60 protein-coding genes (2 of these 60 cut by a window edge) are annotated in these 57,671 nt (G+C 35.5%); 16 read left to right on the forward strand and 44 right to left on the reverse strand.

What is annotated here, in order from left to right:
- Nucleotides 1-742, reverse strand: partial view of a fasciclin domain-containing protein gene (locus ACFSQ0_RS06170; RefSeq protein ID WP_379045688.1) — the 5' portion only. It extends 647 nt beyond the left edge of the window; the window shows 742 of its 1,389 coding nt (coding positions 1-742); the start codon lies at nt 740-742; the stop codon falls past the left edge of the window.
- Nucleotides 743-785: 43 nt separating this feature from the next.
- Here ACFSQ0_RS06170 and ACFSQ0_RS06175 point away from each other — a divergent pair, with 43 nt between their 5' ends.
- The 3 genes from ACFSQ0_RS06175 to ACFSQ0_RS06185 are packed head-to-tail and all read left to right on the forward strand — an operon-like array spanning nt 786 to nt 3,712.
- Nucleotides 786-1,493, forward strand: a complete 708-nt coding sequence (locus ACFSQ0_RS06175; RefSeq protein ID WP_379045691.1) for a toxin-antitoxin system YwqK family antitoxin — start codon at nt 786-788, stop codon at nt 1,491-1,493.
- Nucleotides 1,494-1,508: 15 nt separating this feature from the next.
- Complete coding sequence (mnmA, locus tag ACFSQ0_RS06180; RefSeq protein WP_379045694.1) at nt 1,509-2,699, forward strand: tRNA 2-thiouridine(34) synthase MnmA; 1,191 nt, start codon at nt 1,509-1,511, stop codon at nt 2,697-2,699.
- Between the two features lie 56 nt (nt 2,700-2,755).
- Nucleotides 2,756-3,712 carry an NAD(P)H-dependent flavin oxidoreductase gene (locus ACFSQ0_RS06185; protein WP_379045697.1) on the forward strand — a complete coding sequence of 319 codons (957 nt, stop codon included), beginning with the start codon at nt 2,756-2,758 and terminating at the stop codon, nt 3,710-3,712.
- 51 nt (nt 3,713-3,763) lie between these two features.
- Here the strand turns inward: ACFSQ0_RS06185 and ACFSQ0_RS06190 are convergent, their stop codons facing one another.
- The 18 genes from ACFSQ0_RS06190 to recR all read right to left on the reverse strand — a co-directional run bounded on the left by ACFSQ0_RS06190 (nt 3,764) and on the right by recR (nt 20,609).
- The gene (locus tag ACFSQ0_RS06190; RefSeq protein WP_379045700.1) at nt 3,764-4,168 is read right to left on the reverse strand and encodes an OsmC family protein; all 405 of its coding nucleotides are present in this window, start codon (nt 4,166-4,168) and stop codon (nt 3,764-3,766) included.
- A 1-nt stretch (nt 4,169) separates the two neighbouring features.
- Nucleotides 4,170-6,077: a LysM peptidoglycan-binding domain-containing protein gene (locus tag ACFSQ0_RS06195; protein ID WP_379045702.1), complete on the reverse strand. Its 1,908-nt coding sequence runs from the start codon at nt 6,075-6,077 to the stop codon at nt 4,170-4,172.
- A gap of 14 nt (nt 6,078-6,091) precedes the next feature.
- On the reverse strand, nt 6,092-7,621 hold the full coding sequence (gene guaA / locus ACFSQ0_RS06200) for a glutamine-hydrolyzing GMP synthase (protein WP_379045705.1): 1,530 nt from the start codon (nt 7,619-7,621) through the stop codon (nt 6,092-6,094).
- Between the two features lie 70 nt (nt 7,622-7,691).
- Nucleotides 7,692-9,071 carry a pyridoxal phosphate-dependent decarboxylase family protein gene (locus ACFSQ0_RS06205; protein ID WP_379046194.1) on the reverse strand — a complete coding sequence of 460 codons (1,380 nt, stop codon included), beginning with the start codon at nt 9,069-9,071 and terminating at the stop codon, nt 7,692-7,694.
- Between the two features lie 18 nt (nt 9,072-9,089).
- Nucleotides 9,090-10,688, reverse strand: coding sequence for a bacillithiol biosynthesis cysteine-adding enzyme BshC (gene bshC / locus ACFSQ0_RS06210; RefSeq protein ID WP_379045708.1), 1,599 nt, complete (start codon nt 10,686-10,688; stop codon nt 9,090-9,092).
- Nucleotides 10,689-10,900: 212 nt separating this feature from the next.
- Complete coding sequence (gene rimO, locus ACFSQ0_RS06215; protein WP_379045711.1) at nt 10,901-12,208, reverse strand: 30S ribosomal protein S12 methylthiotransferase RimO; 1,308 nt, start codon at nt 12,206-12,208, stop codon at nt 10,901-10,903.
- A gap of 55 nt (nt 12,209-12,263) precedes the next feature.
- On the reverse strand, nt 12,264-12,464 hold the full coding sequence (locus ACFSQ0_RS06220) for a hypothetical protein (protein WP_379045714.1): 201 nt from the start codon (nt 12,462-12,464) through the stop codon (nt 12,264-12,266).
- Between the two features lie 101 nt (nt 12,465-12,565).
- Nucleotides 12,566-13,519, reverse strand: coding sequence for a signal recognition particle-docking protein FtsY (gene ftsY / locus ACFSQ0_RS06225; protein WP_379045717.1), 954 nt, complete (start codon nt 13,517-13,519; stop codon nt 12,566-12,568).
- A gap of 150 nt (nt 13,520-13,669) precedes the next feature.
- Entirely contained in the window at nt 13,670-13,819 is a 150-nt protein-coding gene (locus ACFSQ0_RS06230) for a DUF4295 domain-containing protein (protein WP_147860955.1), read from the reverse strand.
- 6 nt (nt 13,820-13,825) lie between these two features.
- Nucleotides 13,826-14,008: a 50S ribosomal protein L33 gene (gene rpmG, locus ACFSQ0_RS06235; protein ID WP_141422429.1), complete on the reverse strand. Its 183-nt coding sequence runs from the start codon at nt 14,006-14,008 to the stop codon at nt 13,826-13,828.
- A 26-nt stretch (nt 14,009-14,034) separates the two neighbouring features.
- Complete coding sequence (rpmB, locus tag ACFSQ0_RS06240; RefSeq protein ID WP_147860954.1) at nt 14,035-14,274, reverse strand: 50S ribosomal protein L28; 240 nt, start codon at nt 14,272-14,274, stop codon at nt 14,035-14,037.
- Between the two features lie 81 nt (nt 14,275-14,355).
- Entirely contained in the window at nt 14,356-15,603 is a 1,248-nt protein-coding gene (locus tag ACFSQ0_RS06245) for a CinA family nicotinamide mononucleotide deamidase-related protein (RefSeq protein ID WP_379045721.1), read from the reverse strand.
- Between the two features lie 5 nt (nt 15,604-15,608).
- On the reverse strand, nt 15,609-15,950 hold the full coding sequence (locus ACFSQ0_RS06250) for an Hpt domain-containing protein (protein WP_379045724.1): 342 nt from the start codon (nt 15,948-15,950) through the stop codon (nt 15,609-15,611).
- Nucleotide 15,951: 1 nt separating this feature from the next.
- Nucleotides 15,952-16,566, reverse strand: coding sequence for a fumarylacetoacetate hydrolase family protein (locus ACFSQ0_RS06255; protein WP_379045727.1), 615 nt, complete (start codon nt 16,564-16,566; stop codon nt 15,952-15,954).
- Nucleotides 16,567-16,568: 2 nt separating this feature from the next.
- Nucleotides 16,569-17,345, reverse strand: coding sequence for an exonuclease domain-containing protein (locus tag ACFSQ0_RS06260; protein WP_379045730.1), 777 nt, complete (start codon nt 17,343-17,345; stop codon nt 16,569-16,571).
- Nucleotides 17,346-17,485: 140 nt separating this feature from the next.
- Nucleotides 17,486-18,799, reverse strand: coding sequence for a dihydrolipoamide acetyltransferase family protein (locus ACFSQ0_RS06265; protein WP_379045733.1), 1,314 nt, complete (start codon nt 18,797-18,799; stop codon nt 17,486-17,488).
- 76 nt (nt 18,800-18,875) lie between these two features.
- Nucleotides 18,876-19,985: a glycosyltransferase family 2 protein gene (locus tag ACFSQ0_RS06270; RefSeq protein ID WP_379045736.1), complete on the reverse strand. Its 1,110-nt coding sequence runs from the start codon at nt 19,983-19,985 to the stop codon at nt 18,876-18,878.
- A 6-nt stretch (nt 19,986-19,991) separates the two neighbouring features.
- Nucleotides 19,992-20,609, reverse strand: a complete 618-nt coding sequence (gene recR, locus ACFSQ0_RS06275; protein ID WP_379045739.1) for a recombination mediator RecR — start codon at nt 20,607-20,609, stop codon at nt 19,992-19,994.
- 127 nt (nt 20,610-20,736) lie between these two features.
- Between recR and ACFSQ0_RS06280 the strand changes: the two genes are divergently transcribed.
- The gene (locus ACFSQ0_RS06280; protein ID WP_379045741.1) at nt 20,737-22,194 is read left to right on the forward strand and encodes a sodium:solute symporter; all 1,458 of its coding nucleotides are present in this window, start codon (nt 20,737-20,739) and stop codon (nt 22,192-22,194) included.
- Here the strand turns inward: ACFSQ0_RS06280 and ACFSQ0_RS06285 are convergent.
- From ACFSQ0_RS06285 to ACFSQ0_RS06305, 5 genes are all read right to left on the reverse strand, one after another.
- Nucleotides 22,171-22,539 carry a CoA-binding protein gene (locus tag ACFSQ0_RS06285; protein WP_379045744.1) on the reverse strand — a complete coding sequence of 123 codons (369 nt, stop codon included), beginning with the start codon at nt 22,537-22,539 and terminating at the stop codon, nt 22,171-22,173. The two genes, ACFSQ0_RS06280 and ACFSQ0_RS06285, sit on opposite strands and share 24 nt — an antisense overlap.
- A gap of 396 nt (nt 22,540-22,935) precedes the next feature.
- Nucleotides 22,936-23,955, reverse strand: a complete 1,020-nt coding sequence (locus ACFSQ0_RS06290) for a 3-oxoacyl-ACP synthase III family protein (RefSeq protein ID WP_379045747.1) — start codon at nt 23,953-23,955, stop codon at nt 22,936-22,938.
- Nucleotides 23,956-24,103: 148 nt separating this feature from the next.
- Nucleotides 24,104-24,277 (reverse strand): hypothetical protein, encoded by a 174-nt coding sequence (locus ACFSQ0_RS06295; protein ID WP_379045750.1) that lies wholly within the window; start codon nt 24,275-24,277, stop codon nt 24,104-24,106.
- Between the two features lie 196 nt (nt 24,278-24,473).
- Nucleotides 24,474-25,778 (reverse strand): ABC1 kinase family protein, encoded by a 1,305-nt coding sequence (locus ACFSQ0_RS06300; protein ID WP_379045753.1) that lies wholly within the window; start codon nt 25,776-25,778, stop codon nt 24,474-24,476.
- 3 nt (nt 25,779-25,781) lie between these two features.
- Entirely contained in the window at nt 25,782-26,474 is a 693-nt protein-coding gene (locus tag ACFSQ0_RS06305; RefSeq protein ID WP_379045756.1) for a TetR family transcriptional regulator C-terminal domain-containing protein, read from the reverse strand.
- A 173-nt stretch (nt 26,475-26,647) separates the two neighbouring features.
- Between ACFSQ0_RS06305 and htpG the strand changes: the two genes are divergently transcribed.
- From htpG to ACFSQ0_RS06335, 6 genes are all read left to right on the forward strand, one after another.
- The gene (gene htpG / locus ACFSQ0_RS06310) at nt 26,648-28,531 is read left to right on the forward strand and encodes a molecular chaperone HtpG (protein WP_379045759.1); all 1,884 of its coding nucleotides are present in this window, start codon (nt 26,648-26,650) and stop codon (nt 28,529-28,531) included.
- Between the two features lie 142 nt (nt 28,532-28,673).
- On the forward strand, nt 28,674-30,620 hold the full coding sequence (thrS, locus tag ACFSQ0_RS06315; protein WP_379045762.1) for a threonine--tRNA ligase: 1,947 nt from the start codon (nt 28,674-28,676) through the stop codon (nt 30,618-30,620).
- Nucleotides 30,621-30,675: 55 nt separating this feature from the next.
- Nucleotides 30,676-31,191: a translation initiation factor IF-3 gene (gene infC / locus ACFSQ0_RS06320; protein WP_379046197.1), complete on the forward strand. Its 516-nt coding sequence runs from the start codon at nt 30,676-30,678 to the stop codon at nt 31,189-31,191.
- 41 nt (nt 31,192-31,232) lie between these two features.
- On the forward strand, nt 31,233-31,430 hold the full coding sequence (gene rpmI, locus ACFSQ0_RS06325; RefSeq protein WP_147860938.1) for a 50S ribosomal protein L35: 198 nt from the start codon (nt 31,233-31,235) through the stop codon (nt 31,428-31,430).
- Between the two features lie 97 nt (nt 31,431-31,527).
- The gene (gene rplT, locus ACFSQ0_RS06330) at nt 31,528-31,872 is read left to right on the forward strand and encodes a 50S ribosomal protein L20 (RefSeq protein WP_147860937.1); all 345 of its coding nucleotides are present in this window, start codon (nt 31,528-31,530) and stop codon (nt 31,870-31,872) included.
- A 121-nt stretch (nt 31,873-31,993) separates the two neighbouring features.
- Nucleotides 31,994-32,950, forward strand: coding sequence for an OmpA family protein (locus tag ACFSQ0_RS06335; protein ID WP_379045765.1), 957 nt, complete (start codon nt 31,994-31,996; stop codon nt 32,948-32,950).
- Here ACFSQ0_RS06335 and ACFSQ0_RS06340 read toward each other — a convergent pair.
- The 5 genes from ACFSQ0_RS06340 to tgt form a co-directional block, all read right to left on the reverse strand.
- The gene (locus ACFSQ0_RS06340) at nt 32,947-34,206 is read right to left on the reverse strand and encodes an asparagine synthetase B (RefSeq protein WP_379045768.1); all 1,260 of its coding nucleotides are present in this window, start codon (nt 34,204-34,206) and stop codon (nt 32,947-32,949) included. The two genes, ACFSQ0_RS06335 and ACFSQ0_RS06340, sit on opposite strands and share 4 nt — an antisense overlap.
- Before the next feature lie 34 nt (nt 34,207-34,240).
- On the reverse strand, nt 34,241-35,785 hold the full coding sequence (dnaB, locus tag ACFSQ0_RS06345) for a replicative DNA helicase (protein ID WP_379045770.1): 1,545 nt from the start codon (nt 35,783-35,785) through the stop codon (nt 34,241-34,243).
- 168 nt (nt 35,786-35,953) lie between these two features.
- Entirely contained in the window at nt 35,954-36,907 is a 954-nt protein-coding gene (locus ACFSQ0_RS06350) for an acetyl-CoA carboxylase carboxyltransferase subunit alpha (RefSeq protein WP_379045773.1), read from the reverse strand.
- An 88-nt stretch (nt 36,908-36,995) separates the two neighbouring features.
- Nucleotides 36,996-38,066, reverse strand: a complete 1,071-nt coding sequence (locus ACFSQ0_RS06355) for an LptF/LptG family permease (RefSeq protein WP_147860932.1) — start codon at nt 38,064-38,066, stop codon at nt 36,996-36,998.
- A gap of 4 nt (nt 38,067-38,070) precedes the next feature.
- Nucleotides 38,071-39,201 (reverse strand): tRNA guanosine(34) transglycosylase Tgt, encoded by a 1,131-nt coding sequence (gene tgt / locus ACFSQ0_RS06360; protein WP_379045777.1) that lies wholly within the window; start codon nt 39,199-39,201, stop codon nt 38,071-38,073.
- Nucleotides 39,202-39,398: 197 nt separating this feature from the next.
- On the opposite strand from tgt, the gene ACFSQ0_RS06365 reads away from it, so the two are divergent.
- The 3 genes from ACFSQ0_RS06365 to ACFSQ0_RS06375 are packed head-to-tail and all read left to right on the forward strand — an operon-like array spanning nt 39,399 to nt 41,819.
- The gene (locus tag ACFSQ0_RS06365; protein WP_379045779.1) at nt 39,399-40,244 is read left to right on the forward strand and encodes a transketolase; all 846 of its coding nucleotides are present in this window, start codon (nt 39,399-39,401) and stop codon (nt 40,242-40,244) included.
- Nucleotides 40,245-40,264: 20 nt separating this feature from the next.
- Complete coding sequence (locus ACFSQ0_RS06370; RefSeq protein ID WP_379045782.1) at nt 40,265-41,218, forward strand: transketolase family protein; 954 nt, start codon at nt 40,265-40,267, stop codon at nt 41,216-41,218.
- 4 nt (nt 41,219-41,222) lie between these two features.
- Entirely contained in the window at nt 41,223-41,819 is a 597-nt protein-coding gene (locus tag ACFSQ0_RS06375; RefSeq protein WP_379045785.1) for a porin family protein, read from the forward strand.
- 277 nt (nt 41,820-42,096) lie between these two features.
- Here the strand turns inward: ACFSQ0_RS06375 and ettA are convergent, their stop codons facing one another.
- On the reverse strand, nt 42,097-43,791 hold the full coding sequence (ettA, locus tag ACFSQ0_RS06380; protein ID WP_379045788.1) for an energy-dependent translational throttle protein EttA: 1,695 nt from the start codon (nt 43,789-43,791) through the stop codon (nt 42,097-42,099).
- Between the two features lie 191 nt (nt 43,792-43,982).
- Between ettA and ACFSQ0_RS06385 the strand changes: the two genes are divergently transcribed.
- On the forward strand, nt 43,983-44,312 hold the full coding sequence (locus ACFSQ0_RS06385) for a thioredoxin family protein (RefSeq protein ID WP_379045791.1): 330 nt from the start codon (nt 43,983-43,985) through the stop codon (nt 44,310-44,312).
- 294 nt (nt 44,313-44,606) lie between these two features.
- On the opposite strand, the gene ACFSQ0_RS06390 is transcribed toward ACFSQ0_RS06385, so the two are convergent.
- The 11 genes from ACFSQ0_RS06390 to ACFSQ0_RS06440 all read right to left on the reverse strand — a co-directional run bounded on the left by ACFSQ0_RS06390 (nt 44,607) and on the right by ACFSQ0_RS06440 (nt 51,357).
- Nucleotides 44,607-45,011, reverse strand: a complete 405-nt coding sequence (locus ACFSQ0_RS06390) for a hypothetical protein (RefSeq protein ID WP_379045794.1) — start codon at nt 45,009-45,011, stop codon at nt 44,607-44,609.
- Nucleotides 45,012-45,320: 309 nt separating this feature from the next.
- The gene (locus ACFSQ0_RS06395; RefSeq protein ID WP_379045797.1) at nt 45,321-45,758 is read right to left on the reverse strand and encodes a hypothetical protein; all 438 of its coding nucleotides are present in this window, start codon (nt 45,756-45,758) and stop codon (nt 45,321-45,323) included.
- Between the two features lie 158 nt (nt 45,759-45,916).
- Complete coding sequence (locus ACFSQ0_RS06400) at nt 45,917-46,366, reverse strand: hypothetical protein (RefSeq protein ID WP_379045800.1); 450 nt, start codon at nt 46,364-46,366, stop codon at nt 45,917-45,919.
- Nucleotides 46,341-46,631 (reverse strand): hypothetical protein, encoded by a 291-nt coding sequence (locus tag ACFSQ0_RS06405; RefSeq protein ID WP_379045803.1) that lies wholly within the window; start codon nt 46,629-46,631, stop codon nt 46,341-46,343. Before ACFSQ0_RS06405 ends, ACFSQ0_RS06400 begins: the two co-directional genes overlap by 26 nt.
- 114 nt (nt 46,632-46,745) lie before the next feature.
- Nucleotides 46,746-47,252 carry a hypothetical protein gene (locus ACFSQ0_RS06410; RefSeq protein ID WP_379045806.1) on the reverse strand — a complete coding sequence of 169 codons (507 nt, stop codon included), beginning with the start codon at nt 47,250-47,252 and terminating at the stop codon, nt 46,746-46,748.
- A 100-nt stretch (nt 47,253-47,352) separates the two neighbouring features.
- Nucleotides 47,353-47,706 (reverse strand): hypothetical protein, encoded by a 354-nt coding sequence (locus tag ACFSQ0_RS06415; RefSeq protein WP_379045809.1) that lies wholly within the window; start codon nt 47,704-47,706, stop codon nt 47,353-47,355.
- An 85-nt stretch (nt 47,707-47,791) separates the two neighbouring features.
- Nucleotides 47,792-48,223, reverse strand: coding sequence for a hypothetical protein (locus tag ACFSQ0_RS06420; protein WP_379045812.1), 432 nt, complete (start codon nt 48,221-48,223; stop codon nt 47,792-47,794).
- A 154-nt stretch (nt 48,224-48,377) separates the two neighbouring features.
- Nucleotides 48,378-48,848 (reverse strand): hypothetical protein, encoded by a 471-nt coding sequence (locus tag ACFSQ0_RS06425; RefSeq protein ID WP_379045815.1) that lies wholly within the window; start codon nt 48,846-48,848, stop codon nt 48,378-48,380.
- 100 nt (nt 48,849-48,948) lie between these two features.
- A complete protein-coding gene (locus tag ACFSQ0_RS06430) occupies nt 48,949-50,232 on the reverse strand; it encodes a hypothetical protein (RefSeq protein WP_379045818.1) in 1,284 nt (427 codons plus the stop codon).
- 206 nt (nt 50,233-50,438) lie between these two features.
- Complete coding sequence (locus ACFSQ0_RS06435; RefSeq protein ID WP_379045821.1) at nt 50,439-51,068, reverse strand: DUF4377 domain-containing protein; 630 nt, start codon at nt 51,066-51,068, stop codon at nt 50,439-50,441.
- Nucleotides 51,069-51,180: 112 nt separating this feature from the next.
- A complete protein-coding gene (locus ACFSQ0_RS06440) occupies nt 51,181-51,357 on the reverse strand; it encodes a CAL67264 family membrane protein (RefSeq protein ID WP_255504407.1) in 177 nt (58 codons plus the stop codon).
- A gap of 173 nt (nt 51,358-51,530) precedes the next feature.
- Between ACFSQ0_RS06440 and ACFSQ0_RS06445 the strand changes: the two genes are divergently transcribed.
- Both ACFSQ0_RS06445 and ACFSQ0_RS06450 read left to right on the forward strand, forming a co-directional pair.
- Nucleotides 51,531-53,159, forward strand: coding sequence for an acyl-CoA carboxylase subunit beta (locus ACFSQ0_RS06445; protein WP_379045824.1), 1,629 nt, complete (start codon nt 51,531-51,533; stop codon nt 53,157-53,159).
- A 118-nt stretch (nt 53,160-53,277) separates the two neighbouring features.
- A complete protein-coding gene (locus ACFSQ0_RS06450) occupies nt 53,278-54,915 on the forward strand; it encodes a M1 family metallopeptidase (RefSeq protein ID WP_379045827.1) in 1,638 nt (545 codons plus the stop codon).
- Between the two features lie 15 nt (nt 54,916-54,930).
- Here ACFSQ0_RS06450 and ACFSQ0_RS06455 read toward each other — a convergent pair whose 3' ends face one another.
- The 3 genes in view from ACFSQ0_RS06455 to ACFSQ0_RS06465 are tightly spaced (at most 14 nt apart) and all read right to left on the reverse strand, a layout consistent with a single transcriptional unit that may run on beyond the window.
- Entirely contained in the window at nt 54,931-56,001 is a 1,071-nt protein-coding gene (locus ACFSQ0_RS06455; protein WP_379045830.1) for an AMP-binding protein, read from the reverse strand.
- Nucleotides 56,002-56,015: 14 nt separating this feature from the next.
- A complete protein-coding gene (locus tag ACFSQ0_RS06460) occupies nt 56,016-56,954 on the reverse strand; it encodes a CPBP family intramembrane glutamic endopeptidase (RefSeq protein WP_379045833.1) in 939 nt (312 codons plus the stop codon).
- A gap of 5 nt (nt 56,955-56,959) precedes the next feature.
- A protein-coding gene (locus tag ACFSQ0_RS06465) for an o-succinylbenzoate synthase (protein ID WP_379045836.1) crosses the window boundary here: on the reverse strand, nt 56,960-57,671 show its 3' portion. Its footprint extends 329 nt past the window's final position; only the last 712 of its 1,041 coding nucleotides appear in the window; its start codon lies off the right edge, out of view; its stop codon occupies nt 56,960-56,962.

A 57,671-nucleotide genomic window follows, 5' to 3' on the forward strand; every position in this document is an offset into this window, starting at 1 on the left:
GATTCTTCGCAATTAGTTCTCTTTCTTGCGCATCTAAATTTTCGTTTTGTAAAAAAGTTGCAAGTTTGTCGGTTTCTGGCGCAAATAAACTCTGTAGCTCTTCTCGTTCTAAAAGTGGTAATAAGCCTAACTCTTCCCAAAAAGTATAAAAGCCACTGCTTTGCTCATCAAAACTTAAAAGATCTGCTAAACTGGGTATTATTAAAACTTCATTTAAAACGTGAAGTACACCGTTATCTACTTCAATATTGGCCTGTAACAGTTGTGCAGAAGCATTAAAAGACAAGCCTGTATCTTTTTTAAGGTGCAAACTTAAGGGGTAACTAACACTATCGTTCAATTTCAATTGTGCGGCCGTGGTTAAAAATCCAGTAGTAGCTTGACTCGTATCTACCTTTTCCAACAACAAATGATAATCAATTATTTCTTGGGCTTCTTGTTGCGTAAGCGCTGATAAATCGTTCACTCCCTTTTTGGTCAAAAATTCGTTTATAGCTTGATTTGTTGGCGCCAAAAAGGTATAGTTGCCTGAGTTTCCATCCAACTTACCTTGGTAATCTGCTTTAAAGATTAACTCAGTTAACTGAGAAAATTCTTGATTTTTGCTCAAATAATTGATTATTGAGTTGGTGCCTTCGATAACATTATCATTGTCATCTTCATCACAAGCCAAAAAAAATACGCTTAATAGAAAAATTGGCAGTACTTTTGCAAACTTAAAGGAGAAACTAAATCGATTCATTTATAATTTTTTTTTAAAGAGCAAGATACAAAAAAGAAAACGTATGAATTTAAGTATTATTCCATTCTATATATTGGTTTTTTTATCCTTTACGGATTCAAGCTTTGCCCAAGAAAAAATCAATCAATTTGATCAAGACGGAAAGCGCCACGGTCGTTGGATAAAAAAATATGAAAAATCAGATCAAATCAGATATGAAGGTCAATTTGAACATGGTAAAGAAGTTGGTGTATTTAAATTTTACAAACCCAAAAGTGGGCAACAACCGGTAGCTACCAAAATTTTTCAAGCGCATACCGATACTATACTTGTTGAATATTTCAACCAATATGGAAATACAGTAAGTAAAGGGGGTATGATTGGTCAGAAAAGAGAAGGTACTTGGTTATACTACCATAAAAATTCCGATCAACTTATGCTCGAAGAACATTATAAGAACAATAGGCTTCATGGACTTAAGAAAACCTATTTTATTACCGGAGAAATAGCGCAGATAGAAGAATATAAACATGGTAAATTAGACGGGGAGCTTAAAATCTTTGGTACCAACAACCAATTGCTTCAACATTATACTTATCAAGAAGGCAAATTACACGGTAAAACAAGAATTTACGATGCCGCTGGCGAGCTTATCTCAAAAGGAAATTATAAGCACGGGAAAAAGGATGGTATTTGGCTTGACCGGCAAGAAGATGGCAGCTATAAAGAAACCCAACATCCCTTGCCTCTATTTATCAGTACAAAAAAATAAAACACTCAACAAAAAATGCAAAATAAAAAGAAAGCACGCGTTATCGTAGGCCTTAGCGGAGGAGTTGATTCTAGTGTAACCGCTTACTTGTTAAAAGAGCAGGGCTATGAAGTAATTGGCCTTTTTATGAAAAACTGGCACGACGATAGCGTTACCATAAGTGATGAATGTCCTTGGTTAGATGACAGTAATGATGCCATGCTGGTTGCAGATAAATTAAATATTCCATTTCAAACTATAGATCTAAGCGAACAATATAAAGAACGTATTGTAAACTATATGTTTAAAGAGTATGAGGCTGGACGTACCCCAAACCCCGATGTACTATGTAACCGCGAGATAAAATTTGACGTTTTCTTAGATATTGCTCTTTCATTAGGTGCAGATTATGTGGCAACTGGCCATTATGCTCGAAGAAACACTATCAAAATTAACGGCAAAACCACTTATCAATTGTTAGCTGGAAAAGACAATAATAAAGATCAATCTTATTTCCTCTGCCAATTATCTCAGGATCAATTAGCCAAATCTCTTTTTCCTATTGGCGACTTACAAAAAAGCGAGGTACGTGCCATTGCTAAAGAACAAGGCTTAATAACAGCCAATAAAAAGGACTCACAAGGTTTATGTTTTATTGGTAAGGTAAGACTGCCCGACTTTCTTCAGCAACAGCTAAAACCAAAAACAGGAGATATTATTGAAATCCCTAGTGATTCAACCCTATACCAACAACAAAGTTTAGATAAAGAAGAATTGACTTTTTTAAGCGAGAAATATAGTTATACTCCAGAAAATGGGAACAAAGTTGGCCAACACAATGGTGCACACTTCTTTACAAAAGGTCAGCGTAAGGGTCTTGCCGTAGGGGGAACACCAGAACCACTTTTTGTACTGGAAACAGATGTTAATAACAACGTTATTTATGTGGGTCAAGGTAAAAATCATCCTGGGCTTTATCGCCGTGGTCTTTTGGTAAAACCTCAAGACATTCACTGGGTTAGAGAAGATTTGAAATTAGGCTTGGGTGAAAGTTTGGCGGTGAAAGCACGTATTCGGTATAGACAACCTCTTCAAGAGGCTAAATTACATCAAACGAAAGAAGGACTTTATGTTGTTTTCAAAGAAGCGCAATCTGCTATCACAGAAGGGCAATTTGTAGCTTGGCATATGGATGATGAACTACTAGGGTCGGGAGTTATCGGATAAGATGGTTTACCTGTAAAATTCTAAGTATATTTAGCAAAAAATTAAAATTTAACCGAATGCAGATCCATAAAAATAAAATAACCAAACTATTTAATATAGAATTACCCATAATACAAGCCGGTATGATCTGGGCCAGCGGCTGGAGATTGGCCAGTGCCGTTAGTAATGCAGGTGGTTTAGGAATAATAGGGGCTGGTTCTATGTACCCAAATGTACTTCGTGAGCATATCCTAAAATGTAAAGCAGCAACCGATAAACCTTTTGCGGTAAATGTGCCTATGCTTTACCCCGACTTGGAAGAAATAATAAACATTATTATTGAAGAGAAAGTACCAATTGTTTTTACCTCAGCTGGAAATCCCAAGACATTTACTCCACTGCTAAAAGAAAAAGGAATCACCGTGGTTCACGTAGTGAGCAGTGTAAAATTTGCGCTTAAAGCGGAAGCCGCCGGTGTAGATGCAGTTGTTGCAGAAGGATTTGAGGCTGGAGGCCATAATGGTCGTGAAGAAACTACCACTTTTACTTTGATTCCGATGGTGAAAGAAAAATTGAATATCCCTTTAATAGCAGCAGGAGGAATTGCCACTGGATCAGGAATGTTGGCGGCTATGGTTTTGGGTGCAGATGCCGTACAAATAGGAAGTAGATTTGTAGCAAGTGAAGAGGCTTCTTCCCATCAAAACTTTAAGAATAGTGTTGTTCAAGCACAAGAGGGTGACACTGAATTAACCTTAAAAGAATTAGCTCCTGTACGTTTATTAAAAAATAAATTTTACGAGGATGTGAAATCTCTTTATAGCAAATCGCCAAGTAAAGAAGAATTAATTGATTTACTGGGTAGAGCTAGAGCTAAAAAAGGAATGTTTGAGGGAGACTTAGAAGAAGGTGAATTAGAAATTGGCCAAATAAGTGGTCTTATTAATGATATACTTCCTGCAAAGGAAATTGTAGAACAAATATGGACCGATTACCAAAAAGCAAAATTAGCAGTCAAAGAACAACTTATATAAAAAAAGCCTGGTAAGTAAGCTACCAGGCTTTATAAATTATACCTCTAAATACTAGGCATACTCAAAAATAATTTCTTTTTTCAAATCGGGATGTAGGCTGTGGTAAACCGGACAGGTATAACCGATGCGTTCTAATTTTTTAGTTGTTTTTTCATCAAACTTCTTATTAAAAATAAGCTTTACTTTTATACAATCAATACGCCTAGGATTGCTTTCCATAAACTTTTCGACCTCGGCTTTGGTTCCGCTTAAATCAATATTGTTTTCATTAGCATAAATACCCATAATAGTTAACATACAACTAGCTAATGCAGAAGCTACCGTGTCGGTAGGTGAAAAGGCTTCGCCTTTTCCTTGATTATCTATTGGGGCATCGGTTATCAGCTCAGAATTACTTTTAAGATGAATACTACTTACCCTCAAGTTTCCTAAATAAGTTAGCGCTATTTTTGTCATTTTAATTCTCTACAGATTGAATTTGCAACTCCTTATTGTATTGTAAAATATAAACCGCGTTATTAAAATACCCGCCAATCAATTTTTTATTATAATTAAACTGATTTTCCACATATTCTGTGGTTTGATCAAGGCTTAGCGATTCATAAAAATCAGAGAAGTTAGCTTTTCTCAAAATTGCATCTAATGTTACATCATACCCACGAATAACATATTGATTGGGAGACAAACCATAATCTTCCCGATACATTTTTACAAACTCATCTAAAGGATCTTGATTGTACTCTTTGTTAATAGCAGCGAAAGTGAAGTTTAAATTTCCTAAATAAGTGCTAGGTACTTCACTATCGTATAAATCATTTTTATTGGAAGTAAACAGTTGAATGTCAAAAGTTGAACGCAGTGTATTTAGATAAGACGCAGCATTACTTACGGTGGCCATATCATCTGATTCAAGAATAAACCAATTTGTTCTATTCTTATCTAAAACACGTGCCAGATCACTTTGCTGTAAATACTCTTTTTGCAAGTTTACCAGTTTTGCCTCAGGCAATGTATAGAGTATTTTTGATTCTAAATACCCCTTATCCTTATCAGCTAAAACGACAACATTTTTATCTGCACCATGCAATTTAATAAAGGAAATTATAGATTGCTGCATCATAATATCTGTTGGGCGGGTTTGAATTAAATTTACACCACCATTAATTTCACCGCTAGAGATAGGACTTAAAACAGGGATTTTTTTTGATTCTAATAGCTTGGACGCTGTTTCAACGGTCTTTGTAAAAAAAGGTCCAACAACAAAATCAACTTGATCAAAATCATTATTGTTTATAAGACTCGCCACCTTTTGCGAATTTCTCTGGGTGTCATACACTTTAGCCTCAACTGTAATCCCGAGTGATTCGGCTTTACGGATGGCAGCCTCAACCCCACTATAAAAATCTAAGGCAATACGCAATACTTTATCTTTTTTTAAAACTTCAGCTTTATTATCATCGTTAATGTTTCCTAAACTTAAGGGCAACATAACAGCCAACTTTTGAGTAGAATAATCACTAATGTTCTCTGCTAAGTTCACTTTATCTGTAGATAAACCAGCAACTTGCACATTCACTTTCTTAGGTAATTTTATCTGCATACCTTCTTGCAAACCAGACTGTTTCAATTGAGGGTTCCAAGCATAAAGTGAATCGGCTGGTACTTTAAACTTTTTGGTTAATCTAAAAATAGTTTCTTTTGGTTTCACCTCATAAGTAAAAAAGTTTAAGGGCGCTTCATTTTTATTAGTCAGTGCCTCTTGATTCTTGTTCACAATGGTAAGTAACTGCCCCGCCTTTAAGTCTAATAATGTGGGATTAAGTGCTTGCAATTGCTCAACACTTAATCCATATTGCTTGGCGATCCTATATTTTGTTTCACCTGGCAAAACAATATGTATGATATTGCTAAAACTAGAATTAGACAAGGACTCATTGAAATTAGGTGTACGTCTATCTTCTCTAAAAATAGGAATTTTAATGGTTTGCCCGATAGCTATATCGGTTTCAACTAAGTCGGGGTTATATTGCTTAAGTTCATCAATACTCAATTGATTTTCTTTTGCAATGCTATATAAAGTTTCTTTAGCTCGAATTTGATAGCTTTTAAAACTTAACTGTTTGCTTTTTTCATTTAGTTTAACTTTAGGTTCTTGCGCTGGAATTACCAACACCATATGGTTGATATTTCGCCTTTTGGCATCTGGATTTAATTTATAAATCTCATCGACACTCACCTGATAATGGTTAGCAATTTGCTCCAAGCTTTCTCCTTTTTTAACCTCATGCGTACGAAAACCTTGAGCGATAGCTGAAGGAAAAATCAGTAAAAAAGCAAACAACAAAAACATATTAAATTTAGTCATAACACAAGTAAAATTTATTCCCATTCTATAGTTGCAGGTGGCTTAGAGCTTATATCGTAAACTACTCTATTAACGCCTTTTACTCTATTTATTATTGTGTTTGATATTTTTTGTAAAAAGTCGTACGGTAAATTAACCCAATCAGCTGTCATACCATCGGTTGATTCTACGGCTCTTAGGGCAACAACTTTTTCATAAGTACGCTCATCACCCATTACTCCAACAGAATTTATTGGCAACAAAATAGCTCCCGCCTGCCAAACTTTATCGTAAAGATTCCAGTCTTTTAATCCTTGAATAAAAATATGATCAACTTCTTGCAAGATTCGTACCTTTTCGGCCGTGATATCGCCTAAAATTCGAATAGCAAGTCCGGGACCGGGAAATGGATGTCTTCCCAACAATTCTGGATCTATGCCCATTTCGCCCCCCACTCTTCTTACTTCATCTTTAAATAACATGCGTAGGGGTTCTACGATTTTAAGCTTCATAAAATCGGGTAAACCTCCTACATTATGATGCGATTTGATGGTTGCTGAAGGTCCGTTTACCGAAATAGATTCGATAACATCTGGATAGATAGTACCTTGCGCCAAATAAGTAACATCTGTAATTTCGTGTGCTTCATCATCAAAAACATCAATAAACGTATTTCCTATTTTCTTTCTCTTTTCTTCAGGATCACTTATACCTGCCAAAGCGTCTAAAAATCGTTTTGATGAGTCTACACCTTTAACATTTAAGCCCATACCCTTGTATTGATTCAATACATTAGAAAACTCATCTTTCCGCAATAAACCATTGTTTACGAAAATGCAATACAAATTTTTTCCAATTGCTTTATGCAATAATACAGCGGCTACAGTTGAATCAACACCTCCACTTAAACCAAGTACTACTTTATCTGAACCAATTTTATCCCGCAGTTCATTTACCGTCATATCGACAAAAGCCTCTGGAGTCCATTCTTGAGCTACACCTGCTATTTTCACCAAAAAGTTTTCAAGTAATTGTTTACCGTCTTGTGAGTGATATACTTCGGGGTGAAATTGAATGGCAAATGTTTGTTCGCCCTCAATACGATAAGCAGCATTTAAAACATCTTGCGTACTGGCTAACCTTACACCGCCTTGAGGAAGTTCTTTTATAGTATCGCTATGCGACATCCAGACTTGGGAGTTTTCTGGAATTTCATCAAATAGAAGCTCTTGATCTTTAATTACTGCTAAGTTTGCACGGCCATATTCTCTTATCTCAGAAGCCTCTACTTTACCTCCGTTAAAATGTGCTAAGTATTGTGCACCATAACACACCGCCAACATGGGAACCTTACCCCTAATTTGAGACAAATCTGGGTGTGGTGCATCTTCTGCCCGAACCGAAAATGGACTACCAGAAAGAATAACCGCTTTAAAAGTATTTACATTTTCGGGAATCTTGTTGTAGGGATGTATTTCACAATAAATGTTTAATTCACGAACACGCCTAGCGATTAATTGCGTGTATTGCGAACCGAAGTCGAGAATAAGTACGTTATTTTGCATAGCTAAAAATAAGCATTTAAGGCCTAATTTAAAATCCTTAAATATTTTATTATTGGTTTTAAAGTTTATACTAAGCCATTGTGGCTAAAATTTCTTGAATATCTTCTTCTGTTGTATCTGGATTTATAAAGCAAAATCTAGAAATGGTTTCACTCTCTCCATTTTTGGTCCATTTTGTTGGTGTAACCAAAGCTAATCCAGCTTGGTGGTTGGTATAGGTCCAATCTATATAATCATCTGGAGACCAACCTTTTCTTCTAAACAGCACGCACGAAAGGCCTGGTTCTCTCACTAACTCTAGGTTGGGATGTGCTTCTATTTGCTTGGCTGCGGCTTGTGCTAAAAACAAGCCTCGCTCTATTGCTTCTGTGTATTTTGCCGTTCCATGCATAGCTAAAGAAAACCATAAAGGCAATCCGCGTAAGCGACGTGTAAGCTGAATTTGATAATCGGCTGGATTAAATCCTTGAGCACCTTCGTCTTTAAATATATCTAAATAAGCTCCTTTTTGTGAGTGTGCATTTTTGGCTAAAGACAAGTCTTTATAGATTACCGCTCCGCAATCATAAGGCGAGAACATCCATTTGTGCGGATCTATGGTAATACTATCGGCACGTTCAATGCCGTTGAACAGATGACGAACAGATGGTGCTGCCAAGGCGCCACCTCCGTATGCTGCATCTACATGAAACCAAAGCTTTTCTTCTTCACAAACTTGCGCCACACCAGCAAGATCATCTATTATCCCTGCGTTGGTAGTTCCTCCTGTGGCAACTACAGCAAAGAGTCTTTTACGGTCGTGTGGTGATAAGTTTTTAATTTTCTCTTTTAACCAATAACCTGTCAATCGATCATCATCATCATCATCTACCAATATAATATCGGCATCTATGACCTTTGCCATTGATTTTATAGAGGAGTGCGCTCCATTAGAAGTAATTAAAAGCGCTTTTAAGTTTTCATGTTCTTGGTTTTGAGCGCGCCAAGCTTCTCTTGCGGCAATCATAGCCGATAGGTTAGCCGATGTTCCTCCGCTGGTAAACACCCCAAAAGCTCCATCGGGTAAGCCCGTTAAGCTTACTAACCATTTCATCGCCTCGTTTTCACAGAAAATACCGCCACCGCCTGTCATCCAATATGCGCCGTGAATACTAGCCGCAGATGTAACTAAATCAAACAAAACAGCAGCTTTAGTTGGAGCTGCTGGTACAAAGGCTAGATGCCTTGGGTGGTCTACTGGAACGGTTGCTTTTGCAAATACGTCTTTGAACAAATTGAAAGCATATTCTCCCCCTATTCCTTTTTCTGTAATGGTATCGCCAGCAAGTTCTTTTAGAACTTCTTCTTTTTTAGGGTGACCCAACTCCGGATCATTATTGGAAATCCTATTGATGGCATATTTCATGATATCTAGCGTCATTTCGACGGTATTGATATCAATGCTGTGCATACTTTTCATATGAAATATTTAGTACGGCAAAGTTATTATTTTAAATCGTAGGTCTAAAGGCTTTAGTTCATTTTGTAAACGTTTTATTAGAAGTTCTCCATTTTCTTCGTAAAACTGAGCAAAATTAAGTTGACGTTCTTGTAAACTTTTTTGTGGGAATAAAGCGTTTTGCAGTTGCATTATGCGTTCTAAGCTTTCTTTTAGTTTCCTTTTTTGGGCTTTTAACAAGCGTTTTTCTAAATGCATCAAGCCATTTATTTGCTTTTGCTCTTGAGCAGCTACAGCTCCCCTAAATGATTTATCGGTATCATTTGCGAGCTTATACAAATCTCCAAACTGCTTTTTTAAGAACTCTTTTTGTGAAGAAAAGTCAATCTGTATTGCCGAAAGTTGTTTTGTCTTCTGCTTTACCAACTCATTTTGCGGTAAGAATAAATCGGTAAAATCCAAATTAAGCTCTTGGCGTTTGCGTTGCTGTTTTTCAGAAACAATTATTGCAGAATTTCGGAGCAATAACATGGGAAATGTAACTTGCTGCGATTTAAAATAAGACTTTAATTGAAACCAATAAGCCAGCTCTCCTCCTCCGCCTATATAACATAAGTTTGGCAATAAAGTCTCTTGGTAAAGCGGACGCATGATTACATTTGGTGAAAATCGCTCTGGGTGTTCTTTTATTTCTTTACGGATTTGACTTTCGGTAAATTCAAAAACTGTATTATTTACCTTAAATTTGCCGTCTTCATAAAGAATACGCTCCCGTATATTTGGTTTTAGATAAAAAAGATTAATCCCACGCGGATTTACCTGCGTTCTATAATTAGCTTCTTGCAATTGTTGAGAGGTTTGCTCAACTTGCTCGTAGGCAGTTTGGTTAAACACCTCATCTTCTATATGCGGAATAAATGTTTCTTTTAATTTTTTACTGTTGGCATCTAATATAACTAAACCAGTGTCTTGAAAAAGTTCAAGAACAATGTAACGGGTAGCATCTGCTAAAGTTTTATGCTGAGCGTAGGCTTTTTTAAATAAATTAATCAAGTATTGCGCGTTCTCTGAATCGCCTAGAACCGACTGAAAAGATTGGATAACTTGATCAAAACGTTCTGTTTTTAGTTCTCCTACAGCGCCTGAGCTATCAATATCCCAACTAATTTTGTTGTCCCGATAATTGAAGAAATTAATTTCGGCAAAATCATGATCTTCGGTAGCCATCCAATACACAGGAACAAAATTCTGTAAAGGGTATTTCACAGAAAGCTCTTCGGCTAAATTAATAGTCGAAATAATTTTATATAAAAAATAAAGAGGGCCCGTAAATAAATTGAGTTGATGCCCAGTGGTAATGGTAAAAGTATTGTCTTTTTCTAAAGCTCTTATATTGGTCTCTACTTTTTTTGAAACCGGTAAATTCTTATATTGTTCTTGAAGCTCTTGTACAAGAATTTTACGGTGTTCAGCTTTATAGTTTTTTTTCTTCTCTTCTATTTGCTTTTGAAAATTTATTAAATCGGGAAACCGGTTATAAAAAATATCAAGCTTCTTATTTTTATTGAGATAGTCTATAATTAGGGGAGAAAAGTAATTGGTTTCTTGATAGGCAATACAATCTAACATAAAATACACTTTATATTCACAAAGATACATGGGTTGAGCTTTTTATCTACTAATTTTTAGTTAACAAAAAACGTGAATTGTAAAATGAACTATGAATAGGTAATTTTATTCTGAATGAAAGTTATATGTCAAAATAAAAAGCCCCAGTTAAAAATAACCACAAAGTTTAACGGAAATAAAAAAGCCTTGGCGTTTCCAAGGCTTTTTTTTATCTAAGCGGTTACGGGTTCGCCGTACAAATCAAAATCGGCTGCTTCTGTAATTTTCACTTCGGCAAAATCGCCTGTTTTTAAATAAAATTTGGTTGCATCAATAAGCACTTCATTATCAACATCGGGTGAATCAAATTCTGTACGGCCCACAAAATAATTTCCTTCTTTACGGTCTATCACACATTTAAAGACCTGCCCAATTTTTTCTTGATTAAGTTCCCACGATATTTGCGATTGAATTTCCATAATTTCATTGGCGCGCTGTTGTTTTATATCTTCTGGTACATCATCGACTAAATTAAAAGCATGGGTATTTTCTTCGTGAGAATAAGTAAAACATCCTAAACGTTCAAAGCGCATAGCTTTTACCCAGTCTTTCAATTCTTGAAAATGTGTTTCTGTCTCGCCTGGATAACCAACAATTAGTGTGGTTCTAATAGCCATTGCTGGAACTTTTTCTCTGAATTTATGAATGAGTTCTGTTGTCTTGGCGTGAGTTGTGCCACGACGCATAGATTTTAATAAATCATCTGAAATATGCTGCAAAGGTATATCTAAATAATTACAGACTTTGGGCTCATTTTTAATTACATCTAGCACATCCATAGGAAAGCCCGTAGGAAAAGCATAATGCAATCTTATCCATTGAATGCCTTCCACTTTCACCAATTCTTTTAGTAAATCCGCTAAAGCGCGCTTTTTATAAAGATCTAAACCGTAATAAGTTAAATCTTGTGCAATTAAGATAAGTTCTTTTACGCCATTCTTAGCTAGGTTTTTAGCCTCTTGCACAAGGTTTTCTATAGGTGTTGATTTATGCTTGCCACGCATTAATGGTATGGCACAAAAGCTACACGGACGATCACAGCCTTCTGCGATTTTTAAAAAAGCATAGTTTTTTGGGGTGGTAGTTATGCGTTCCCCGATTAATTCATGTTTATAATCTGCACCCAATGCCTTGAGCAATGCCGGCAACTCGGTTGTACCAAAATATTGGTCAACATTTGGAATTTCTTTTACTAAATCTGGCTTATAACGTTCAGAAAGACAACCGGTAACAAAAACTTTATCTACCAAACCTTCTTCCTTACGTTGTACAAAATCTAGTATGGTGTTTACAGATTGTTCTTTGGCATTGTCTATAAACCCACAAGTGTTTATCACAACAACATTACCTTCTTGCTCATGAACTACTTCTTTCTTATTGGCTTTTAGTTGCCCCATAAGTACTTCCGAATCATAAAGGTTTTTGCTACAACCTAGGGTAACAACATTTATTTTATTTTTCTTTAGAGATTTTGTACGCATAGCTATTTAAAATGTGTGCAAAGGTACAATCTAAAAATTAGAAATGGGCAAATATTTACGAATTAACTTGGGTATAATAAGCTACAAAATCGGCTTCAAAATAATGGATTGCAGCCATAGCAAGCATACTTATTAAAAGAAAAGTCCAATTTATTTTGTGAGTTGTAAAAAGCCAGTAGCCCAACATAAGAATTATAAAAAATGGAAGTGCAATGAGCAGGTTTAAACCCCAATCGTATCCCTGAAAACCTGCCACAATTTTCATGATAACAAAGAATAAACAATACAGCAGTACTACCTTTGTAGTGTTTCCCTTGGCTCTCTCGGAAAATAAAGGTGGCTTTTCTTCCAAATTATCTATAAATTTTGTTTGAAAAACGAATCAACAAATTCGAATTTATTAAAGACTTGCAAGTCATCAATTCCTTCTCCTACCCCTATATATTTAACAGGGATTTTAAACTGATCGCTAATACCTATTACTACTCCACCCTTAGCTGTACCATCAAGTTTGGTTACTGCTAAACTACTCACCTCGGTGGCAGCTGTAAATTGTTTGGCTTGCTCAAAAGCGTTTTGACCTGTACTACCATCTAAAACCAGCAAAACTTCGTGTGGGGCATCTGGCACTACTTTCTGCATTACTCGCTTTATTTTGGTAAGCTCATTCATCAAGTTGATTTTGTTATGCAATCTTCCAGCGGTATCTATAATTACCACATCAGCACCTTTATTTACACCACTTTGAAGAGTGTCAAAGGCAACTGAAGCCGGGTCGCTACCCATTTTTTGTTTAACAATAGGAACTTCTACTCGATCTGCCCAAATTTGAAGTTGATCTATAGCGGCTGCCCTAAATGTATCTGCTGCACCCAGCACAACACTTTTACCCTGACTTTTAAATTGATGTGCCAATTTACCAATGGTTGTAGTTTTACCTACTCCATTTACCCCAACAACCATAATCACATAAGGTTTCTTATCGGGCAAATTAAAATTGGTTTGATCTTCTGTTTCGCTTAACAATCCGGCAATCTCTTCTCTTAATATTTGATCGAGTTCATCTGTCCCTAAATATTTATCTTTGGCAACGCGAGCTTCAATGCGATCGATTATTCGAATAGTTGTTTTCACCCCAACATCACTGCTCACTAGAACTTCTTCTAAGTTATCAAGAACCTCATCATCTACTTTTGATTTACCAGCAACGGCTTTGCTTAGTTTACCAAAAAAACTAGATTTTGATTTTTCTAAGCCTTTGTCTAAAGTCTCTTTTTTTTCTTTAGAAAATATCTTTTTAAAAAAATTCATGACAGAATTATTAGAAGTGTAATTTTAAAAACTCAAAGTTAGCTTTTTTATTCAATGAAATCCAAAATAATGCTAAAATATACGCGTTACTTAAATTAAAAAAACCGTCTTGTAATAACAAGACGGTTTATATACTGTGTTAAGTTATTCTTATTTCTTAAGATAATCTTTCACTTGTTCTGGCGCCATAATTGCCTCAACAAAAGTGTACGCTCCTGTTTTTGGAGACTTAACCATTTTTATAGCTTTGGTAAGTCTTTTTGATCCTGTTTGTAACGATGCTACCGATTTCTTTGCCATAACTTATTACTTTATTTCTTTATGAACCGTCATTTTATTTAAAATAGGGTTAAATTTCTTTAACTCCATTCTATCCGGCGTGTTTTTTTTATTTTTAGTTGTGATATATCTAGATGTACCTGGCTTACCAGTTGCTTTATGCTCTGTACATTCAAGAATTACTTGTACTCTATTTCCTTTCTTTGCCATTGCTCTATGATTTTAAAGATTCAAGATTACTTGGTTAAGAAACCTTTTTCTCTAGCTTCTTTAATGACAGCAGAGATTCCTCTTTTGTTAATATTTTTTAATGCAGAAGTAGACACTTTCAAAGTAACCCACTTATCCTCTTCTGGGATGTAAAAACGTTTTTTAACCAAATTGGCTTTAAATTTACGTTTTGTTTTATTCATAGCGTGAGAAACGTTATTTCCTACCATCGCTTTCTTTCCCGTAAGTTCACAAACTCTTGACATGTTTTCTAATCTTTATCGCGTTATTCAAAACAGATTGCAAATTAACAACATTATCTCGAAACAAACAACAATTTCAAAGATTTAATTCCAATTTTCTTCTAATAATATTTGTTGGGCCTTAACCACTGCCTTTTCAATAATCTTTTCTCTATTTTTTTTCCAAAGAAAACTAAATACTTTTTCTACTCCAGGTGCAACTAAGGCAATATAAACTTGGCCGATATCAGCTTGACTATCTCCTTTGGTTGGCCCTGCATTTCCTGTAGTAGCCAAAGCAACATCAGCACCTGTTTGCTGTTTTACTTTTTTAGCCATTTCTAAGGTCACCTCTTTACTAACTACGGAGTACTTTTGAATTATCGACTCTTCTATCTTGAGTAAGTCTATTTTCATTTGGGTAGCATAGGTTACCAAACCCGCTAGAAAGTAAGAACTAGCGCCCGGCACATTTACTAAGCTTGAGGCTATTTGACCACCTGTACAGCTTTCTGCAAGCGCCAAATGCTGATTTTTCAGATTGAACTTACGCGCTATTTCTTCTTCGATACTAGTCTCTCCTTCAAATCCTTTTATATTTCCGCCAATATAGCTTTTTAAATTTTTAAATGCCTCCTCTAGTGCTTGTTCTAAAATTTCTTTATTTCCTCCTCTAGCACTTAATCGCAAGCGAACTTTCCCTAAACTTGGCAGGTAAGCTAATTTTATAAAAGAAGGTAAATTGTTTTCCCAATCTTCAATTAGTTTGGCTAATGTACTCTCGCCTACCCCATAAGTCAAGGCTGTCTTATGTATAACATAAGGGCGTTCAAAAGTTTTAGCCAATCGAGGCAAAGCTTCCTTGGTGAAAATATTTTTCATTTCATATGGTACCCCAGGCATTGAAATGTATACTTTCCCATTTTCAAAAAACCACATTCCTGGTGCCGTACCAAATTCATTTTTTAAAGCAATTGCCTTCGACGGAATATAAGCTTGATCTCGGTTAAGTTTTGAAATTGAGGAGGTTTCAATGTATTTATCAAACAACTCTTCAATATGGTTAAGTACGTCCTGGTTTAACACCAAATCGTCTTCGAAATAAGTGCAAAGTGTTGCTTTGGTTTTATCATCTTTAGTTGGCCCTAATCCTCCGGTGATAATGATTACCTGGTTGTATGCTTCAGCTTTTTTTAAGGCGTTAAAGATATGTGTAGGATGATCTTGAATAGAGGTGATTTGGGTTACTTCAATACCAATTTTATTAAGTTCTTGAGCTAAGAAAGCCGAGTTGGTATCTATGATTTGTCCTATAAGAATTTCGTCTCCTATAGTTATAATCTCTGCATTCATAAATATTATGCTATCTCTTTATGAAGTGCATCGGTAGCCATTAAAACTGTATCTTTCACTCTTCTTGCAATGGCCAAAATTTCATCTTCTCTATAAGATTCTTGCTCTTTACCCCATCCTTCAAGTTGTTTAATTTCATGGCTTAACCCTAAACCAAACAATTGAAGATTAGGTTTTACTTTATGAGCAATCGCATAAACCATGGGTTTATTTTCATTTTGAACGGCTTCATAAAGTTGGGTAATATCAATAGGGACTTCCTCTAGAAAGGCGTTTACAATTTCTTTAATAAAATCGCTATCTCCAGCGGCCATCTCCCGCACATCATCTAAATTATATAATTTCATGTTACTTGATATTTACCTTAAAAAGGGATGTTTTTTCTAGGAATCCTTCGAGGATATCTCCTGGATTTACCTTACCAACCCCCGCAGGAGTTCCTGTAAAAATAATATCTCCTATTTTCAAAGTAAAATAACTCGATATATATTCGATTAACTCATCTATTTTATAGAGCATCTGTGCTGAATTTCCAGCCTGAACCGTTTTATCATTCTTTTTTAAACTGAATGATATTTGATTAAGATTTGTAATTTTATCTTTATGAATCCACTTTTCTGCAATTACAGCTGAGCCATCAAAAGCTTTTGCTTTTTCCCAAGGCAAACCTTCTTGTTTTAGCTTTTTTTGTAAATCTCTAGCAGTAAAATCTATGCCTAGACCTATTTCATCATAATACTTATGTGCAAATTTTTTTTGAATGTGTTTACCTACTTTTTTAATTTTTACCAAAAGTTCAACTTCATGATGAATTTCATCAGAAAAGTCGGGTATAAAAAAAGCCTGCTTTTTAAGCAAAATTGCAGAGTCTGGCTTTAAAAACAATACAGGAGCGTCTGGTTTTTGATTCTCCAATTCTTCAATGTGATCCGTATAATTTCTGCCTACACAAATAATTTTCATATTTAATTAAGCTTTTGGGTCAATTTACGCAATTTAATGGCGGTAAGAATTTTCTTGGTATATAACGGGAAATCGGCATTTTGAATCCATCCATAATATCCTGGTTCCTTCTCAAAAACCTCTTCTACCTTTTTACCTTTATGCTTACCGAATGCAAAAACCTCCTCTTGTTTTTTATTATAGGCTATAAACCCGGCAAAGTCTACAAATTTTTTATGTGCACTAAAATTAGCTAACCACTCGGTGTTATTCTCTAAATCTGGGTAACGCTCTAATTGAGATTCTAGCACTTCAAAAGTTGCTAAGGTATCAGCCTCTGCACTATGAGCATCAATAAGTTCTTTATTGCAATAAAATTTATAGGCTGCTTCTAAAGTTCGTTTCTCCTTTTTATGGAAAATGGTTTGAACGTCTATCGCTAATGAATTTTTAATATCAAAATCCACTCCTGCTCGCAAAAACTCTTCAGCTAATAAAGGTATGTCAAATCGATTGCTATTATAACCACCTAAATCACAACCTCTAATCATTTCATATAAAGCTTTAGCTCTTTCTTTAAAGGTAGGCTCATTAACTACATCCTCGTCAGAAATACCATGAATCTTAGTAACTTCTGCAGGAATTGGCATTTCTGGATTAACACGCCAACAAATACTTTCTTTATTAGAATTGGGATAAACCTTTAAAACTGCAATTTCTACAATTCTATCTTTTGCTATTTGCGTTCCTGTAGTTTCTAAATCAAAAAAGCAAATGGGTTTTGTTAACCTTAAATTCATAGTCTAGTGTTTATTTTCAAAAATAACAATATTAAAAAGAAAAGTGCTATTAATGGGTTTAATTACTTCTATAATTTATTCATTAAAGCAAAAAAACCGTTTGCTCTGGCAAACGGTTTTTTTTATAATATTAATTAAATTTATATACCTCTATTTTCATCAAAACCCTCTAGGTATTGCGCAACCCGCTGCACAAATTGCCCACCTAAAGCTCCATTTACTACGCGGTGGTCATAGCTATGCGACAGGAACATCTTATAGCGAATACCTATAAAGTCGCCTTCTGGAGTTTCAACAACAGCAGGCACTTTACGGATTGCTCCTAAGGCCAAAATAGCAACTTGAGGTTGGTTGATAATTGGCGTTCCCATAATGCTTCCAAAGGTACCCACATTGGTAACGGTGTAGGTTCCGCCCTGGGTGTCGTCTGGTTTTAATTTACCCGCCCTTGCACGGTTGGCCAAGTCGTTTACAGCTTTGGCCATACCAACTAAGTTCAATTGATCAGCATGTTTGATCACTGGTACAATAAGGTTACCATCTGGTAAAGCGGCAGCCATACCTAGGTTAATATTTTTTCTTTTGATAATTTTATCTCCATCTACAGAAATATTAATTAACGGAAAATCTTTAATTGCCTTTGCTACTGCTTCCATAAAGATTGGGGTAAAAGTTAGCTTCTCACCCTCACGCTGCTGAAAAGCGTCTTTATTTTTCTTACGCCAATTCCAAATCTTAGTCACATCTACTTCGATAAATGATTGTACGTGAGCAGAGGTTTGTACGCTTTGGACCATATGGTGGGCAATCATTTTACCCATTCTAGTCATTTCAACAATCTCATCACCGTCTTGACTTGGAACAGGAACGCTGGTCTTTGGTGCAGAAGTTTGGGCAACACTATTCTGTTTTGAAGATGTAGCTGCCGGTGCAGACACGGCACTCGATCTATTCTCGATATAAGCTAATATGTCATTTTTTGTAACACGCCCTTCTAATCCGGAGCCTTCAATTTTATCTAATTCGGCAACACTTATTCCTTCTTTTTGAGCAATGCTTTTTACCAAAGGAGAATAAAATTTATCACTCTCGGCAAAGTCGGTCGCCAATGAATCTTGAACTTGTTTAATTTGTTCTTGAACCTGTTTACTCTCAGATGAACCTTCTGATTGGTTATTCTCTGGTGAAGACGGAGCTTCATCGGCTACATCGGCATCGGTCTCTATAATTGCAATGGTTTGCCCGACTTGAACAACATCATCTACATCAAACAATTTTTCTACAATTGTACCTTCTACTTCACTAGGCACCTCACTATCTACTTTATCTGTTGCGATTTCTAAAACTGCTTCATCTTCTTCTATCTTATCGCCTACTTCTTTTAGCCAATTGGTAATGGTTGCCTCTGCAACGCTTTCTCCCATTTTCGGAAGTTTTAGTTCAAATTTTGCCATATCTTTTTTCTAAAGATGATTTTGTTATTAATGGTTGCGAATTTACTCAAAATAAGTCTATATGAATAATTGTTTTTCAAAATTTTATAATTTCACCCTGAGTGAAACTCGAATCGCTTCCTAGTGCAAAATTAAAATTTGAAGGGATTAGCCTAAAACGGTTTTGTTTAGCTTTTTGTTTTTGGATTATATAAATAATTTCTTCATAAGCCAATGCTTTTGCTTCTACTATTATAAGGCTAGCATAAAAATCTTTCTTTAAAATCAATTTTTTATCGGCTAGGTGCAGTGGTAAATCCACTTGTTTTAATATAGCTCGATTGTGTTCTGGCTCGGTTTCTATGCAGAGTATCTGTTTTAGGTTTTGAGGCTTGTTTCTTTGTTGTGTTTTCAAAGCATAAAGACCCTCAAGTAGTTTTAAGCCAGGTTTTATCAAGCCTAAATTTTTTTCTTTAAAATGCTTTTTATAAAACAAATGCATCGCCCCAAAAAAACGCTCCCTATATTTTTCATCTTTTACAGTGCTTTCTCCCTTAAAGTGAATTACGCGCTCACTACCTAAATAATAATTTTGATAGCCCTTCTTTAAAAACTTATAGCTCAAATCAATATCTTCTCCATACATAAAATAATCTTCATCAAGTCCTCCCACTTCCCAATACCGATCTTTTCTCATGAGCATAAAAGCACCTACCAAAACCTGCACTTTTCCGTTTTTGGCAAAATGCAACGGATGATAATAATTCTTGTCATAACCCATCATCTTTTCGAGCGCCACGCGTGGCGTGGGCACTTGTCGTTTACTTTCTTTTAAGTATTCTCCCGTCCCGCTAATTAAACGCACTCCTAGTGCTCCTAAATCTTCATTCTTTTCAGCATAAGCTAAAGCATTTACAAAACAATTTTCTCCCACCACCGTGTCTGGATTTAATAAGCAGATATAAGTACCCTTTGCTTGTTTAATTCCTAAATTATTGCCTTTGCTAAATCCCGAATTGTCGCTATTCTCAATACAAATTACACTTGGAAAATACCGCTTTACCCAAGCCTCACTTTCGTCTTGTGAATTATTGTCAACAACAATAATTTCTGCATCGAGGTTTTTAATGGCTCTTTCTACACTATCTAGGCACAGCATTAAATGGTAAGGCACCTTATAGTTTAAAATAACTACAGAAAGTTTCATTTACACTTAGTTTTTAAGAGAGTTTTCAAAAGGGATACGGTGTAAAATACTTCTTCCCAGTGTAATTTCATCGGCATATTCTAATTCGTCTCCTACGCCAATTCCTCTGGCAATTGTAGAGGTTTTTACCGATTCATTTTCGAGTTGTTTATAGATATAAAAATTGGTAGTATCGCCTTCCATTGTACTTGAAAGCGCAAAAATAACTTCCTCTACCGTACCGTTTTTTACCTTTTGCACTAAAGAAGATATGTTTAATTGGCCAGGACCAATACCTTCAATGGGATTTATTTTTCCGCCTAAAACATGGTAAACACCTTGATACTGACTGGTATTTTCAATAGCCATCACATCGCGAACATCTTCGACAACACAAACGGTCGATTTATCTCTTTTAACATTAGCACAAATCGAACAGATTTTTGTGTCACTCACCATATGGCAATTTTCACAAAATACAATTCGTGTTTTTAAATCTAACAAGGCTTTAGACAAGTGCACAGTTTGCTCCTCGGGTTGCTTTAACAAGTGAAGTGCTAATCGTAACGCTGTTCGCTTCCCTATTCCTGGCAACAAAGCTATTTCTTCAACAGCTTTCTCTAGTAACTTTGATGAAAAATCCATAGGTCAAAAATACAATTTATTTTTATTGTTATTTGCCAATAATCCGCTTTAAGCGAAGTAAAATGAATAATTAATTTAAACAACAGCTTTGTAATTTGCAGAAAAAACTAAGTTTGTAAGAAAAAACATGCAGCCAACCACCATTTTGTTTTTAATTCTAGCCTATTTTGGGGTGCTAATTTTAATTTCCTATCTCACAGGTAAAGATGATAGTAACGAAATCTTTTTTAAAGCAAAGGGTCAATCTCCTTGGTATGTTGTAGCCTTTGGTATGATTGGGGCTTCACTTTCTGGAGTAACTTTTATATCTGTGCCTGGGTGGGTTAAAGATGCCCAGTTTAGTTATTTACAGGTAGTAATGGGCTATTTATTTGGTTACTTTGTTATTGTATATATTCTCTTACCTATTTACTACCGGCTCAATGTCACTTCTATTTATGAGTATTTATCTCAACGATTTGGAGTAGTTAGCTACAAAACCGGAGCGTTTTTTTTCTTTATTTCTCGCGTTTTAGGTGCCGCTTTTAGACTTTTTTTGGTAGCCACGGTCTTGCAATATTTCATTTTCGAAAAATGGGGGGTTCCTTTTATATTCACTGTTTCTTTATCTATTGCGTTTATTTGGATATATACCGCTCGAGGCGGAATAAAAACAATTGTTTATACCGATACGCTGCAAACCTTATTTATGTTATTAGCTGTGGGTATTGCAATTTTTACAATAACCTATGAAATGAATTGGACTTTAACCGATTTATTCTCTTCTACACAGCTAAAGAGCTATTCTAAAACTTTCTTTTTTGACAGTTGGCTAGAGCGAAATTATTTTTGGAAATCATTTTTAGGAGGTATGTTTATTACCATTTGCATGACAGGATTAGACCAAGACATGATGCAGAAAAACCTGACTTGCAAAAGCCTTAAAGACGCTCAGAAAAACATGTTGTCTTACAGTTTAGTATTTGTTCCTATTAATATTTTGTTCCTCTTACTTGGAGCGCTTTTATTTATGTATGCTGAACAAAATGGTATTGGTGTACCTCTTCTAGATGGGAAAGAAAAAACAGATTTACTTTTTCCTGAAATTGCGCTCAACGGCGATTTAGGACTAGGTTTAGGAATCGTTTTTATATTAGGTTTAATTGCAGCAGCCTACTCGAGTGCAGATAGCGCGTTAACTTCCTTAACCACAAGTTTCTGTGTAGATTTTCTCGATATAAAGAAAAAACAGGCAATGCAGCAAAAAAAATTGAGAAAAAAAGTACACCTATTCATCAGCCTACTACTCATTTTAGTTATTGTAGCCTTTAAATATTTGCTAGATTCTAGTGTAATTGATCTTTTGCTTAAAGCGGCTTCCTATACCTACGGCCCCTTATTAGGGTTATTTACATTTGGAATTTTTACTAAGCATCAAGTAAAAGATAAATGGGTGGCGATTGTGGCGGTACTTGCGGTTATTACCACCTATACCATTGGCAGCATTCCTGCCGAACTTTTAGGTGGATATCATTTTAATTATGAATTGTTGATCGTAAATGGTTTGCTCACTTTTATTGGCTTAATATTGATTCGTCGCAAGTAAAACCAAAGTACAAGCTACCTCTACTTCGATTTTATTATCCCGTAATAATCGATAAAAATCTGGATTTTCTGTCCCTGGATTAAACAAAACACGTTTTGGATTTAAATCTAGAATATAGTCATAATAGGCGGGTTGACGTTTTGGGTTGATATATAAAGTAACTGTATTTATACCTTCAAAATTTTGTGGCTCCGTTTCTATCGTTACATCGGCAACATTACCGGCACGCAAACCAATAGCGCAGGTGGGAACTTGTGCTTTTCTTAAAGCTATTATTGCTTTGTTTGAATACCTAGTTTCTTTTAATGAAGCTCCTAGTACTAAAGTTTTTTTTTGATCTTTCATGATTTATTTTTTTTAAAATTCAGGTCATTGACTTGGTTTATCTAAAACACTAGTTAAGAATTGAATTAAAATGAAGATACAAAAAGAAGCGACTCAAATTTATTTTTAAAAAATTTTGTAACATCTTTATTTAAATAAAGTCATTAAGATAGTATGCTAGAATAAATAACCTTATTAATTTAAAAGGGAAACAGATTTATTCTTTTACATAACATTAAGAGCTCATTATCAAAATGTTAAACTATACTAAAGCATGCAACTTTTTAAAATTCTATTCGTCTTATAGATAGAAGTTTGTTGGTAATTTATTTGAATTAGCCTTTAAAAAATGACCACAGTATAAAAACGCCACGAAAATCATCGTGGCGTTCCTTTTTTTTACTGAAATAAAATTTATTACCAATTTATAATGGCACTTCCCCAAGTAAATCCGCTACCAAAGGCAGCTAAAACAACCTTGTCGCCAGATTTGATTTTTCCTTCTTCCCAAGCTTCAGTTAACGCAATAGGTATAGATGCGGCTGTGGTATTCCCATATCGTTCAATGTTATTATAGACCTGATCATAACTTAATTTGAACTTTTTTTGAATAAATTGAGAAATTCTCAAATTAGCTTGATGCGGAATTAACATATCTATATCGCTAATCTCTAAACCATTATGTTGGAGTCCTTCATTTATAACCTCTGAGAAACGCTGTACGGCATTTTTAAATACGAATTGTCCATTCATATAAGGGTAGTAAGGAATATCTTCTATTTTCCCTGACTTTTGATCCTCAATTATCTCGGGTACCCAATGCATAGTACTTGGCCCTTTTAAAGCTAACTCTAACGCATGTTTTCCTTGAGAATGTAGGTGAGTAGACAGAATCCCCTCTCCTATATGGTTACTTCGCGTTAACACGGCCGCACCAGCACCATCACCAAAAATCACTGACACCCCACGACCACGTGTACTCATATCTAAACCTCCACTATGATTCTCACTTCCAATAAGCAGCACATTTTTATACATTCCAGTTTTAATAAATTGATCGGCTACTGAAAGACCATAAATAAATCCGCTACATTGATTTCGCACATCTAAAGCGGGGCAGGTATGAATGTCTAACAATTCTTGAACCTGGACTCCACAACCAGGAAAATAGTAATCTGGACTCAAAGTCGCAAAAACAATTAAATCGATGTCATCTTTACTAACATTAGCTCTTTCTAAAGCTATTTTAGCTGCTTTAACCCCCATGATTGCAGTAGAATTACCATCATCTTTTTTAATATGTCTACGTTCTTTTATTCCTGTTCGTTCTTGAATCCAAGCATCATTGGTATCCATCAATTTAGAAAGATCGTCGTTAGTGACTATATTTTCTGGGACGTATTTCCCTAGTCCAGCAATTTTAGTTTGATATAGCATGTGATGTCTTTTGATTTTTCAGGTGGCAATATACATAATATGGGCTTCGAACGAAAAAAACTTAAACGATTAAACACCAATTACACTAAAAATACTTTTCAACATCTTCATTAAATTCATAGTGCGTCCAAACCAAACCATTATTCCCTTAAGATTTTCTCATATATTTAAAAAAAAGTGCGATAGCAATAATCCAGAACAGGCTCATTAATCCGTAAAAAACATAACGTAAGAAATTTCCAGGTTCAAAAAATGCCCCTATGAATGCGGTAATAAATGCACCGGCTATAAAATAGATAGGTAAGAATCTGTTGCTTTGCATTTTATTTAAATAGGTTTTACAGAATACTTTTTTGACTTTATTCTTAAATTTAAGAAAATAAAAGCAATTAAGCTAGCTAAGTCTAGCACTATTTTATAAAAGTTAATAGTTACCTTTTTAAAAAAAATTAAAAAAGGCTACTAAACTCGAAAATTTAGTAGCCCAAACACATAACAATTAACCAAAAATTATGAAATTACAACTCTTTAAAATTATTAATTTTCACCTCCGCTTTTAAATCGTGAAGCAAATTATATAGACCAAAAAATGTTCTATTAATGTATAAGAAATGTTTACTTCCTCGGTTTCCATTCATTTTTCTTAATTCAGTGTCTTTACTATATTTTTCACTTAGGTCGGTTATTTTACTCCAAAATGTTTCATCACTAAAATCAAAGGACTCATTGTGAAAAGGCGATGTAAACAAACTCAGCATTTCATAAAATAAATTTGAAAAGAAATCTATTTCACGCTTAGTATCGGTTTCCACAATAATTTCTAATTCTTTTAGCTTTTGCAGGAAAAATTCTTTGTTATTGATATTTTCAGGAACTGCCAATTCAAAATAAGGCTTATAGAACTCCTCTGGCACTTGTTTAATGCAACCAAAATCAATAGCAATTAACTTATTTTTGGGCGTTATTAAAAAGTTACCCGGGTGCGGATCGGCGTGAACCGCTTTTAGTTCGTGCATTTGATACATGTAAAAATCCCATAATGCTTGACCAATTTGGTCGCCTTGCTCTTTTGAGAAATCTGTTTTGGTAAACTCACTTAGGTGCAAGCCTTCAACCCAATCCATAGTAATAATTTTTTCACTTGATAAATCAGGATAATATTTTGGAAACCCTAAATTCGGAATGTGCTTACAGGCTTCAGAAATTTCTATACTTTGCTTCACTTCAAGCAAATAATCTGTTTCTTCAATTAATTTACCTTCAACTTCTTTAAAATATTTATCTGAATCTTTTCCTTGTAGATTAAACATTTTCATCGCAACAGGTTTAACCATTGCTAAATCTGAACTAATACTATTGGCGACTCCCGGATATTGAATTTTCACAGCAAGTTTTTTCCCATCTTTTTGTGCCCGGTGAACCTGACCTATACTCGCAGCATTTACAGAGTTTAAATTAAATTCATCGTAGATATTTTCTGGGTAGTCGCCAAGGTATTTATGAAAAGTTTTTCGAACTAAAGGGGCAGATAATGGAGGTACACTAAATTGCGCCAACGAAAACTTCTCTACATAAGCATTTGGCAGTAAACTTTTCTCCATAGATAACATTTGTGCCACCTTTAGCGCACTACCTTTTAGGTTTTTTAAACCATTATAAATATCGGCAGCGTTATCTTCATCGAGCTCATCGCGAGTAAGATCTGGATTAAAGGCCTTTTTACTATAATGTTTTAAGTAATTTCCACCTATTTTAAAACCGGTTTTAACCAGTTCGGTAGTGCGGCCAATCTTGCCTGTAGGGATTTTATCTATTGTTTTCATAGGCTATGCCTTATGGGATTGGTAAATAAATTTTCCAAAATCAATAACTCGCTCTAATGGCGTGTTATTAAATACGTCAAATATGGTATTTACAGATTTTTCAATCGCTACATCTGTTTGTTCAAATTGTGGCGAGTTGTCATCTAGCCAAAACTTCATTAAAAATACAGTTTGTAGCCAAGCTCCTTCTGAGAAAATCGTTTTATTGTGCCTAAGTAGTTTAACTTTTTGCTCATCATTTTTATCTTCTATAAGTTCACTAGCAAATTGTTTAACCCGTTTACGCAAACCAGAAAGTTGTTCTAAATTTTTAAGAGGTGACTCATGCTCTTTTAAACTGAAAATTACATAACTTCTATTAGCTGTCAAGAGTTCAAAAAAAGTAAAAAAGAAAGTTAGCATTTTTTCCCTGTTCGAAAAATTACTGGTTTCTTCGGCTTGATTCATCAAATCTATACTCATTTGATAAAATTCTTCCCAAATACTACGTTGTAAGGCATCTAAGCTACCAAAGAATTGGTAAAAGCTCGCTTCTTCTTCACCTAAGTTTTTAGCAAATTTGTATACGCTTTTGGGTCGTTTTTCTTCCTCCAAAACATACGTCATGTAAGCTGAAATCCAATCTTTCTTTTGCAACTTTTTTACTTTGGGCTTTGCTGAATTCCTTTTTGTATTTGTATTTTTTTTTGCTGCCATAACTTATATTTTTATCAAAGATACAACTTTGTTTAATCTTTTAATCAATTAATTAAACAAAAAATCTGTTAATATTTTTACCTTAACGCTCAAATAATATGCCAGTTTGTCAGATAACTAGAATTGGTATTTTTTTTGACTTATTCGAGAAAACGATTTTAAAATTTTAAAAAATGGCAACAGGAAAAATAAATGTATCGGTAGAGAATATCTTTCCGCTTATCAAGAAATTTTTATACAGCGACCACGAAATATTCTTACGTGAGTTAATTTCAAATGCAACAGATGCAACCTTAAAACTAAAGCACCTAACGCGCATTGGCGAGACCGATGTGACTTATGGTAAACCCGTGATTGAGGTGAAAATTAACAAAGAAAACAATACCTTGCATATTATTGACGAAGGTGTGGGAATGACTAAAGATGAAGTAGAAAAATACATCAATCAAGTAGCTTTCTCTGGTGCCGAAGAATTTTTAGAAAAATATAAAGATTCGGCAAAAGATAGCGGTATTATTGGTCATTTTGGTCTGGGGTTCTATTCTGCCTTCATGGTGGCCGATAAAGTAGAAATTATCACCAAATCTTATAAAGATGAGCCCGCAGCACATTGGACTTGTGAAGGAACCACCGAGTTTACTTTAGAAGAAACCACAAAAGAAAATAGAGGTACAGAAATCATCTTACACCTTAACGAAGAAGAAAAAGAATTTTTAGAAGAGCAACGCATAGAAAACCTATTGACAAAATACAATAAGTTTATGCCTGTACCCATTAAGTTTGGTACAAAAGAGAAAACTTTACCTAAGGCAGAAGATGCACCAGAAGATGAAGAAGCAAAGACAGTTACTGTTGACAACATAATCAATAATCCAGATCCCGCTTGGACCAAGCAACCCACAGATCTTGAAGAAGAAGACTATAAAAGCTTTTACCGGGAGCTCTACCCAATGCAGTTTGAAGAACCACTATTCCACATTCATTTAAATGTAGACTATCCTTTTAACTTAACCGGTATTTTATACTTCCCTAAGCTCTCTAACGACTTGAGTATGCAAAGGGATAAAATACAGCTTTATCAAAATCAAGTTTTCGTTACAGACAATGTAGAAGGAATTGTACCCGAGTTTCTTACCATGCTTAAGGGAGTAATTGACTCACCAGACATTCCGTTAAACGTTTCGCGTTCTTACTTACAAGCCGATGGAGCAGTTAAAAAGATTTCAAGTTACATTACTAGAAAAGTAGCCGATAAATTAAAATCTCTCTTTAACCAAAATCGTGAAGATTTTGAGAAAAAATGGAATGATATTAAGGTGGTAATCGAGTATGGCATGCTATCTGAAGACAAGTTCTTTGAGAAAGCAGACAAATTTGCATTATACCCCAGTGTAGATGAAAAGTACTACACCTATGATGAATTGATAGAAAAAATCAAAGCCAATCAAACCGATAAAGACGGTAAAACCGTTGTTCTTTATGCCTCAAACAAAGATGAGCAACACAGCTATATTCAAGCAGCAAAAGAGAAAAACTACGAGGTGTTATTGTTAGACTCTCCTATTGTAGCGCATTTAATTCAAAAATTAGAAAGCAGTAAAGAAAACATCTCTTTCGTAAGGGTAGATAGCGATCACGTTGATAACTTGATTAAAAAAGAAGAGAACCAAGTTTCTAAATTATCAGACGAGGAAAAAGAAAAGCTTAAAGCGGATTTTGAAGCTATTGTTCCAAAAGAAAAGTACACTGTACAATTAGAACCTATGGATAGCAATGCGGCACCTCTAATGATCACCCAACCCGAATTTATGCGTAGGATGAAAGAAATGCAACAAACCGGTGGTGGGGGTATGTTTGGCATGGGCAATATGCCAGATATGTACAACTTGGTGGTAAATGTAAATCACCCACTTATGAGCGATTTAATAAACCAAGACAAAGAAGTGCAAGAAAAAACCATTAAGCAAGCCTTAGATTTGGCTAAACTCTCTCAGAACCTATTAAAAGGAGAAGAGCTAACCAATTTTGTGAAACGCAGTTTTGAATTGATGAAATAACAATTTCAAATTCAGTTAAAGAGCCTGGTAGTTTTCTTATTTTGGGACATTAGAAAACTACTGGGCTTTTTATTTAATATTAGATAACATAGGCCTTGCAAAAATTAGTGAAGCGTTTATCTTTGTAACATAATATAAAACTATGATAAAAATAACCCTACCCGACGGAAGCGTAAAGGAGGTCCAACAAGGAACAACAGTCTTAGAAGTGGCTAAAAGTATTAGCGAAGGTTTAGCGCGAAATGTTTTATCGGCCCAATTTAATGGGCAAACGGTTGAAACATCTACCCCATTAAACCAAGACGGCTCTTTAGTGCTTTTTACTTGGAAGGATAAAGAAGGTAAAAAGGCTTTTTGGCATAGCTCATCTCACGTTATGGCACAGGCTCTTCAGGAGCTTTTTCCAGGAGTTAAACTCACTATTGGACCGGCTATTGAAAATGGTTTTTATTACGATGTTGATTTTGGAGAACATAAAATTTCAGATGCCGATTTTCCAAAAATTGAAAAGCGAATGCTAGAAATTGCCCGTGGTAAACACGACTTTTCATTACGCGAGGTTAGCAAACAAAACGCTTTAGATTTTTATAAAAAAGAACAAAATCCGTTCAAGGTTGAATTAATAGAGAATTTAGAAGACGGTGATATCACATTTTGTGATCACGATAACTTTACGGATTTATGTCGAGGAGGGCACATACCCAATACGGGCAATATAAAAGCGGTTAAAATAATGAATGTCGCTGGAGCTTATTGGCGAGGAGACGAAAACAAGCCGCAATTAACCCGTGTATATGGTATAAGTTTTCCTAAACAAAAAGATTTAAAAGAATATTTGGCTCTTTTAGAAGAAGCTAAAAAAAGAGATCATAGAAAGTTAGGCAAAGAATTACAACTTTTTACTTTTTCTCAAAAAGTAGGACAAGGTTTACCCCTCTGGCTACCCAAAGGTGCTGCACTAAGGCAAAGGCTTGAAGATTTCTTGAAAAGAGCACAGCATAAAGCAGGCTACGAAAGCGTGGTAACACCGCACATTGGACAAAAAGAACTGTACGAAACTTCTGGGCACTATGCCAAATATGGTGAAGATAGTTTTCAACCTATCTTGACCCCACATGAAAATGAAGAGTTTTTATTAAAACCAATGAATTGTCCGCATCACTGCGAAATTTATAATGCCAGCGCCTGGAGTTATCGCGACTTGCCCAAACGATTTGCCGAATTTGGTACCGTTTACCGTTATGAACAAAGTGGCGAATTACACGGTTTAACCCGAGTAAGAGGCTTTACGCAAGATGATGCACACATATTTTGTACACCAGATCAATTAGATCAGGAGTTTAAAAATGTAATTGACCTGGTACTGTATGTATTTGGTTCTTTAGGATTTGAAGATTTCACTGCTCAGGTTTCCCTCAGAGATCCTGAGAATAAAGAAAAATACATCGGCAGCGATGAAAATTGGGAGAAGGCCGAACAGGCTATAATTAATGCTGCAAAAGAAAAAGGACTCAATTATGTTATCGAAACTGGAGAGGCTGCATTTTATGGACCAAAATTAGATTTTATGGTTAAAGATGCTTTGGGGCGCAGTTGGCAGTTAGGAACTATACAGGTTGACTATAATTTACCAGAACGTTTTGATTTAACCTACAAGGGTAGCGATAACGAAGAACACAGACCCGTAATGATTCACCGAGCTCCATTTGGAAGTATGGAACGCTTTGTAGCTATTTTATTAGAGCATACAGCAGGTAATTTCCCACTTTGGCTAATGCCTCAGCAAGCTATTATCTTGTCTCTAAGCGAGAAATATGAAAAATACACCAAAAAAGTTTTAAATTTATTAGAAAATCACGAAATTCGCAGCGCGTTAGATAACCGTAGTGAAACCATGGGTAAGAAAATTCGGGAAGCCGAAATGAACAAAATACCCTATATGCTCATTATTGGTGAACAAGAAGAGCTGAATGGCACGGTATCTGTACGTAAACACGGTGGTGATGATTTAGGAGAAATGACAATTGAAGATTTTGCTCAATTGATTTCTAAAGAGATAAATGCATCACTAAAAACATTTGAAGTTTAATTTAAAATAGATAGTCATAGCAATTCGTAGAAAAAAATCAAGAGGATCGAGGACGATCAAAGAAGATCAGCACAAAATCAATGATAAAATTCGTGCTAAAGAAGTTCGTTTAGTAGGTGATAATGTAGAGATGGGTGTATATCCTATCGAAAAAGCTTTAGCCAAAGCTGAAGAACTGGGTGTAGATTTGGTTGAAATTTCGCCAAATGCAAAACCTCCCGTTGTAAAAGCAATGGACTATAAGAAATTCCTCTACGAACAAAAGAAAAGAGAAAAAGCTTTAAAAGCAAAAGCAACCAAAGTTGTGGTTAAAGAAATTAGGTTTGGCCCTAATACCGACGACCACGATTACGAGTTTAAGAAAAATCATGCAATCGGGTTTCTTAAAGATGGTGCCAAGCTTAAAGCCTATGTTTTCTTTAAAGGTCGTTCTATTGTTTTTAAAGATCAAGGTGAAATTTTACTGCTTCGTCTAGCACAAGATCTAGAAGAATATGGTAAAGTAGAGCAAATGCCTAAATTAGAAGGGAAGCGTATGAATATGTTCATAGCGCCTAAAAAATCAAAATAAGATATTATCATTAGAGAGATAATAATTAATAAGGATATATTATGCCTAAAATGAAGACTAAATCTAGTGCTAAAAAGCGATTCAAGCTAACCGGTACTGGAAAAATTAAAAGAAAGCACGCGTTTAAAAGTCATATCTTAACCAAGAAGTCTAAAAAACGTAAGCTTAAATTAACTCATTCGACTTTAGTACATAAAGCCGATGAGGACAACATTAAATTGCAATTACGCTTAAAGTAATAGCCATTTAATTGGTTAAAACTAGTTAATAACCCTGGAGTTGGGCCCAAAAAAGAGCTATTTAAGTATAGACGCCTACTACAAAATCATTTAAAATATGCCAAGATCAGTAAACTCAGTAGCTTCAAGAGCCAGAAGAAAAAAGGTAATGAAGCAAGCAAAAGGATACTTCGGACGTCGTAAAAACGTTTGGACAGTAGCCAAAAACGCGGTTGAAAAAGCAATGTTATATGCTTATAGAGACCGTAAAGCAAAGAAAAGAACATTTAGATCATTATGGATTACTCGTATAAATGCGGGTGCTAGAATGAACGGAATGTCTTATTCTCAATTTATGGGTAAATTAAAAGCCAACGAAATCGAATTAAACCGTAAGGTTTTAGCAGATTTGGCTATGAACCACCCAGAGGCTTTTAAAGCCATTGTTGAGAAAGTAAAATAATTTGCAAAACCCTATTATCTCTCTATATATTAAACCACTTTAGCAAGCTAAAGTGGTTTTTTTTATTTCTCGTTAGCCACAGCTATAGCGTAAAGAATGTCAAAAATCGTATCTTTAAACTATGAAAAATAAAAAGCTTCTTACGCTATTTCCACTCCTATCCTTCCTTTGTAGTACTGCTCAGGTACCGCTAGATCATATCAAATTTAAGCAAATGTATCGCTTAAAGAATAATACCGAAATTTATGTACCGCTAGGCAATGTGGCATTTGCAGATGCTATTATCTCTTTTAAAGAAGGTGAACCTAAAGCCTTAAAAAAGTATACCAACCCAAAAGCAGCTCTAGGAGAACCAGATTATAAGAAGTACCTCGATCAATCCTATGTCTCAATTGGATGTAAGGGTGAGCTCATCGTAGCATTTACAGACAACGGTTTTATTGATATAGATGGACCCGATTTATATTTTTTTGAAATAGGCCCCTCCATAGAAGCCTTTGAGATTGCCATTTCTAGCGATGCCAAAGAGTGGGTAACTATTGGACGTGTAGAAGGTGGAGCATCGCAAATAGATATTGCCTCAGCAGTAGAAAAAGAAGAAGAAAAAAAGATTTATTATTATGTAAAAATTAAAGATTTAGCCTCCTTTTGTAGTGGCCCAACGGCCGGTGCAGACATAGATGCAGTAGGTACTATTGGAGCCGTTTTAAAGTTGAATGTGAAGGCACATTTACTATTTGATACCGATTCCCATAATCTAAAAAGTCAAGCATTAAATAAACTAAACGATTTTATAGATATCATTAAAAAAATACCCAAAGCACAAATCGTAATTGCAGGACATACTGATAGTGATGCTAGCAGCAGGTATAATCATAATTTAGGATTAAATCGAGCTCGAGAAGTAGAAAAATTTTTAAAATTCAAACTAAACCCCTTAGGCGCTTACCGTTTTAAAAGCGAAAGCTATGGAGAGCAAAAGCCGGTAGCACCCAATGATACTCCCAGCAATAAACAAAAAAACAGGCGGGTAGAAATTATTGTTTTACCGCACGAGTCTTTTTATAAAGCTCCTTAGGTTTTTTGCTTTTTCTTTTTAGCGGCAGGAAAAAGTATATTATTTAGTATAAGACGATACCCCGGAGAATTAGGGTGCAAAGATAACTCTGTTTTAGGGTCTCCTACTTTATGCTGGTAATCTTCAGGATCATGACCACCATAGAAAGTAAAAAAGCCTTTCCCTTTAATACCGTGAATGTAACGTGCCTCATTATTTACCTTATTTTTCCCCATCACTAAAATATTTGGTTTTATAGTGTTTGGGTCAAAAGAAGTGGTTTGCCCCATAAACCCTTTGACCAAGGCAGTATGGTTTTGGCAAAGCATACTCGGAATAGGATCCCATTTAGCCGAAAAATTCATCAAGCTAAAATAATCTACTTCCTTTTTTATTTTTCGCTTACTGGTCATGTCTATACTTGAAAATTCATACACCATTGGGCTACGCTCCAAAATAAAATCCGTAAAAGCAAAGGTATTAGAATAGTTGATTTTACTTTGATAGGCAGGATCACTCGGGTCACCGTCAAACATAGGTTCACAAATATCTATTCCTTCGGCAGACAAGGCTATATCAAAACTATCTGTTGCACTACACATGGCAAACATGAAACCTCCCCCCACAACATAATCTCTAATTTTTTTAGCGACCGCTAGTTTAGCTTGAGAAACCTTATTAAAACCTAATTTAGTCGCTAGAGCCTCAGCTTGGTTTTTCTCCTCGATATACCAAGGTGTAGCCCGATATGCTCTATAAAATTTACCATACTGCCCTGTAAAATCTTCGTGGTGCAAATGCAACCAATCATAAAGTAATAGTTCATCTTGTAGCACCTCTGTATCATAAACGGTTTTATAAGGTATTTCTGCATAGGTAAGCACCATGGTTACTGCATCATCCCAAGGCGCTTGACCCTCTGGTGTATATACAGCAATTTTTGGCGCCTTCTCTAAAACCACAGCATCCATATTTTGTGAAGGACTGTCAATAAAATCGAGAATAGATTGGGTTTTGGCATCACTTAACAATTCAAATGAAACACCACGAATTTGACATTCTCGTCTTATTTCTTCTAAATCTGGAATTAAAAAAGACCCGCCTTTATAATTGAGTAACCATTTCACCTTGATTTGCTGCTCTAAAACCCAATAGGTTACACCATAGGCTTTTAAATGATCCTTTTGTCCTACATCATCCATAGGGATCAAAAGATAGCTCGCTTTCGCGGAAAAGCATAAGCTTAAAAAACTAAATAATAATAGCATCTTTTTCATAGCCCAAAAGATACAAAGAAAAGCGTATTAATAATTAAAAAGGTACTGAATCTTCGTCGTCTGCGTCTAAATCAGGTGAACCGAAAGCTGCCGAGGCCGATGGAAAATTTCCGCCAGGAAAGCTATCTTCATCTGCTTCTGTATTCATACTAGAGGGTATCTCGGATGGAAAGTCGAATTGATCTAAGTTATCAAATTTACCTAATTCTCCGATAAATTTAAGACGAATATTATCTAATCCTCCATTACGATGCTTAGCGATAATAAATTCGGCTTGACCTTCTGTAGGCGATTGCTCTTCATCATCCCATTCATCTATTTTGTAGTACTCAGGTCTATAGATAAACGAAACTATATCGGCATCTTGCTCAATAGCTCCAGACTCCCTTAAATCAGACAGTAATGGCCTTTTACTCCCGCCACGTGTCTCGACAGCACGTGATAACTGAGATAAGGCAATTACCGGTACATTAAGTTCTTTTGCCAAAGCTTTAAGGTTACGTGAAATGGTTGAAATCTCTTGCTCACGGTTTCCTCCTTTTTGCGTACCTCCTGCTGTCATTAATTGCAAATAATCAATTACAATTAATTTAATACCATGCTGAGAGGCCAACCTTCTGGCTTTAGCACGTAGATCAAAAATTGATAGCGAAGGGGTATCATCTATAAAAAGCGGAGCTTTCTCTAAGGCCTTTACCTTTACATTAAGCTGCTCCCATTCGTGCGTTTTTAATTTACCCGTTCTTAGTTTTTCTGATGAAAGTCCTGTTTCTGATGATATTAATCGAGTAATCAATTGAACAGATGACATCTCTAATGAAAAGAATGCCACAGGAATATCTTGACCTACGGCTATATTTCTAGCCATAGATAAGGTTAACGCCGTTTTACCCATACCAGGTCTAGCTGCCACGATTATAAGATCTGAAGGTTGCCAGCCCGAGGTTAGCTCATCTAATTTGGTAAAACCTGTAGGAATACCACTTAAGCCTTCACGGTTTGAAATTTCTTGAATTCGGCGTTTAGCTTGAATAACTAAACTTTGCGCAGTTTCTGATGATTTTTTAATATTGCCTTGCGTAACCTCATACAATTTAGATTCAGCTTTATCTAGTAAATCAAAAACATCTGTACTTTCTTCATAAGAATCTTCAATGATCTCACTTGATATTTTTATAAGACTACGTTGTATATATTTTTGCAGTATTATGCGGGAATGAAACTCGATGTGAGCAGAAGAAGAAACTTTTTGCGTTAACTGAATCAGATAATAATCGCCTCCACAAACTTCAAGTCGCAAATCTTTCTTTAACTGGTTAGAAACTGTTAATAAGTCAATTGGTTGACTGTCTTGAAACAATTTAAAAATAGCCTCAAAAATGTATTTATGCGCTTCTTTATAGAAAACATCAGGGTGTAAAACATCAATAGCCTCATCTACACCTTTCTTATCAATCATCATAGCACCCAACACAACCTCTTCTAAATCAACAGCTTGAGGAGGTATTTTTCCTTTTTGCAGTGATATAATATCCTGGTTTTTTTGGGTATAAGGTTTATTTTTCTTGACGTTTTCCATAGGTGCGAATGTAACAAAAATTATAAGGCTAATGCGCCAAATTGTATTTTCTAAAGTCAACAGGTTATCAACTAATCAACTGTTAATAACTTTTATTTTCTGTTAATAAAGGTAAAAAAATCCGAAGAGAAAATCTTCGGATTTAGCCATTACTATGTATATGGGTGTTTAGTCTTTATATGTACCCATTGCCAAATATTTATCCATTCTAGATTTCACTAAATCTTTTGGGGATAACTCTTTTAGTTCGGCATAAGATTCTAAAATTATCTTTTTTAGAGTTTTTACCATTTCAATTCTATCGGCATGTGCTCCGCCTAAAGGCTCTTTAATAATCGAGTCAATAACTTTAAGTCTTTTGGCATCTTTAGCGGTTAACTTTAACGCTTCTGCTGCTTGCTCTTTATGATCCCAGCTGCGCCATAATATAGAACTACAATTCTCTGGAGAAATTACCGAATACCAAGAGTTTTCTAGCATCATCACTTTGTCACCAACACCAATTCCTAAAGCTCCACCACTTGCTCCTTCTCCTATAACCACAACAATAACAGGAACTTGAAGGCGTGTCATCTCTAAAATATTACGCGCAATAGCTTCTCCTTGTCCGCGTTCTTCGGCTTCTAAACCGGGGTATGCTCCTGGAGTATCAATAAAAGTAACCACCGGTAAGTTAAACTTCTCTGCAGATTTCATTAAACGAAGCGCTTTACGGTAACCTTCTGGATTGGCCATTCCAAAATTTCTGTACTGTCTAGTTTTGGTATTGGTTCCTTTTTGTTGACCGATAACCATAAAACTTTGCTCGCCTATTTTACCTAGACCACCTACCATAGCTTTATCATCGGCTACTGTACGGTCTCCATGTAACTCTAAAAAAGTATCGCCGCAAAGTGCTTGAATATAATCTAAGGTGTAAGGGCGATTAGGGTGTCTCGAAAGTTGAACCCGCTGCCAAGCGGTTAAATTTTTATAAATTTCTTTCTTTTTTTCTTTGAGTTTTTTCTCTATTTGCTGACAGGTTTCAGAAACATCTACGTCATTATCTGTTCCTATTTTGCAAGCTTTATTAAACTCCTCTTGCAAGGCCTGTATTGGTTTTTCAAATTCTAAATATTCCATAATCGGGTATGGCTTTTGTAGTTTTTAGTAAGCAAATATATAAAACTTCTACGATGCACTTCAGCTTAACCCAAATTAATTATAAACTTTATCGTTTTGCTTTTTGCAGCAAAAAGATAGCTAAGATTCCAAAGACAATATTAGGCAACCATACGGCGAGCAATGGACTAAAGGTTGACCGCTCTGCAATAGTACCAAAAACCTTATCAAAAAAGACAAATATAAAAGCTATTGCAATTCCTATAGCCAGATTTACGCCCATCCCCCCTCTTCTTTTAACCGAAGATACCGATACCGCTATAATGGTTAAAATATAGGCAGAAACAGGTAAGCTTAAACGTTTATATGCCACTACTTGATACCGATTGATATTGGCTGAACCACGTCTTCTCTCCTGTTCGATGAATTCGTTAAGCTCATTAAAATTTAGAGTCTCGGCAATATATTCTACAGGGGTAAGCGCATCAAATTCAAATGGTAATAAGGTATCTAATTTGGTTTTACTTATCAAACGGTCATTGGGCTGCCCCACAATACGTTTTTCATAGTTATTAAGTACAAAAATACTATCGTCAAACTTAAGCCTACTGGCACTTATCTTAAATTTTAATTGGTTGTTTTCAAAATGCTCTAAGGTAAAATTACGTGCCGTTTGGGTAGCTGGATCAAAATTAGTCGCATAAATAAATTCATTATCATTAATTTGCCGAAATACATCTTGGGTTTCTTGAGCTGATTTACCACGTTTTAGATACTTCCATTTAAACTCATTAAACCCTTGGCTTGCATTTGGTGCCAAATACATACTTAAAACTAAAGCGCTTATACAAACAATGGTAGCTCCAATGAGGTAAGGGCGCAAAAAGCGAGTAAATGAAACACCAGAACTTAAAAAGGCTACTATCTCTGTATTATTAGCCAGCTTTGAGGTGAAAAATATTACCGACAAGAATAAAAATAAAGGGAAAAGTAAATTGGCAAAATAAACGGTGAAATCAATATAGTAATAAAGCACCTCTATAAAAGGCACTTCATTTTCTAGTATTTTATCAATTTTTTCGGCTAAATTTACTGTTATTCCTATGGGGATAAACAATAAAAGCAACATGACAAATGTACCTAGATAACGTTTAAGTATGTACCAATCTAATATTTTCACTCGCTTATAATCTTTTATCCATTTGCTTGACCATTTGATTTTTCCAACTTGTAAAATCACCGGCTAAAATATGCTTTCTAGCTTCGCGTACCAACCACAAATAGAATCCTAAATTGTGAATGGTTGCAATTTGCCTGCCAAGCATTTCATTCACACTAAACAAGTGCCTAACATATGCTTTAGAGTAGGCCGTATCTACCCAAGTAATACCCATTTCATCTAAGGGAGAGAAATCATCTTCCCATTTTTTATTTTTAATGTTTATGGTACCGTGAGCGGTAAATAACATACCATTCCTTCCATTTCGCGTAGGCATCACACAGTCAAACATATCTACTCCTAACGCAATATTCTCCAAAATATTAATAGGCGTACCTACTCCCATTAAATAACGTGGCTTATCTTCGGGTAAAATGGCCGTTACCACCTCGGTCATCGCATACATTTCTTCGGCGGGTTCACCAACCGACAGGCCACCAATTGCATTTCCTGGAGCACCGGCATTGGCAATATATTCTGCAGATTGCTGCCTTAAATCTTTATAAGTGCTTCCCTGCACAATAGGAAATAAGGTTTGCTCGTAACCATATAAAGGCGGAGTATCGTGAAATCGCTTTAAGCAGCGCTCTAACCAGCGATGTGTCATATGCATAGACCGCTTAGCATAATTATAGTCACAAGGGTAGGGTGTGCATTCATCAAAGGCCATAATAATATCGGCCCCAATTTGGCGCTGAATATCCATTACGCCTTCTGGAGTAAAAAAGTGGTAAGAGCCATCTATATGCGACTTAAACTTAACCCCTTCTTCTTTTATCTTTCGGTTAGCCGACAGAGAATAAACTTGGTACCCACCACTATCGGTAAGAATATTCCTGTCCCAGTTCATAAATTTATGCAAGCCCCCTGCCTTTTGTAAAATATCGGTGTGTGGACGCATGTACAAATGGTAGGTATTTCCCAGTATGATATCGGGATTTATTTCTTCTTTTAATTCACGTTGGTGCACCCCTTTAACCGTAGCAATGGTGCCTACGGGCATAAAAATGGGCGTTTCTATACTTCCGTGATCTGTGGTTATTGTTCCGGCTCTAGCCTTGCTACCCACATCATTCGCTTCAAGCTTAAATTGCATGCATAAAATTTTAGATGGGCAAAGGTAATTAATTTCTTAAAAGCAAACTGATCCTTGTTTCATTTATTAACTTTTATCCCTGTACGGATTGCCCTCCGTAAAGAAAACTAAAACCAAACTTACATTTATTTACTTTTATTTTCAATTGCCTACAAATAAAAGTATTTTTGCGCAAACAGATTTTAAACCACACAACAATGGCAAACACAACACAATTAGAAGATTTTGTTACGCAAGTAAGAAGAGATATTCTCAGGCAAGTACATAAGGTAAACTCGGGACACCCTGGCGGTTCTCTAGGTTGCGCAGAATTTTTTACGGCTTTGTACCAAGAAATTATGGACTATTCCACCGATTTTAAAATGGATGGCAAAAACGAGGATCTTTTCTTTTTATCAAACGGACATATCTCGCCTGTTTACTATAGCGTTTTGGCTAGAAGCGGATTTTTTCCCGTTGATGAATTGAACACCTTTAGGTTAATAGATTCTAGATTGCAAGGACACCCTACCACCCACGAAAATTTACCAGGAGTACGCATTGCATCGGGATCGCTTGGTCAGGGAATGTCTGTAGCCATTGGAGCAGCTCAAACTAAAAAATTAAATAAAGACAAACACTTGGTTTACTCTCTACACGGTGATGGCGAATTGCAAGAAGGGCAAAATTGGGAAGCCATAATGTATGCGGCCGGTAACCAAGTTGATAATTTAATTGCAACCGTTGATCTAAACGGACAGCAAATAGATGGCTCTACAGATCGTGTGTTACCTTTAGGTAATTTAAAAGATAAGTTTGAGGCTTTTGGCTGGGAAGTTTTAGAGGTTAAAAATGGAAACAACATTACCGAAGTAATTCAAGGATTGCAAGATGCAAAAGAAAAAACAGGTCAAGGAAAGCCGGTTTGTATTTTGTTGCATACGGTAATGGGTAACGGAGTTGATTTTATGATGCATACGCACGAGTGGCACGGTAAAGCTCCTAATGATGAGCAACTTGAAAAAGCCCTTGCGCAAAACCCAGAAACTTTAGGCGATTATTAATTTTTAAAAAGGACAAAATCATGAAAAAATATATAGACACTGGCAAAAAAGACACCCGTTCTGGATTTGGAGCCGGTTTGGAAGAATTAGGAAAAAAGAATGAAAATGTGGTGGCCCTTTGTGCAGACCTTACGGGTTCACTAAAAATGGATGCTTTTAAAAACAACCACCCAGAGCGCTTCTTTCAGGTGGGCATTGCAGAGGCAAATATGATTGGAATGGCGGCAGGTATGACCATAGGCGGTAAAATTCCTTTTACTGGTACTTTCGCAAACTTTTCAACAGGACGTGTGTATGACCAGATTAGACAAAGTGTGGCATACTCGGGTAAAAATGTGAAAATTTGTGCTTCACACGCTGGTCTAACGCTTGGCGAAGATGGCGCCACTCATCAAATTTTAGAAGATTTGGGGCTTATGAAAATGTTACCAGGTATGACGGTAATTAATACCTGTGATTATAATCAAACCAAGGCAGCAACTTTAGCTATTGCTGAACACGACGGTCCTGTTTATTTGCGTTTTGGAAGACCAAAAGTAGCTAATTTTACTCCAGAAGACCAAAATTTTGAAATTGGTAAAGCAGTACAATTAACCGAAGGAAACGACGTTACAATAATAGCAACAGGTCATTTAGTTTGGGAAGCATTACAGGCAGCCGAAACCTTAGCAAAAGAGGGAATTACGGCAGAAGTGATTAACATACACACCATAAAACCGCTTGATGCAGATGCCATTCTTGCCTCGGTTAGAAAGACGGGATGTGTAGTCACCGCCGAAGAGCATAATTATTTAGGTGGTTTAGGAGAAAGTGTAGCTCGTGTTTTAAGCACAGAACACCCAAGCCCACAGGAATTTATCGCCACTAAGGATACTTTTGGAGAAAGCGGAACTCCCGAGCAATTAATGGAGAAATACGGACTCAATGCTAAGTCTATTGTTGCTGCAAGTAAAAAAGTAATCCAAAGAAAATAAAACCATGTTTAAAAATTTTGTAAGCTTAATCCTAATTTTGCTATGCCTTAGCGGATGGGCACAAACCGACGAAAACGGATGGGGAGTAAAAGCCGGTCTAAGTCAAAACACGAATGGCGAATTAAAAAACCTGAGCAATGATGCCAAATTTGAAGCCGAAGCAGGCATTGGGTACCACATTGGGGTTTTTGGGAATATCAACTTAAGTCCCATTTACTTAAGACCTGAGCTAATTTACACCAAAACACAAAGTGAATATGACGGGGTAGATTTTGAATTGCAACGTCTGGACGTTCCCGTTTTAGTAGGCTTAAAACTGATAGGTCCATTGCATGTTTTTGCGGGTCCCAATTTACAGTATAATCTAGACAGTAAATTTGGTAATAAAGATTTAGAAAAACCTAATGAAGATTGGAGCTTAGGCTTGCACGCTGGTGCTGGGGTGCAGTTGGGAGATTTTGGTATAGATTTGCGTTACTCTCGTGGCTTTAGCGACAATGAGGTTGAATTTTTACAAAATAACTTTGACAATACACCAGAGTTAAATCGCTTAAATATTGATCAAAGTGAATTAATTCTAAGTTTATCCTTTAAGTTTTAAAGCTAACAGGCTACAACTAAATTAATGAATAGGCTCAAATTGCACCTTTAATTTGAGCCTATTTTTTTACTCGATTTTGTACTTAGGATGCAATTGATAATTTAAAAAATTGATTACAGTTTTCCTTCCCCATAATTTGTTGCTTTCCTCTTTATCGGTCTATTTAAAAAAATAAAATCCTAACGCAAGGCAATTATTCGTTTGTAAGAATTACTGTAAAATAAAAAAGGCCGTTTTCAAATAAAACAGCCTTTTTTGTACGCCATCAATTAAGTTATTAGTCGCGTGTTAATCGTTTGTATTTTATACGTTTTGGCATTAAGTCTCCGCCTAGACGTTTTTTCTTATTTTCTTCATAATCAGAGAAGCTCCCTTCAAAGAAATATACTTGCGAATCACCTTCAAAAGCTAAAATATGCGTACAAATTCTATCTAAAAACCAACGGTCGTGTGAGATTACTACGGCACAACCTGCAAAATTCTCTAATCCTTCTTCAAGTGCACGTAAAGTATTTACATCTAAATCGTTAGTAGGCTCGTCTAATAACAAAACATTGCCCTCTTCTTTTAGGGTCATAGCCAAATGCAAACGGTTACGTTCACCACCAGAAAGCATATTAACCTTTTTATTTTGCTCGCTTCCACTAAAATTGAATCGGCTCAAGTAAGCTCTCGAGTTCACCTCACGACCTCCCATCATAACTAATTCTTGCTCATCGCTAAAGTTTTGCCAAATGGTTTTCTCGGGATCAATATTAGAATGACTTTGATCAACATAAGCAATTTTGGCCGTCTCCCCTACTTTAAAAGATCCTTTATCTGGTGTTTCTTCACCCATTATCATTTTAAAAATAGTAGTTTTTCCTGCCCCATTAGGACCTATGATACCCACAATACCAGCCTGGGGTAAATTAAAGTTCAAATCTTCATACAACAATTTATCTCCATAAGCTTTGCTTACACCATTGGCTTCTATCACGTTTGTACCTAAACGCGGACCATTTGGAATATAAATTTCCAATTTTTCATCCATTTGCTTTTGGTCTTGACTCAGCAACTTATCATAATTATTTAAACGTGCTTTTTGCTTGGCCTGCCTACCTTTAGGCGCCATACGCACCCATTCTAACTCACGCTCAAGGGTTTTTTGACGTTTCGAAGCAGCTTTTTGCTCTTGCGCCATTCGTTTAGACTTTTGGTCTAACCACGACGAATAATTCCCCTTCCAAGGGATACCCTCACCACGATCTAATTCTAATATCCATCCGGCCACATTATCTAAGAAGTAACGGTCGTGGGTGACAGCAATCACCGTGCCTTTGTATTGCTGTAAATGGTGCTCTAGCCAATGTACCGACTCGGCATCTAAATGGTTGGTAGGCTCATCAAGCAATAGCACATCGGGTTCTTGTAAAAGCAAGCGGCAAAGTGCCACACGGCGGCGTTCACCACCAGAAAGCACCCCTATTTTTTTATCAGAATCTGGGGTTCTTAAAGCATCCATAGCAATTTCTAGCTTAGTATCAATTTCCCAAGCGTTGCTTGCATCTATCGCATCTTGTAACTTGGCTTGCTTATCCATTAACTTTTCCATTTTTTCGGCATCTTCATACACCTCTGGCAAAGCAAATTGATCATTGATTGCGTTATATTCATCAAGGATTTTCACCGTTTCGGCAACCCCTTCTTTTACCACTTCAAGCACGGTTTTATCTTCATCTAACTCGGGTTCTTGGGGTAAATAACCCACCGAGTAGCCCTGAGAAAATACCACATCACCTTGGTAGTTTTTTTCTTCGCCAGCAATAATGCGTAGCAAAGTAGATTTACCCGAACCGTTTAAACCTAAAATTCCGATTTTAGCTCCGTAAAAGAAGCTCAAATAAATGTTCTTTAATACCGGTGTATTCGCATTTTTATAGGTCTTGGTTACCCCAGACATAGAAAAAATCACCTTTTTGTCATCTGCCATGATAATATATTTAAAGCTGTTAATTTGGGCGTTACCCTATTTAGGGTCGCGCTATTCGTTGTATCTTTTTAGGTAAAACACCTAAAAAGGATGTCACTGCTATCGCTAACGCAAATATCTAAAAAATAAGTTGATGAAAATAATAAAGCCTTCAAGAAAAGAAACTTTATTTTTGTAGTAAAAATAACGCTATGCGGTTAGTTGATATAAAACAAAAGATAGATAAAGGGCAGCCTCTATTATTGTATTTTAGCGGAAAACAATGCAGTGTTTGCCACAGTCTTAAGCCTAAAATTAGAGCTGCGGTAACCGAAAACTTTCCTAAAATGGAGTTTCTTGAAATAGCTGCCGAAATGCACCCCGAAATCGCTGCTCATTTTCATGTGTTTCAAGTTCCTTGTTTATTGGTTTTCTTTAACCAAAAAGAATACATCCGTAAAGGAGGAAATGTTAGTGTACACGTTTTTATAAACGAAGTGGAGCGCTTATATACTTTATATGAACAAATGAAAAGCGACTAATGTTTAGATATACCTCTTCCACATTAAATAAAGGCTTTTAAGTCTCTCGATTTAAGTTATACCGTTTTAAGCCTAACGTACAAAGGATTTAATAATTTCAACCGATTTAAGATATACAAGATGCCACTCTTATCTAGTCTCTTAAATTACTTTAGGCTTTTGAATTACATGCTTAGCTTTATTATGAACTAAGTGTAATTCGGAAACAAATAGAAAAACAGCTTAAAAGAAATAGTTATATTTAGTAGATGTTAAAAGAGTGAAAGGTTGTCCTTAACTATTTACTAAGCATCGTCATATCCGCTCATTCCTCCAGATTACGGGATACTTCACAAACTTCTTATCTGAAATCACCTCAATCACATAAGTTTGGAAAACGCCGTTTCTAGTGGCCGGAGGCCTTTTATTGTCAAAAATCCACCGGTTTCTTTTTTCATTGATTTCTTCTAAATCAGAAAATTGATAATCTTTTAGCTTTTCTATACAAAGTGTATCTGCTTTTTCTGAATAAGAATAATATACCCCTAGATTTTTAAAATATAAATTTTTACCCCTTTGCGGGTGATTTAGAATCTTTTTTGAATGTATATCATTATTATAGCGGATAAAGATTGTGTCTTTCGGATATATCGATTTTTGCCCGAAAGAAAGTATCGGGCATAAAATCAATAGTAAACTTAAAATTTTAATTGCAGCCATTGGGAAAAGTGTTTTTCATATTAGTAATTTGATCTTTTATTGCTTGTTGTTCTTGTGGAGATTTTAGTTACCAAACTTTTATATCAGCGGTATTTAACTGTTTTTTTTAAAAGGTGTTAATCTAAAGATATGGCATCCCACACAAGATACGTACTGTAAGATTTCTTTTTAATAAAAATAAGACTGTTGCTTCCTATACCTTTTGGATATTCAAAATCTCTTTGCCTAAACTTTTCTACAGATAATTTTAAGGCACATTTAACCTCTTGAATGTTTTTTATCTTTTTAAATCCTCACGTAGCATAATAGTTATTTAAAACTATTTAAGTTTTTTGCAGTACCTTTATAATCAATTCTATAGGTGAAATATCTATTACCAGTTTTAAATATGACATTTAGCTTTGTATCCGTGAATTTTTTTTTGCTAAAAAATTCGTGTAAATCGCAAGAACCCATCTTACTCAGTTCTTTAGTTTCAACATAATTTACACTATTTAAATCAATACTTTTTCTTAATTCTTTACTAGTTAAAAACTCATCGAAGCCAACTCTATTGGGTACTAAGAATATATATGTATCCATTCCAAAAATATTATCGTTCCGCTTTACCTTGAATAAATAATGAATTTTTGAATGTTCATCTGTGTTTAGGTAGCCATCCTCGTCTAAAATATAGAAATTACTTTCTTGACAAATTGCTTGCATCGAGAATGATAAAAATAAATAGAAAATTAATTTATTCATCATTTAAAAATTTTAATTAATTGATTAGCGCACTTCACCTTTATATTTTCATCTAAACAAATGCAAATTTTCTTTTGTGCAAGGCCTTTTAATCCTATAAATAAAAGTAAACTAATTAATACAATTATGTGTCTCATTTGAAATAGCATTACTATTAAAATTTAAGGTTTTTGATGCCGCCAATAAACCCTATATTTAATAAAATAATTACCGCATTCCTCAATTAGATAGGTTACGAACATATTATTTTTATTGGTTGTATTTGGATAAGGAATACCATATTTCTTAATCAATAAAGGTTTTGTTTTCTCTTGCCATTTCTTTTCCAGATTATCTAAATCTTTTACCGCTGTAATACGATAATCCATTATACTACTAATTTGTAAAGTGTCCGACTCTCCGTTTTTTGGATAAATAAGGCCATTACCTTCATACAAATTAAAATTAAGACCATTCTTATTTCTAAATTTTTTTCCCCTGTAATGAGGTAATGAGCCATCATTCGGTTTAAATTTAAGATAAATAGTATCTTTCGGAATAACGATTTCCTGCGTAAAGCCCTGAAACCCAATAAGCAAAAGAAAATTAATTAGGACAGTTATGTGTTTCATTTGAAATAGCGTTATTTATTATTGAATCAATTTGTGATTGGTTTACAGAAGGATCATTCCACGCCTCTGTATTTTTAAGACCTATCCACGCAATAGCGTTGTAAAATGCATCGGAATGTTGGTTGTTATCAAAATCTTTTAAAGCATTTTTTATTAAAGTAATAAAATAAGCTGCCTTTAAGGTTACTGACTCGGGGTAGACTTTAAGTATAGCGGTAGTACCAACCACCAATGCGTGTATTAAATTGACAACTTTTGAAATCATTAAGTATACTTTGCATTTATTCTTAAAACCTATTCGTTGTAAAACACAAGTACTCGTAGTAGACATTTTTCATATACGAGTACGAGTGCTGAACAACCAATAGTTTTCGCAATATTATTGCACTTCTATTCTACTCTTTAACAATGCCACCTCATAGCAGGGAACAAAAGTTTTATCTAAGTCTGCTTTAAAAACTATAAAAATGTTATAGCGTTTAAAAGTCTTTTTTCTATTCTTTTCTAGATATTCATAATAGTAGGAATAATGTTTACTAAAAAATTGCCCTAGTTCTTTAATAGTAAAATCGTTTAGTTTTGCCATAAAAAGTTGAATATCCTCTAGGTTTCCTTTCCTTTTTAACTCTGTAATCATTTCTTTAGGTAATGAATATTTGTAATTATTATAAACACTATTGGAAATATGATTATGATAAAGACTCAAGTTCCAATTCTTACGCTTATTAACATGGTAATATTTGATTTTAACATTAGAATTTCCGTTTTCCTGAATTATAGAATCTATTCTTCTATCAACCACTAAAAAAAGACTTTTGGATACCGCTTGTGCAAAAGTACATTTTACAAATAGTATGAATATTATAATACTTATACAGTTTTTCATAGTAATTAGTTTGGACAGTTGTGGGTAGATGCAAATATATATTGTTGATAAGCTTGATTAATAAAATCCTTTTGATTTTGGGGCATATCATCAAAATAGCTCAATAACTATAGGGGATTTCGATGGTAAGTTCTATTTTTCCCTTTGCACTTGAGGGAAGAAGGATTATCTGAAAGTCCCCTCCATAGAAATCATAGAAAAATCTTTGGGGAATGCTATCACTTGAAAATTCAACTATGGGATAACCTTCGCTTCTCTGCATCTTGACTTGTCCAGAAAATTTTCCTCTCACATATATATTGGCATTATTTACAGTTTTATTTTTAGGAGCGGCCAAAGAAAAAATTTGCTTTTTATCAAAACGGTTTACTTCCCAACTTTCTTCTTTTTTTCCAGAACATGAAAAATGTAAAAATAAAACCCCGCACCAAAAAAAAATTCGGATGTATTTCATAACTCGTTGGTATTTTTAAGAACTGTAATATTCGGAATTACTGACCCATCTGGATTAGTTGGGCTTAAATATTTACTAAGCATCGTCATATCCGCTCATTCCTCCAGTTTGCGGGATACTTCACAAACTTCTTATCTGAAATCACCTCAATCACATAAGTTTGGAAAACACCGTTTCTAGTGGCCGGAGGCCTTTTATTCTCAAAAATCCATCGGTTTCTTTTTTCATTGATTTCTTCTAAATCAGAAAAATGGTAATCTTTTAAATGTTTTATACAGAGTGTATCTGCTTTTTCTGAGTAAGGGTAAAACAAAGCCATATCTCCTTCTTCCGTTTCAACATTAAAATAAATACCTAATTTTTGATTATACTTTCTTTCAAATTTAGCGTTCCAAGCTGCATTATTCTTCTCTTGATATTTCACATATATAGTATCTTTCGGATATATTGATTTTTGCCCGAAAGAAAGTATCGGGCACAAAATCAAAAGTAAACTTAAAATTTTAATTGCAGCCATTGGGAAAAGTGTTTTTCATATTAGTAATTTGATCTTTTATAGCTAGTTGTGCTTGAGGCATTTTTAGTTATCAAGCCTATGTCAAAATAAAAAAATCTTAACTATTTTAAATACCTCTTCTAATAACCCACTGTTATTAAAAGAGGTTCTATTTTTAAATTACCCAAATAGGGATTTGTAAGTACTCTACCCAGCGATTATTTTCTTTTTTAAATACTTTTAAATTGCCCTCCCCATGCAAAGCATCATAATTGCGCTCATAGTAAATTAGGAAATACTTCCCCTTTTCAAAAAACAATGGTTCTGAAAACCCAAATGTTGGCGTGCCTGGAGATTTATCGATTTCTTCGTTTTTAATTTCAAAAGGAAAATTAAATTTTTCGGTTTTCCAATTAAAACTAGTTATTTTAGGGAGCTCAATCTTTTCAAAATCTGTATTTTCTATTAAAAAAATTACTTTTTCTGAATCTACACCCAAGGTACTCCCATTACCATAAGAATAAACAAGATTCTTTTCATTAAAAAAGTCAAAATCTAATTTATTCTTTAAATCTATGGGTCTAAGGTTAATTTTAATTGCAGAACCTTTTTCTAAATTTGTAATACTATAAATTGTCTTATTCAAAACTTTATAGTTTTGGTTCACATTCGAAGGCTCTATTGTTTTGCAACTAATATGGAGTACTACACAAAGCGTTAATATTATATATTTCATAGCAAAAAAATTAAGGGCAAACTTGGACACCTTTAGGCGCAATACCATTTACTGTCTGGCTAAGTTGCTCGGCACTAAGTGTATTCAAAATTCGTTGTTGATCTGTTTGATTTGGAACAGCTTCTTTAAAAATAGGATTTAAAATATAATTATTTGTATTTGAAGGGTCTTTAATATGGGTTAAACCACCCCAAGCCATATCGCTATAAAATTGATTAGATAAATTATAACCTTGTTTCTGCCCAAACTCTTTCAATGCAAGTGCAATTTCAGAAATTATGTTTTCTAATATAAAAAAAGCGTGGTGGGTGTCATTTGCGTTATTATTATAATTAGATCCATATTCATCTAATAAACTCTTATAACTTTTGTCGATATTTTGATATCTATAAACAAAAACTAAATAAGCATGAAAACCTTCGTGTATTATAGTACGAGCTACAGAAATATCTGTACCTTTTTGAATATTATCATAATATATTCTTGTTTCGACAAAAGATCCATGTTTAACGGTAGGATTCGTAGATGCGTTAGCGTCTGTTAATCCGTTTGCATTTTCTGCAATTATAGACCAATTAAAATTTTTTGGCACTGTACTATGACCAACAAATTTATCCATTACTTTTGAAAACTTACCGTTACTTGATAAGATTAAATCTAAAACAATATTATCTAGGCATTCAGGCAATATATATATTAATGAATCCTCCCAATCCACTTCTGCATCGGATTGTCCATCACCATCATTGTCTTGCAGCGCTGGCATAGCTTCGCGTAAAAAAGCAAATGCTTCATCGCTATAATTATTTTGAACTAAAAAATCTATAACATTTTGTTTTTGTGCATCCTTTTCAAGCATATCATCAAAACTGCTATAAACAAATTCTAAATCGGTTATAGGGTTTTGGGAATCTTTATAGTCTTGCAATGCCTCATGAAAATGATTGATCGCATTGGTGCTAAATGAAGATTCATATAATAAAGATATTGAATTTATAAAGAACTGTAGGTGTTCTTGTTTCATTAAGTAATTTAAATCGGCTAAACTAATACCTAGGAAGTCACTTATGTGCTGCGGACTGTATTCATCGGCTAAAATACCCATTAATATTCTATCACAAGGGTCAGTTATAGGTTCATTCGCATCTACCGGCTCTGTATAAATTATTAAATTACCTGGTTCTGTGCCTGTAGAAACGGCCCATTTTTCTATGCTAAGAGGAAATTCAACACCAGCTTTAAATCTATGCCCAGGTGTGTGTGTGTGTGTGTGTGTGTGTGTGTGTGCAAGCAATTGCTTGCTTTTTACTTAAATACATAGTTTAATTGTTAATATTTCCTCAAACTTACCTATAATCCTGTAAAATTGCAAATAATCTAAAAAATATAATGAAATATACCCAATACCGGGTAGGTAAGAAAAAACATAGCAATCTAGCCCATTTTACAAGGAAGCCTTACAGCATCAAGCTTAGAGGAAAGAAAACTATAAAAAACAGCCTACTCCTTTATAAAACGAAGAACTTGAAGATCATTTAAATCATATAAAATTAAAGCTTCTTCCTGTAAAGCATATTTACGTGCTTTTAACAGGGCTCTGGTGTAATTTTTAGCCAGGTCTTGTTTTTCTTCTGGGCAGGCCTTTCTAGTTTGTGCAATGCTATTTATATGAAAACTAGTGGCATCTAATTTTTTTATGCTTCCGTTATATGCGTTGCATAGGTTGTTGCCATATACTTTTTGGGTTGCCAAATCAATTTGTAGACGAGGGGTATCGTCAAGACCGTCTAAAGGTTCTTCATTTAAAGTAGAAAGCTTCCAATTACCGTGTAGTTGAAATAGCTCATCTTTCTTTTCTTGTATAACCTCAATCAACTTATAGTTTAGGTTAGACATATCGGCGGGTAAATTATTTGCTTCTTTTTTAATCAGCTTCACTTTAATTTTCTGAAAATAACCCGGTTTAAACTCAAAGCCCTCTATAGCATTGTAAAAGTAGGTATAACTCAGCGTATCGCTCCACTGGTCGGCATCGCTCACCATTAAACAATTTTTGGTGCCAGCTCCTGCATCGCAATTGCTTCGGTAAGCATTCACCCAAAACACGGCTATATCTTTTTCATTTTCCAACTTTTTGTCAGACCGGCAAGCTGTCAGTGAAAACAAAAAAATTAGCGTTAAAACAGAGAATAACTTGTACTTCATAAAATTTTAGTGGCTAAAGAAATTTTGGTAATTAAAATTACACGCGCCCTTTCAAAGCATTGAAAACCCATGCAATGGCAAAAAAACCAATACCAACGGCTGCAAAACCATATCCGGCTACATCATTGTATCTAAATGCGCCTAATGCAATTAAAGCTACACCTACAATAATCATAATAAAAGTTGCCCAAGCTAATACTGTATTTTTATTCATCGCCATGAAATCGAATTTATAATTTAGATTAACAAAAATACAATCAAATTATAGAATAATCCAATTTTATAAGCGAGCATTGGTTTATTAGCCGTAGTATTTTTGTATTTTCGTGGCTTTAGTCGGCTTTAAGCCGAACGAATAACCCACTAAGATCAATTATTTGAAATAAAATGGATATAAAATTCAATAAAAACGAAGACCATAACAAATTACTCGTTGCAGACCTAAAACATAAACTTAAAAAAGTGTATTTGGGTGGCGGTGAAAAACGAATAGAAAAGCATCACGCTAAAGGAAAAATGACGGCGCGTGAGCGTATAGATTTCTTGTTAGACCAGCCTAAAGAGGCGATAGAAATTGGTGCCTTTGCAGGTGAAGGCATGTATGCAGAACACGGGGGTTGCCCCAGTGGTGGTGTTGTGGTTAAAATAGGTCACGTACAAGGTAAACAGGTTATTGTGGTTGCCAATGATGCTACTGTAAAAGCTGGCGCTTGGTTTCCCATTACCGGAAAGAAAAACTTACGTGCTCAAGAAATCGCAATAGAAAATAGGTTACCTATTATATATTTGGTAGATAGTGCTGGGGTTTACTTGCCTATGCAAGATGAAATTTTTCCCGATAAAGAGCATTTTGGAAGAATTTTTAGAAATAATGCAGTTATGAGCAGTATGGGTATTACTCAGATTGCTGCGGTTATGGGTAGTTGCGTAGCAGGAGGTGCCTACTTGCCTATAATGAGCGACGAGGCTTTAATCGTAGATAAAACAGGAAGTATTTTCTTAGCAGGTAGCTATCTAGTGAAAGCAGCCATTGGTGAGAGTATAGATAATGAAACCCTTGGCGGAGCTACCACTCATTGCGAAATAAGCGGCGTTACCGATTATAAGGCTAGCGATGATAAAGATGCTTTAACCAAAATTAAAAATATTGTAGATAAAATAGGAGATTTTGATCAAGCCGGCTTTAATCGAAAAAAATCCGCTCCGCCAAAATTAGATGAGCAAGAACTTTTTGGACTCTTACCGGCCAAGAGAAGCGACCAATATGATATGATGGATATCATTAAACGTATAGTTGATGATTCTGCTTTTGAAGAATATAAAGCTGGTTATGGCCAGACCATAATCACCGGTTATGCTCGCATAGACGGTTGGGCCGTAGGTATTGTAGCCAATCAGCGTAAAATTGTTAAAACCAAAAAGGGTGAGATGCAATTTGGCGGCGTAATCTATTCTGACTCTGCCGATAAAGCTACGCGTTTTATTGCCAATTGTAACCAGAAAAAAATCCCGCTGGTATTTTTGCAAGATGTTACGGGATTCATGGTAGGGAGTAAAAGCGAACACGGCGGAATAATTAAAGACGGTGCCAAAATGGTTAATGCGGTGAGCAACTCGGTGGTACCCAAGTTTACCATCGTAATAGGTAACTCCTACGGTGCAGGAAATTATGCGATGTGTGGTAAAGCTTATGACCCCCGACTTATAGCGGCTTGGCCTAGTGCAGAATTGGCAGTGATGAGTGGTAACTCTGCAGCCAAAGTATTGTTACAAATAGAAACGGCATCGCTTAAAAAGAAAGGAGAAGAAATTACTCCCGAAAAAGAAAAAGCTTTGTTCGATAAAATCAAAGCAGATTATGACAAGCAAATTAGTCCGTATTACGCGGCAGCCAGAATTTGGACCGATGCGGTAATCAACCCGTTAGATACGCGTAAATGGGTATCAATGGGTATTGAGGCGGCTAACCACGCTCCTATTACCAAAGATTTTAATCTTGGCGTAATTCAAACTTAATAAAGTTATCAACTTATAATTCACCGGGATGCAAACCTAAACGGCTAATTGCATTCCGGTTATTTTTTTAAAAAAGTTGTATCTTCCCTATAGTTAATTTAGGAAAAAGTCTTCTTACATGCGTTTGTCTTCAATTCTTTGTTTTATTCTACTCGGCTTCTCGATGCAAGCACAATTACTCGATTCTAAACCATCAAACTTTACTCGTGCCGACAGCTTACGCGGAAGTTTACGCCCAGAAAGATCTCATTTTGATGTGCTAAAGTACAATCTAGACATCAGCTTAGACATTAAAAATAAAAGCATACAAGGGTTTAATGAAATTACAGCAAAGGTGCTTAAAGAGCAACGCTTTATGCAGCTTGATTTATTTAAGAATATGCAAATAGATTCGGTAATTTATCAAGGGAGAACACTAGCTTATGAGCGTGAAGGAAATGCTTTTTTCATCGATTTTGAAAAAAAATTACCAGCGGGAAAGCAAATCGTTTTTAGCGTATACTATAGGGGTAAACCTAAGGTTGCAGTTAATGCTCCTTGGGATGGTGGATTTATTTTTTCAAAAGACAAAAATGGGAATCCTTGGGTAAGTGTGGCCGTACAAGGCACAGGAGCCAGTTTATGGTATCCCAACAAAGATCATTTAAGCGATGAACCCGAAAGTGCGCGCATCCACGTAAGTGTACCTAATGGATTAATGAATGTGTCAAACGGCCGACTGGTGGGTAAAAAAGCAATTTCACCCGATCTCACGCGTTGGAGCTGGGAGGTTAAAAACCCTATTAACAACTACAATATTATTTTAAATGTAGGAGATTATACTTTAATAAAAGACGAATATAAGGGGTTAGATTTACATTATTACGTGCTTTCTTATAACGAAGATAAAGCCAGGCAGCATTTTAAGGAAGTAAAACCAATGATGGATTGTTTTTATGAGAAATTTGGCGCCTATCCATTTATTGAAGATAGTTACAAGTTGGTAGAAACCCCCTATTTGGGTATGGAACACCAAAGCGCCGTAGCCTATGGTAATCAATTTAGCAATGGCTATCTGGGTAGAGATTTATCGGGAACTGGTGTAGGTTTAAAATGGGATTTTATCACCATTCACGAAAGCGCGCATGAGTGGTTTGGCAACTCTATAAGCGCCAGCGATATAGCCGATTTATGGATTCACGAAGCTTTTACAACCTATGCAGAATCAATTTATGTGGAGTGCCGTTGGGGTAAAGAGGATGCGCTAAAATACCTTTACGGAATTAGGGCAAATATTAATAACCAATCTCCTATTATTGGCACCTACGGAGTAAATCATGAAGGCTCTGGAGATATGTACTATAAGGGAGCTAATATGCTAAATACACTACGTAGTATAATTGATGATGACAAAAAATGGTGGGCTTTGTTAAAAGCCTTTAGTCTCAACTTTAAGCATCAAGTAAGCAACACCCAAGAAGTAGTGGCTTTTTTTGAGGCGCATACGTCTGTAGAGGTTAGTCCTATTTTTCTTCAATACCTCAATTATCCCGACTTACCTGAATTGCAAATCAAAGAAAAGCAAGGTAAATTATTCGGTCGTTGGGTAGCCGATGTTCCTAATTTTTCTATGCCCATTCGGCTAGGTAACCAACAGAAAAATAAAGTTTTTGATTTAAACACCCAATGGCAAACTATTGATTTTGATTTAAGCCTTGATGAAATTGGCTATCCCCGTGCGGAGTACTACATCCGCTTTAAGCGAATAAAAAAATAAAAGTTTCTTTAAGTATTATGCGTTTTTATTTAGATAGCTGGCTAAGGTTTGTTGTCTTTGCACTTTTCCTGTGTGGGTTTCGGTAAATTTTGCAACGCATAAAATTTTCTTGGGTAGTTCATATTTTTCCAAGTTCTTCATATTATTCAACCTATTATAAAGATCTTGTTCGGTTACTGCTGAGGGAGCGGTTTCAACTACCAAAACTACTTGTTCGCCCAAATCCTTATGCGGTAAACCAGCAACAAAGAATCGTTCTGGAAGCAAATTACTCAACTTACGCTCAATAACTTCGGGAAAAACCTTAACACCTCCGGTATTAATCACTCGATCATACCTACCCTTCCAATAAAAACTATGCGCATCGAGCAGCTGCACAACATCATTTGTTTGTATTTTAGTTGGTGAAATTCGCGGCGCGTCAATTTGCAAACAATTGCGTTGATCTACGCTTAAACTAACTTGAGGCAGCGCCGTAAAAGCTACGTTTTTTTGCGGGGTATGATTCACTGGTCGGGCCGCAATATGGGTTATGGTTTCGGTCATTCCATAAGTTTCAAAAACTTGGGTTTTTAAAGCTTGAACAGCCTGTACTTGTAAGTTAGACAAAGCGCCACCGCCAACAATCAATTTATTTATGTTATGCAAATCATCAAGGCTATGACTCACTTGAAAAGGGGTCATTGCAGAAAAATCATATTGTTTGGTGTTAGCGTCAAGCGGATTTGATCTTGGTAAGCCCAAATCTAGATGCCAGCCCAGCTGCATGGCCCTTACCAACATCATTTTACCAGCTATATAACTCACTGGTAAGCACAAAAAAGCCGAAGTTTGCGCAGGAAGATTAAAATACTCTCCTGTAGCCTCTGCCGAAGCCCGCATAGCCGTTTTACTTAATTTAATACTCTTTGGTTTTCCTGTAGAGCCAGAGGTTTGCACTTCAACCTCAGCATTGGCCGATTGCCAATCGGTGATAAAATCATTTACCGCTGAATAAAAAGCTTTTTTTTCTGCAGTAAGTTCATTTAAACTTTGGGTTTTAAAGGCAGTATAATTTAATCCGTTAAGTTTAAAATCTGGGTGCATAATGGAAATTCAAATTAAATTGATTGATTTCGTTCGGATACAGGTACTTGAATTTTTCCGGTTAGCTTTTCTTTCCAGTTTTTCCATTTATAGACTTTTGCCATAATTATAAAATAAATAGGATACAAAATAATCAAGGGTAAAAAAGTGTCCCAAGTAACGCTGGGATCTGCAATATCTATAAGCACCGACTCACTTTGAAAGGCTGTCCAGTCTGCAGTAACCAACAAGATGGCAATTAAATTATTAGCTGCATGAAAGCCTAAAGCAAGCTCTGTACCTTCATCCATAAGGGTTATTATTCCTAGAAATAATCCCGTGCCGATATAAAAAATCAAAATACTATACCCCATTTTACCAACTTCTGGGTTGGCAATGTGTAGTAAACCAAAAATTAGGCTGGTCATTATTAAAGGAAACCACCTGTTTTTAGCTAGTACTCCAAAACCTTGCATGAGATAACCACGAAAGATAAATTCTTCTAAACTGGTTTGAATAGGCACTAATACAATAGCCATCACAAACAGTATTAAAAACTTATCGGGTTTAAAATTCCATATATAATTTTCGGGTGTCATTTGGTAACTCACCAAAACACTTACCGATGTAAATATACCTACCAATGAAAAACCTAGCAGAACGCGTTTCCAATCTACTTTTTTACGGGTGGTTGTTATCGTTTTTAGATTAATTTCATGTAAAAATTTTAGCGCTATCCATAAACCAATAAAACCAATAGCAAAAGAGATTAAAATAAAAAAAGTGGTTAAGTTTTTATCTAAGGTTTGCATTAAGCGATCTGCTTGTAACGCCATAGGATCAAAACCACTTTTTAACAGCACGGCAAAAAGTAAGGGCAGTTGCCCAATTGATGCCACAATTGCAATAATTAAAGACCCGATGAGGTAACGCCAAAAATCGGTTTTACCGCGAAAAGCTTGCTCTATAAACATATAACTTAAGAAATAAGGGTTAAATCCCAAGACTGGTTGGGATTATAAAATAATTGATCTTTTTTAACGTATAACGGACTAGCAATATTATTGGTAAACAAGCTACCTGTGCCCAAGCCTTGGGGCATTTCATTGTTTAATTGATAGGTAAATTGTGCAATAGCATTTAGTCCTATATTGCTTTCTAAAGCACTGGTGATCCACCATTTAATATTTTGTTCCTCAGCGATTTCAATCCATTCTCTTGAGCCGGCAAAGCCTCCTACCAAGGTAGGTTTTAAAATGATATACTGGGGTTGAATGGTTTTTAGCAACTCTTCTTTTGCAGGCCTTTGGGTTACTCCAATAAGCTCTTCATCTAATGCAATGGGTAAAGGAGTGGCAGCACATAGCGAGGCCATATCTTCTATTTGTTTAGCCTTTATGGGCTGCTCAATACTATGCAGTTCATAATCACTCAATCTTTTTAATTTTTCTAGCGCCTCTGTGGGTGAAAACGCTCCATTAGCGTCTACCCGAAGCTCTACATCGCTGGCTGTAAATTCTGAACGAATGTATTTAAGAAGTCGCAATTCTTCTTGAAAATCTATTGCCCCTATTTTTAATTTGATACAGTGAAAACCTTGGTTTAATTTATCGGTGATTTGCTTTTTCATGAAGTTTTTATCACCCATCCAGATTAAACCATTGATGGTTATTCCTTGCTCTTTTTGCGTA

The organism is Mesonia sediminis (genome assembly GCF_042684705.1).
GTDB classification, from domain to species: domain Bacteria; phylum Bacteroidota; class Bacteroidia; order Flavobacteriales; family Flavobacteriaceae; genus Mesonia; species Mesonia sediminis.

Bases quoted from the DNA above. Each gene is read 5' to 3' on its own strand.
- thrS (WP_379045762.1), top strand. From the start codon at position 28,674: ATGATAAAAATAACCCTACCCGACGGAAGCGTAAAGGAGGTCCAACAA.
- rpmB (WP_147860954.1), bottom strand. From the start codon at position 14,274: ATGTCAAGAGTTTGTGAACTTACGGGAAAGAAAGCGATGGTAGGAAAT.
- rimO (WP_379045711.1), bottom strand. From the start codon at position 12,208: ATGCGTACAAAATCTCTAAAGAAAAATAAAATAAATGTTGTTACCCTA.
- ACFSQ0_RS06230 (WP_147860955.1), bottom strand. From the start codon at position 13,819: ATGGCAAAGAAATCGGTAGCATCGTTACAAACAGGATCAAAAAGACTT.
- ACFSQ0_RS06190 (WP_379045700.1), bottom strand. From the start codon at position 4,168: ATGACAAAAATAGCGCTAACTTATTTAGGAAACTTGAGGGTAAGTAGT.
- ACFSQ0_RS06245 (WP_379045721.1), bottom strand. From the start codon at position 15,603: ATGAATGCAGAGATTATAACTATAGGAGACGAAATTCTTATAGGACAA.
- ACFSQ0_RS06205 (WP_379046194.1), bottom strand. From the start codon at position 9,071: ATGCACAGCATTGATATCAATACCGTCGAAATGACGCTAGATATCATG.
- ACFSQ0_RS06395 (WP_379045797.1), bottom strand. From the start codon at position 45,758: ATGATGAATAAATTAATTTTCTATTTATTTTTATCATTCTCGATGCAA.
- ACFSQ0_RS06270 (WP_379045736.1), bottom strand. From the start codon at position 19,985: ATGAAACTTTCTGTAGTTATTTTAAACTATAAGGTGCCTTACCATTTA.
- ACFSQ0_RS06340 (WP_379045768.1), bottom strand. From the start codon at position 34,206: ATGAAAAAGATGCTATTATTATTTAGTTTTTTAAGCTTATGCTTTTCC.
- tgt (WP_379045777.1), bottom strand. From the start codon at position 39,201: ATGCAATTTAAGCTTGAAGCGAATGATGTGGGTAGCAAGGCTAGAGCC.
- ACFSQ0_RS06385 (WP_379045791.1), top strand. From the start codon at position 43,983: ATGCGGTTAGTTGATATAAAACAAAAGATAGATAAAGGGCAGCCTCTA.
- ACFSQ0_RS06290 (WP_379045747.1), bottom strand. From the start codon at position 23,955: ATGCTATATCAAACTAAAATTGCTGGACTAGGGAAATACGTCCCAGAA.
- ACFSQ0_RS06195 (WP_379045702.1), bottom strand. From the start codon at position 6,077: ATGACTAAATTTAATATGTTTTTGTTGTTTGCTTTTTTACTGATTTTT.
- recR (WP_379045739.1), bottom strand. From the start codon at position 20,609: ATGGATTTTTCATCAAAGTTACTAGAGAAAGCTGTTGAAGAAATAGCT.
- ACFSQ0_RS06370 (WP_379045782.1), top strand. From the start codon at position 40,265: ATGAAAAAATATATAGACACTGGCAAAAAAGACACCCGTTCTGGATTT.
- ACFSQ0_RS06305 (WP_379045756.1), bottom strand. From the start codon at position 26,474: ATGGCAGCAAAAAAAAATACAAATACAAAAAGGAATTCAGCAAAGCCC.
- ACFSQ0_RS06390 (WP_379045794.1), bottom strand. From the start codon at position 45,011: ATGGCTGCAATTAAAATTTTAAGTTTACTATTGATTTTATGCCCGATA.
- ACFSQ0_RS06415 (WP_379045809.1), bottom strand. From the start codon at position 47,706: ATGAAATACATCCGAATTTTTTTTTGGTGCGGGGTTTTATTTTTACAT.
- ACFSQ0_RS06250 (WP_379045724.1), bottom strand. From the start codon at position 15,950: ATGAAATTATATAATTTAGATGATGTGCGGGAGATGGCCGCTGGAGAT.
- ACFSQ0_RS06265 (WP_379045733.1), bottom strand. From the start codon at position 18,799: ATGGCAAAATTTGAACTAAAACTTCCGAAAATGGGAGAAAGCGTTGCA.
- ACFSQ0_RS06185 (WP_379045697.1), top strand. From the start codon at position 2,756: ATGCAGATCCATAAAAATAAAATAACCAAACTATTTAATATAGAATTA.
- ACFSQ0_RS06300 (WP_379045753.1), bottom strand. From the start codon at position 25,778: ATGAAAACAATAGATAAAATCCCTACAGGCAAGATTGGCCGCACTACC.
- ACFSQ0_RS06460 (WP_379045833.1), bottom strand. From the start codon at position 56,954: ATGTTTATAGAGCAAGCTTTTCGCGGTAAAACCGATTTTTGGCGTTAC.
- ACFSQ0_RS06440 (WP_255504407.1), bottom strand. From the start codon at position 51,357: ATGAATAAAAATACAGTATTAGCTTGGGCAACTTTTATTATGATTATT.
- ACFSQ0_RS06285 (WP_379045744.1), bottom strand. From the start codon at position 22,539: ATGAAAGATCAAAAAAAAACTTTAGTACTAGGAGCTTCATTAAAAGAA.
- ACFSQ0_RS06350 (WP_379045773.1), bottom strand. From the start codon at position 36,907: ATGGAATATTTAGAATTTGAAAAACCAATACAGGCCTTGCAAGAGGAG.
- ettA (WP_379045788.1), bottom strand. From the start codon at position 43,791: ATGGCAGATGACAAAAAGGTGATTTTTTCTATGTCTGGGGTAACCAAG.
- ACFSQ0_RS06410 (WP_379045806.1), bottom strand. From the start codon at position 47,252: ATGAAAAACTGTATAAGTATTATAATATTCATACTATTTGTAAAATGT.
- rplT (WP_147860937.1), top strand. From the start codon at position 31,528: ATGCCAAGATCAGTAAACTCAGTAGCTTCAAGAGCCAGAAGAAAAAAG.
- mnmA (WP_379045694.1), top strand. From the start codon at position 1,509: ATGCAAAATAAAAAGAAAGCACGCGTTATCGTAGGCCTTAGCGGAGGA.
- ACFSQ0_RS06175 (WP_379045691.1), top strand. From the start codon at position 786: ATGAATTTAAGTATTATTCCATTCTATATATTGGTTTTTTTATCCTTT.
- ACFSQ0_RS06445 (WP_379045824.1), top strand. From the start codon at position 51,531: ATGGATATAAAATTCAATAAAAACGAAGACCATAACAAATTACTCGTT.
- ACFSQ0_RS06455 (WP_379045830.1), bottom strand. From the start codon at position 56,001: ATGCACCCAGATTTTAAACTTAACGGATTAAATTATACTGCCTTTAAA.
- ACFSQ0_RS06420 (WP_379045812.1), bottom strand. From the start codon at position 48,223: ATGGCTGCAATTAAAATTTTAAGTTTACTTTTGATTTTGTGCCCGATA.
- ACFSQ0_RS06400 (WP_379045800.1), bottom strand. From the start codon at position 46,366: ATGAAACACATAACTGTCCTAATTAATTTTCTTTTGCTTATTGGGTTT.
- htpG (WP_379045759.1), top strand. From the start codon at position 26,648: ATGGCAACAGGAAAAATAAATGTATCGGTAGAGAATATCTTTCCGCTT.
- rpmI (WP_147860938.1), top strand. From the start codon at position 31,233: ATGCCTAAAATGAAGACTAAATCTAGTGCTAAAAAGCGATTCAAGCTA.
- dnaB (WP_379045770.1), bottom strand. From the start codon at position 35,785: ATGGAAAACGTCAAGAAAAATAAACCTTATACCCAAAAAAACCAGGAT.
- ACFSQ0_RS06255 (WP_379045727.1), bottom strand. From the start codon at position 16,566: ATGAAAATTATTTGTGTAGGCAGAAATTATACGGATCACATTGAAGAA.
- ACFSQ0_RS06375 (WP_379045785.1), top strand. From the start codon at position 41,223: ATGTTTAAAAATTTTGTAAGCTTAATCCTAATTTTGCTATGCCTTAGC.
- ACFSQ0_RS06450 (WP_379045827.1), top strand. From the start codon at position 53,278: ATGCGTTTGTCTTCAATTCTTTGTTTTATTCTACTCGGCTTCTCGATG.
- ftsY (WP_379045717.1), bottom strand. From the start codon at position 13,519: ATGAATTTTTTTAAAAAGATATTTTCTAAAGAAAAAAAAGAGACTTTA.
- ACFSQ0_RS06405 (WP_379045803.1), bottom strand. From the start codon at position 46,631: ATGATTTCAAAAGTTGTCAATTTAATACACGCATTGGTGGTTGGTACT.
- bshC (WP_379045708.1), bottom strand. From the start codon at position 10,688: ATGTTAGATTGTATTGCCTATCAAGAAACCAATTACTTTTCTCCCCTA.
- ACFSQ0_RS06365 (WP_379045779.1), top strand. From the start codon at position 39,399: ATGGCAAACACAACACAATTAGAAGATTTTGTTACGCAAGTAAGAAGA.
- guaA (WP_379045705.1), bottom strand. From the start codon at position 7,621: ATGCAAAATAACGTACTTATTCTCGACTTCGGTTCGCAATACACGCAA.
- ACFSQ0_RS06295 (WP_379045750.1), bottom strand. From the start codon at position 24,277: ATGCAAAGCAACAGATTCTTACCTATCTATTTTATAGCCGGTGCATTT.
- ACFSQ0_RS06260 (WP_379045730.1), bottom strand. From the start codon at position 17,345: ATGAATTTAAGGTTAACAAAACCCATTTGCTTTTTTGATTTAGAAACT.
- ACFSQ0_RS06335 (WP_379045765.1), top strand. From the start codon at position 31,994: ATGAAAAATAAAAAGCTTCTTACGCTATTTCCACTCCTATCCTTCCTT.
- ACFSQ0_RS06280 (WP_379045741.1), top strand. From the start codon at position 20,737: ATGCAGCCAACCACCATTTTGTTTTTAATTCTAGCCTATTTTGGGGTG.
- rpmG (WP_141422429.1), bottom strand. From the start codon at position 14,008: ATGGCAAAGAAAGGAAATAGAGTACAAGTAATTCTTGAATGTACAGAG.